Origin of the sequence: Caballeronia arationis (genome assembly GCF_001544975.2) — a bacterium.
In the GTDB taxonomy this organism is placed as follows: domain Bacteria; phylum Pseudomonadota; class Gammaproteobacteria; order Burkholderiales; family Burkholderiaceae; genus Caballeronia; species Caballeronia arationis.
Window position 1 is genome coordinate 1 of record NZ_FCOG02000031.1, and the last position, 57125, is coordinate 57125.

At 63.0% G+C, this 57125-nt stretch carries 51 protein-coding genes, 2 tRNA genes and 1 pseudogene (1 of these 54 running past the window's edge); 28 read left to right on the plus strand and 26 right to left on the minus strand.

The features are described from left to right. Window positions 1–76: 76 nt before the first annotated feature. Together AWB81_RS44765 and AWB81_RS19705 are read right to left on the minus strand one after the other, a co-directional pair. Complete coding sequence (locus AWB81_RS44765; RefSeq protein ID WP_144444140.1) at window positions 77–283, minus strand: hypothetical protein; 207 nt, start codon at window positions 281–283, stop codon at window positions 77–79. 77 nt (window positions 284–360) lie between these two features. Beyond that, window positions 361–1470, minus strand: a complete 1110-nt coding sequence (locus AWB81_RS19705; protein WP_159938913.1) for a M48 family metalloprotease — start codon at window positions 1468–1470, stop codon at window positions 361–363. A 424-nt stretch (window positions 1471–1894) separates the two neighbouring features. Between AWB81_RS19705 and AWB81_RS49145 the strand changes: the two are divergent. Beyond that, window positions 1895–2403: pseudogene (locus tag AWB81_RS49145) on the plus strand (IS110 family transposase); the annotation flags it as partial. A gap of 204 nt (window positions 2404–2607) precedes the next feature. On the opposite strand, the gene AWB81_RS44770 reads toward AWB81_RS49145, so the two are convergent. From AWB81_RS44770 to AWB81_RS19725, 4 genes are all read right to left on the minus strand, one after another. Next, the gene (locus tag AWB81_RS44770) at window positions 2608–3699 is read right to left on the minus strand and encodes a hypothetical protein (RefSeq protein ID WP_144444141.1); all 1092 of its coding nucleotides are present in this window, start codon (window positions 3697–3699) and stop codon (window positions 2608–2610) included. 1137 nt (window positions 3700–4836) lie between these two features. Continuing rightward, window positions 4837–5391 (minus strand): hypothetical protein, encoded by a 555-nt coding sequence (locus AWB81_RS19715; protein WP_062638236.1) that lies wholly within the window; start codon window positions 5389–5391, stop codon window positions 4837–4839. A 2-nt stretch (window positions 5392–5393) separates the two neighbouring features. After that, window positions 5394–6422, minus strand: coding sequence for a hypothetical protein (locus tag AWB81_RS19720; protein ID WP_144444143.1), 1029 nt, complete (start codon window positions 6420–6422; stop codon window positions 5394–5396). A 239-nt stretch (window positions 6423–6661) separates the two neighbouring features. Continuing rightward, window positions 6662–6737, minus strand: a tRNA-Lys gene (locus AWB81_RS19725). 205 nt (window positions 6738–6942) lie between these two features. Between AWB81_RS19725 and AWB81_RS19730 the strand changes: the two genes are divergently transcribed. Genes AWB81_RS19730 through AWB81_RS19740 form a run of 3 tightly spaced genes read left to right on the plus strand, consistent with a single transcriptional unit; the run spans window position 6943 to window position 8733 of the window. Further along, window positions 6943–7347 (plus strand): PaaI family thioesterase, encoded by a 405-nt coding sequence (locus AWB81_RS19730; protein ID WP_062638238.1) that lies wholly within the window; start codon window positions 6943–6945, stop codon window positions 7345–7347. A gap of 31 nt (window positions 7348–7378) precedes the next feature. Then, a complete protein-coding gene (locus tag AWB81_RS19735; RefSeq protein WP_062638239.1) occupies window positions 7379–8245 on the plus strand; it encodes a patatin-like phospholipase family protein in 867 nt (288 codons plus the stop codon). Window positions 8246–8256: 11 nt separating this feature from the next. After that, the gene (locus AWB81_RS19740) at window positions 8257–8733 is read left to right on the plus strand and encodes an OsmC family protein (RefSeq protein WP_062638240.1); all 477 of its coding nucleotides are present in this window, start codon (window positions 8257–8259) and stop codon (window positions 8731–8733) included. 3 nt (window positions 8734–8736) lie between these two features. On the opposite strand, the gene AWB81_RS19745 is transcribed toward AWB81_RS19740, so the two are convergent. Then, window positions 8737–9756 (minus strand): D-2-hydroxyacid dehydrogenase family protein, encoded by a 1020-nt coding sequence (locus tag AWB81_RS19745; RefSeq protein ID WP_062638241.1) that lies wholly within the window; start codon window positions 9754–9756, stop codon window positions 8737–8739. 509 nt (window positions 9757–10265) lie between these two features. Between AWB81_RS19745 and AWB81_RS19750 the strand changes: the two genes are divergently transcribed. Continuing rightward, window positions 10266–12131: a phosphoenolpyruvate carboxykinase (GTP) gene (locus AWB81_RS19750; protein WP_062638242.1), complete on the plus strand. Its 1866-nt coding sequence runs from the start codon at window positions 10266–10268 to the stop codon at window positions 12129–12131. A 328-nt stretch (window positions 12132–12459) separates the two neighbouring features. Beyond that, on the plus strand, window positions 12460–13584 hold the full coding sequence (locus AWB81_RS19755) for a LysR family transcriptional regulator (protein ID WP_062638243.1): 1125 nt from the start codon (window positions 12460–12462) through the stop codon (window positions 13582–13584). 88 nt (window positions 13585–13672) lie between these two features. On the opposite strand, the gene AWB81_RS19760 is transcribed toward AWB81_RS19755, so the two are convergent. From AWB81_RS19760 to dprA, 3 genes are all read right to left on the minus strand, one after another. Then, window positions 13673–16327, minus strand: a complete 2655-nt coding sequence (locus AWB81_RS19760; protein ID WP_062638244.1) for a DNA topoisomerase III — start codon at window positions 16325–16327, stop codon at window positions 13673–13675. A gap of 206 nt (window positions 16328–16533) precedes the next feature. Continuing rightward, complete coding sequence (locus tag AWB81_RS19765; RefSeq protein ID WP_062638245.1) at window positions 16534–16911, minus strand: thioredoxin family protein; 378 nt, start codon at window positions 16909–16911, stop codon at window positions 16534–16536. Window positions 16912–17018: 107 nt separating this feature from the next. Beyond that, window positions 17019–18290, minus strand: a complete 1272-nt coding sequence (gene dprA / locus AWB81_RS19770; protein WP_087135072.1) for a DNA-processing protein DprA — start codon at window positions 18288–18290, stop codon at window positions 17019–17021. A 200-nt stretch (window positions 18291–18490) separates the two neighbouring features. Between dprA and def the strand changes: the two genes are divergently transcribed. The 14 genes from def (at window position 18491) to AWB81_RS19840 (ending at window position 31111) form a co-directional block, all read left to right on the plus strand. After that, window positions 18491–18994 carry a peptide deformylase gene (gene def / locus AWB81_RS19775; RefSeq protein WP_062638302.1) on the plus strand — a complete coding sequence of 168 codons (504 nt, stop codon included), beginning with the start codon at window positions 18491–18493 and terminating at the stop codon, window positions 18992–18994. Between the two features lie 56 nt (window positions 18995–19050). Further along, window positions 19051–20037, plus strand: coding sequence for a methionyl-tRNA formyltransferase (fmt, locus tag AWB81_RS19780; protein ID WP_062638246.1), 987 nt, complete (start codon window positions 19051–19053; stop codon window positions 20035–20037). Window positions 20038–20097: 60 nt separating this feature from the next. Continuing rightward, window positions 20098–20742 (plus strand): LysE family translocator, encoded by a 645-nt coding sequence (locus AWB81_RS19785; RefSeq protein ID WP_062638247.1) that lies wholly within the window; start codon window positions 20098–20100, stop codon window positions 20740–20742. Between the two features lie 116 nt (window positions 20743–20858). Next, window positions 20859–21713, plus strand: a complete 855-nt coding sequence (gene htpX / locus AWB81_RS19790) for a zinc metalloprotease HtpX (RefSeq protein ID WP_062638248.1) — start codon at window positions 20859–20861, stop codon at window positions 21711–21713. A 155-nt stretch (window positions 21714–21868) separates the two neighbouring features. Beyond that, on the plus strand, window positions 21869–23359 hold the full coding sequence (rsmB, locus tag AWB81_RS19795; RefSeq protein WP_062638249.1) for a 16S rRNA (cytosine(967)-C(5))-methyltransferase RsmB: 1491 nt from the start codon (window positions 21869–21871) through the stop codon (window positions 23357–23359). Further along, window positions 23356–23952 carry a DUF4390 domain-containing protein gene (locus tag AWB81_RS19800; protein ID WP_062638250.1) on the plus strand — a complete coding sequence of 199 codons (597 nt, stop codon included), beginning with the start codon at window positions 23356–23358 and terminating at the stop codon, window positions 23950–23952. Before rsmB ends, AWB81_RS19800 begins: the two co-directional genes overlap by 4 nt. A gap of 22 nt (window positions 23953–23974) precedes the next feature. Further along, complete coding sequence (locus AWB81_RS19805; protein ID WP_062638251.1) at window positions 23975–26368, plus strand: sensor histidine kinase; 2394 nt, start codon at window positions 23975–23977, stop codon at window positions 26366–26368. Further along, complete coding sequence (gene esaR, locus AWB81_RS19810; protein WP_062638252.1) at window positions 26369–27085, plus strand: response regulator transcription factor EsaR; 717 nt, start codon at window positions 26369–26371, stop codon at window positions 27083–27085. Window positions 27086–27187: 102 nt separating this feature from the next. After that, window positions 27188–27263: transfer RNA gene (locus tag AWB81_RS19815), tRNA-Phe, on the plus strand. 372 nt (window positions 27264–27635) lie between these two features. After that, window positions 27636–28370 carry a 7-cyano-7-deazaguanine synthase QueC gene (gene queC / locus AWB81_RS19820; RefSeq protein ID WP_062638253.1) on the plus strand — a complete coding sequence of 245 codons (735 nt, stop codon included), beginning with the start codon at window positions 27636–27638 and terminating at the stop codon, window positions 28368–28370. 25 nt (window positions 28371–28395) lie between these two features. Then, window positions 28396–29028, plus strand: a complete 633-nt coding sequence (queE, locus tag AWB81_RS19825; protein WP_062638254.1) for a 7-carboxy-7-deazaguanine synthase — start codon at window positions 28396–28398, stop codon at window positions 29026–29028. Between the two features lie 20 nt (window positions 29029–29048). Beyond that, window positions 29049–29495, plus strand: a complete 447-nt coding sequence (queD, locus tag AWB81_RS19830) for a 6-carboxytetrahydropterin synthase QueD (protein ID WP_062638255.1) — start codon at window positions 29049–29051, stop codon at window positions 29493–29495. Between the two features lie 147 nt (window positions 29496–29642). Further along, complete coding sequence (locus AWB81_RS19835) at window positions 29643–30425, plus strand: HpcH/HpaI aldolase family protein (protein WP_062638256.1); 783 nt, start codon at window positions 29643–29645, stop codon at window positions 30423–30425. 8 nt (window positions 30426–30433) lie between these two features. Then, complete coding sequence (locus AWB81_RS19840) at window positions 30434–31111, plus strand: tetratricopeptide repeat protein (RefSeq protein WP_062638257.1); 678 nt, start codon at window positions 30434–30436, stop codon at window positions 31109–31111. 86 nt (window positions 31112–31197) lie between these two features. On the opposite strand, the gene rodA is transcribed toward AWB81_RS19840, so the two are convergent. From rodA to AWB81_RS19865, 5 genes are all read right to left on the minus strand, one after another. Next, window positions 31198–32346: a rod shape-determining protein RodA gene (rodA, locus tag AWB81_RS19845; protein WP_062638258.1), complete on the minus strand. Its 1149-nt coding sequence runs from the start codon at window positions 32344–32346 to the stop codon at window positions 31198–31200. A gap of 12 nt (window positions 32347–32358) precedes the next feature. Continuing rightward, window positions 32359–34683 (minus strand): penicillin-binding protein 2, encoded by a 2325-nt coding sequence (gene mrdA, locus AWB81_RS19850; protein ID WP_062638259.1) that lies wholly within the window; start codon window positions 34681–34683, stop codon window positions 32359–32361. Between the two features lie 78 nt (window positions 34684–34761). Then, window positions 34762–35274: a rod shape-determining protein MreD gene (gene mreD, locus AWB81_RS19855; RefSeq protein ID WP_062638260.1), complete on the minus strand. Its 513-nt coding sequence runs from the start codon at window positions 35272–35274 to the stop codon at window positions 34762–34764. Further along, complete coding sequence (gene mreC, locus AWB81_RS19860; RefSeq protein ID WP_062638261.1) at window positions 35271–36398, minus strand: rod shape-determining protein MreC; 1128 nt, start codon at window positions 36396–36398, stop codon at window positions 35271–35273. The genes mreD and mreC overlap by 4 nt, the downstream gene beginning before the upstream one ends. 177 nt (window positions 36399–36575) lie before the next feature. Next, window positions 36576–37619, minus strand: a complete 1044-nt coding sequence (locus AWB81_RS19865; protein WP_004189550.1) for a rod shape-determining protein — start codon at window positions 37617–37619, stop codon at window positions 36576–36578. Between the two features lie 387 nt (window positions 37620–38006). Between AWB81_RS19865 and gatC the strand changes: the two genes are divergently transcribed. The 5 genes from gatC (at window position 38007) to AWB81_RS19890 (ending at window position 43092) form a co-directional block, all read left to right on the plus strand. Next, window positions 38007–38306: an Asp-tRNA(Asn)/Glu-tRNA(Gln) amidotransferase subunit GatC gene (gene gatC, locus AWB81_RS19870; protein ID WP_062638262.1), complete on the plus strand. Its 300-nt coding sequence runs from the start codon at window positions 38007–38009 to the stop codon at window positions 38304–38306. 97 nt (window positions 38307–38403) lie between these two features. Further along, complete coding sequence (gene gatA / locus AWB81_RS19875; protein ID WP_062638263.1) at window positions 38404–39891, plus strand: Asp-tRNA(Asn)/Glu-tRNA(Gln) amidotransferase subunit GatA; 1488 nt, start codon at window positions 38404–38406, stop codon at window positions 39889–39891. After that, on the plus strand, window positions 39888–41363 hold the full coding sequence (gatB, locus tag AWB81_RS19880; protein ID WP_062638264.1) for an Asp-tRNA(Asn)/Glu-tRNA(Gln) amidotransferase subunit GatB: 1476 nt from the start codon (window positions 39888–39890) through the stop codon (window positions 41361–41363). The genes gatA and gatB overlap by 4 nt, the downstream gene beginning before the upstream one ends. Window positions 41364–41441: 78 nt before the next feature. After that, window positions 41442–42281 carry a PPK2 family polyphosphate kinase gene (locus tag AWB81_RS19885; RefSeq protein ID WP_062638265.1) on the plus strand — a complete coding sequence of 280 codons (840 nt, stop codon included), beginning with the start codon at window positions 41442–41444 and terminating at the stop codon, window positions 42279–42281. A gap of 31 nt (window positions 42282–42312) precedes the next feature. Then, window positions 42313–43092, plus strand: coding sequence for an exodeoxyribonuclease III (locus tag AWB81_RS19890; protein WP_062638266.1), 780 nt, complete (start codon window positions 42313–42315; stop codon window positions 43090–43092). Between the two features lies 1 nt (window position 43093). Here AWB81_RS19890 and AWB81_RS19895 read toward each other — a convergent pair whose 3' ends face one another. The 6 genes from AWB81_RS19895 to argB form a co-directional block, all read right to left on the minus strand. Continuing rightward, the gene (locus AWB81_RS19895) at window positions 43094–44026 is read right to left on the minus strand and encodes a M48 family metallopeptidase (RefSeq protein WP_062638267.1); all 933 of its coding nucleotides are present in this window, start codon (window positions 44024–44026) and stop codon (window positions 43094–43096) included. Beyond that, a complete protein-coding gene (locus AWB81_RS19900) occupies window positions 44023–45309 on the minus strand; it encodes an AmpG family muropeptide MFS transporter (RefSeq protein WP_062638268.1) in 1287 nt (428 codons plus the stop codon). Before AWB81_RS19900 ends, AWB81_RS19895 begins: the two co-directional genes overlap by 4 nt. A 55-nt stretch (window positions 45310–45364) precedes the next feature. Next, window positions 45365–45973, minus strand: coding sequence for a methionine biosynthesis protein MetW (gene metW / locus AWB81_RS19905; protein ID WP_062638269.1), 609 nt, complete (start codon window positions 45971–45973; stop codon window positions 45365–45367). Beyond that, window positions 45970–47115 carry a homoserine O-succinyltransferase MetX gene (gene metX, locus AWB81_RS19910; protein ID WP_062638270.1) on the minus strand — a complete coding sequence of 382 codons (1146 nt, stop codon included), beginning with the start codon at window positions 47113–47115 and terminating at the stop codon, window positions 45970–45972. Before metX ends, metW begins: the two co-directional genes overlap by 4 nt. Window positions 47116–47307: 192 nt before the next feature. After that, entirely contained in the window at window positions 47308–48039 is a 732-nt protein-coding gene (locus AWB81_RS19915) for a pyrimidine 5'-nucleotidase (RefSeq protein WP_062638271.1), read from the minus strand. Window positions 48040–48097: 58 nt separating this feature from the next. After that, window positions 48098–48997, minus strand: coding sequence for an acetylglutamate kinase (argB, locus tag AWB81_RS19920; protein ID WP_062638272.1), 900 nt, complete (start codon window positions 48995–48997; stop codon window positions 48098–48100). A 138-nt stretch (window positions 48998–49135) separates the two neighbouring features. On the opposite strand from argB, the gene AWB81_RS19925 reads away from it, so the two are divergent. Beyond that, complete coding sequence (locus AWB81_RS19925) at window positions 49136–49348, plus strand: cysteine-rich CWC family protein (RefSeq protein ID WP_062638273.1); 213 nt, start codon at window positions 49136–49138, stop codon at window positions 49346–49348. A gap of 45 nt (window positions 49349–49393) precedes the next feature. Here AWB81_RS19925 and AWB81_RS19930 read toward each other — a convergent pair whose 3' ends face one another. Next, entirely contained in the window at window positions 49394–50971 is a 1578-nt protein-coding gene (locus AWB81_RS19930) for a tetratricopeptide repeat protein (RefSeq protein WP_087135073.1), read from the minus strand. Between the two features lie 232 nt (window positions 50972–51203). Here AWB81_RS19930 and AWB81_RS19935 point away from each other — a divergent pair, with 232 nt between their 5' ends. Both AWB81_RS19935 and AWB81_RS19940 read left to right on the plus strand, forming a co-directional pair. After that, window positions 51204–52526, plus strand: a complete 1323-nt coding sequence (locus tag AWB81_RS19935) for an ATP-binding protein (RefSeq protein WP_062638303.1) — start codon at window positions 51204–51206, stop codon at window positions 52524–52526. Next, on the plus strand, window positions 52523–53065 hold the full coding sequence (locus tag AWB81_RS19940; protein WP_062638275.1) for a response regulator transcription factor: 543 nt from the start codon (window positions 52523–52525) through the stop codon (window positions 53063–53065). The genes AWB81_RS19935 and AWB81_RS19940 overlap by 4 nt, the downstream gene beginning before the upstream one ends. Window positions 53066–53113: 48 nt before the next feature. On the opposite strand, the gene hslU is transcribed toward AWB81_RS19940, so the two are convergent. The 4 genes from hslU to AWB81_RS19960 form a co-directional block, all read right to left on the minus strand. Continuing rightward, window positions 53114–54460 (minus strand): ATP-dependent protease ATPase subunit HslU, encoded by a 1347-nt coding sequence (gene hslU, locus AWB81_RS19945; RefSeq protein WP_062638276.1) that lies wholly within the window; start codon window positions 54458–54460, stop codon window positions 53114–53116. A gap of 28 nt (window positions 54461–54488) precedes the next feature. Further along, entirely contained in the window at window positions 54489–55025 is a 537-nt protein-coding gene (gene hslV, locus AWB81_RS19950) for an ATP-dependent protease subunit HslV (protein ID WP_062638277.1), read from the minus strand. 400 nt (window positions 55026–55425) lie between these two features. Further along, on the minus strand, window positions 55426–55845 hold the full coding sequence (gene dksA / locus AWB81_RS19955) for an RNA polymerase-binding protein DksA (protein ID WP_062638304.1): 420 nt from the start codon (window positions 55843–55845) through the stop codon (window positions 55426–55428). Between the two features lie 622 nt (window positions 55846–56467). Continuing rightward, window positions 56468–57125 carry the 3' portion of a CobW family GTP-binding protein gene (locus tag AWB81_RS19960; protein ID WP_062638278.1) on the minus strand. 398 nt of this gene lie beyond the right edge of the window, so only the last 658 of its 1056 coding nucleotides appear in the window; its start codon lies beyond the right edge, outside the window; the stop codon is at window positions 56468–56470.

Sequence of the window (57125 nt, forward strand, 5' to 3'; positions counted from 1 at the left end):
AACTGGGAGTTTCGCAACTGCTTATCTGCACCTATCCGCACGCTGCGCTTGGCTTCGCGCGATTCTGCAAGACCGACTACATAGGGTTCGTAAAATATGCCGCGCCAACTTCACCCTGGTTAATTTGAGCACCGACATCTTCCACCGTCGCTTCAGGCGATAAACTCAAAATAAACCCGTGACCGTGGACCTCTCCATAGTTAGCGTTTTCGCTCGCAATCTGATAAAGCGATTCAGAAGTCAGTCCCGACAAATCCAGTCCGACAGCTTTCCCATCTTCCATGTAGAACCTCCAGATTGTGCAAAATAACTGCAGCTAAGGTACTCGCAGACTGTTATTCAATCGGTTAAGAAAAACGGTCAGAATTCGTAGGAATACGGACGAACCCTCTCTATGACCGTCGAGTTCCAATAGTCTTGGAGAGCCATCGTATGTTCTCTTGCAGATTTGGTTTTAGCCAACTCGATTCCAACCATTGTTACTGGCTCGCCAAGGATCGTTGCGAACGCCTCCTCTGCTTCGGTCCGTCCTTCGTTGAAGGCCTTTACTATCGGAATAGCCGGTCCGCCATCCCAAACATGATGAACTTCCCAACTCGCGACTGCTTCGGAATAAATACGCCGCATCGCCAGGGGGGGGTAGTGCGCCTCGGTCAATTCAGTGCGAGAAAATCTCACGTCTCCGAACAGCCGAAATAAGATGCTGAGTGAAGCATTCCAGTCGCGCAGCAAGCGACTAACTCCATCGGCTTTAGGAGCCCACGGCATGTGCGAATTCTCGGGACGCGCCAGCGTTACACGCAGCGAGTCGATCCGAGAAATGATGGAACGGCGATCCGCATCCTGCTCCAGACATTGGCGTTCAAACCGAAGCTCGTCGCGATCCGGTTTGGTGCCTGAGGATTCGAAGGAATGGCGAATATCGCGCTTCTCCAACAAGTAATCGACATGTCCATGCGAGATGTGCGTAATTTCGTGACCAACATAGAACATGATCGCTTGATCCGTAAGAAACTCCGCATACGCCCGGCGTAGATCGTTTTGTGGCGAGGAGAGATTGGCCTTCTGACTCATCGATTCAGCGTTGGGAATATAACCTTGTAGAAGTTCGATATCGCTCCGTTCTTGCGCGGGATCTCCAACTGACGGGAACGCATTAGCATCCGCGAGCATGCGTCCAATCACCAGCCGTAACATAAAAACGAGTCCCGTATACAAACCGATAAAATATCGGCCGTCGGCGCGAAAAGCAACGGCGTTGATCTGAGGATTGTGGATGAAGTCGAAGTAAATTGGCGGTAGCCTTTTGACGGCGCGCCTAGCCTGAGCGATAAGGTCATCCGCTCGCTCAGCGATGTCATTGTACGCGGCTCGCCCGCGCGGAGGCACGTCTTTCCTGATTAGGGGACCACCAAATCGGGTGGTCTCTCGCCGAAAAATTTTTGTATCAGCGCTTCGGAATATTGGCATACGACGGCCCTCCTTCGGCAGCTGCACACCTGCCAGCTCTCGACTAAGATAATACATCCGCAGCGAAGTACTCTATGGATCATTTCGAGTGTCGGTTACAGGGCTGACGGACTTGGGGAGCGCTAAGCGGGAAGACCTCGGAGAAGCGCGGACTCCAAGGCGCACCTCGCGCGTCAACGCACGTAAGGTATCGCTAGCGGTCGCTCCACGCCGACGGGCAACCGCACGCTGCAAACCGATGATGCGACAAACAAATTCGTGCACGGAACGACCCTTAGCTCAGTGAAGCGGACCTTCGAATGTCCGGCCGAGTCGCTGGTCGAATGGCCGTTCATGGCCGACTGTCGCCAGTATGAGGGGACGTGACCGAAGGTGCCAAATCTATGGAGTTGGGACACAACCACTTGAGGAACGGAGTCCCTAAATGAATGCTACGACATATCGACTGGGTATTGCAAAGCGGGTGTTCCAGTGTACTGCGTCGACGCACAGACCGGTGAGATAGCCAATCGCCGGATTGGACGCGGCGATTTAATTGCGTTTCTAGCCCAACGTCCTGCTGGTCGAGTGGCGTTAGAAGCTTGCGGAAGCGCGCAACTGGTGGGCACGCAAGATTCGGGCGCTTGGGCACGAAGTGGTGCTTTTGCATGCACAGTTTATCCGACCATTCGTGCAAACGAATAAGACCGACGCAGCGGATGCCAAAGCAACCTGGACTGCTGTGCAACTGCCTGGAATGCGCACGGTTCTGCGAAGACAGAGGATCAACAAGCGATGCTCAGCTTGCATCGGATGCGCTCGCAACTTATCAAGTTTCGGACGATGCAGGTGAATCAGCTTCGCAGATTTCTCTACAGATTCGAAGTGACGTTTCGGACGGGACGCGTGGCAGGACTTGCCGAGGTAAGGGAGCGCATGGCGCAGCTAGTAGACACGTCCAAGCCGGTCTGTCGGGAAAGTTGTGCCACACCGACTCATCTACGTTGACTCGGAAGTGACGTTCTGAGTCGCACATGCACATGCGCCAGCTAATTGCGTCAAAGCCTCCTTGAGGTTCGACTATTATCTCTGATCGTGCCGGTGACGGATTTCATAGCTAAGGCTTCTGGCCTCTCTGTTCGCTATGCTGCTCTTGAGCTAATTCGCTGTTGACAGGATCGACGCGCTATCAGTTCTCAATTTTCCGAGTTCGGCTATTGAAGTTGTGAACAACGGGTCTTGTTCAATGCCCCAGATTGCTTTTCCTTGCCCCAATGCTTCGTCCGCTTGGTCGCATTTTGCTAATGCGGCCTTGGCGTTGGCTGCAGCGGCATCGTCGTCTGAGGCGCTCGTATTGGAAAGGTTCGACCTGCCATTTTGATACAGCGCCTTAGCCTCTTTTAAAATTGCATCAGCCTTGGCAACCGCTTCTTTTGCCAATTTCCATCGTCGGTAACGAGCAAGACGAAGGCTGTCTTCGATAAACCATAATCCCTCAAGCGAGTTCTCTACGTCATTAAGTGAATTTTTTCCACCCGATCCTGGCGGGTCAATACTATGTAAGCGCTCTGTCGCACCGACTTCTATGATGTCGCGCAAGTCGGCATCGTCTATATCACGATGTACACGCGTTGACATGTAACCAAGGCAGGTAGCAGCATCAGCGCATTTTCCTTTCAGGCGCCACCAGGAAACGAAACGAGGGAATATGTCGTCTTGTACGAGTTTCACTTGGATATATGTCGCTGGTGAAATTTGAGACTTACAAGCTATTTTGCTGAGATTATAAGAAAGATTCCCATAGTCTTCAGAATTTTGAGCCGGGGAAGAGCGCAGCGAGATATGCGTCCGTGTCTTCGTAGACAGTTTCTTTGCCTCTGTTACCGGCTCAGGAGAATACCCGAGAAGGGCCGGAAGACCTTCCCAAAATGATTCGCTCACTCCAACGCCGGCACATTGGAAATGATTAATGGTGTCGTCGAGAATCGAGCTGACTCTATCTAGATAAGAGTTGACGCTTTCATCTATAAGCGGCAAGGCCTGCTTGATGAGCAGAAGCGCCTGCTCTCTCAATTGTTGTGGGAGGAGCCTTAGGACATCAAGGGTCTGCTGATCCAATCCTGCGGTAACTTGCAATCCAAATAGCGCGGATAATCCGAAATCAACTTCAGCTGCTCCAGCAGGAGTGCAGATACTCATCGTTGCAGCAAGAGCACATGCAGAGAGGATATTTGCTGGACTGTACGTCACCGGTCATCTCCCAATATGAATTCGCAGCTGTATCACGGGAAGCTAACCGTAACTGATCTAGCCACAGTTGCGTTATCCGCAACTACAATCTTAGTTGACCGTATCACGCCGCCAACCCGGAGTTTCGCAGAGAGTGCGAGCGCAGAAATTCCCGGTATTTCGAAATCGGCACTACCACACTGCCGGCCCAGGTTTTTAACGGATCCAAACGGCCAAGTTATCCACCAAAAGTCGGCGCATGCCTGGTCCTGCGAGCTGTTCCTAATGGACACAAAAACCGTTCCTGAAGCGTTGATCTCTAGGTATGCGTCAACTGTTTGACCCGAGCTAATTGAGATGATCTGAAATTCGGGGGTCGCTCGGCTGATCGGTACCACTATCGATAATACCGCCGCTCCCATTCCTGCGAAAAACCGCAACAAAATATCGACTCGTCATCCTCTTCGACTTAAAGGCGTGCATCGAAACACCCTTGTCAAGTTGCGTAGGCGACGACAGCTCGAAGCTTACTAAAGCGAGAAAGAAGCCCTGTGGTACGACATGGGTCCAAATAGATCGATGCCGCATCACGGTTAACCGGTCCGTCTGGTTGGTTTCTATCCAAGCCTAGGTGACGTCTGTCTCGAAAACAAGGTTTCACGCGGGAGCCTTCGTTACGAGGTCAAAATTGGCGAAGCTATCTCCTTAACGCTTTCCGCTTCGTCCCTTACACGCATGATCGTTTGACGGGTCGTCTCGTATTCGCGCGAGTTGCGCTGTCGAGATGCCCCCTTTGATGTCTTCTGAAGCGCATGCGCCTGCTGTGCTGTCATTAACGCAGAGCGCGGCCCAATGAACACGCACGCGTTTGCCGGCAAGGTGCTCGAATATCGGGCTGTCGGAAGAATTGAGCTCTCCACGCGGACACCCACGAAACCCAGATGGCACGAATTACTATGTCCGCGTGAGTGCGCGCTTGTGAGGGAGCCGCAATCAAGCATCGAACGGGGCAAGATCGCTAAGTCAGGCTAGACGAATGCCGCGCCGCGGCTGCCACGTAAGCTGCCCGACGACGCACAGTGTTTCGCAGGAGACTCCCGAAGGGGAGCGACGCTCATGGTTGTTCGCCAGTTGTTGTTCGGAGGAAGTCGGCGCGCGCTACCCGCGGTAGCTTTCGCGATAACCGTTCAGATGGTCATCCTTCCGGTCCACAGGCGATTTGCGATCATCTGCGCGCATAGTTTCCAAATACTTCTTCCGACTCTTTTCGAGCGATTGTGCGGCCGCTATTGCGATGCGGCTTTCCTCTGCTGCTACCCAGCAGCGGTATGCCTGGAAAAATCCAACAAGCCACATGACGGATGCGCTACAAACCAGATACAGGGTGGTCGCAGACTTCGGAGTGAAAGTGAGCGCAACGATGCACGCGACGAGCGATAGTCCGTTGACGACGATGCTGCGGATGATGAATCGGCGCATATCGCGAGATTTGCGCTGCGCGACTGCGCTTTGCGCTGCACGCAAGTCATCGAGCTTCTCGAACACTGACAAGCGGTTCAAACATACCGCCCATGCGGCCGTCAGTACGAGGGCCACGCCTGACACTGCGGGCAGGATATTTGTGGGCAAAAAGAATAGTGCGGCAACGTCTGGGGCAAACTTATAGAGCGTCCAGGCCACCGCAATTCCTAGCAACGCACCGATCAGTTTCATGGTTACCCGTTGATTGCGACTGCTCCGCTATCCACCAGCGACTCCAGCCATTTACGCATCGTTTCGAACGCGTCAGACGTGTCTAACACGCCATCGTAGCTTGCGATCGTTTTCTCATTTTGCACCCGAAGATCGTTCCCATCTAGTCGGCCGCCCCCCTTTGTGCGCACCTGCAAGAACGAAACATCCTCAACGTGTCGAAGTTCGCGCATCAAACTGCTCATCAGTTCGTGTTCAGCGGCCTCTACCTTTCCTAGCTTGTCGTCGTTGGCTGCTTTTCGTCTTCGACCTGTAACTTTGATCTCAACGTTCACTTCGATGTCTGGCGTTTCGGTCAGGTCTTCGAGCTTCAGTCCGGCGTACTCCGACTCGGACAGCAAGCCACGCAGAGCAGACAGGCCAAGCCCGGATGCCGCTCTGCTAACAGCACTCGATACTTTGTCGCCGATCGTTGACTCAGCCGGGCTGTCAACCAATGGCACGCCGATTCGAATGCTTTTTACCGGCTCCTTTTCGATCCGCTTGCGCGTTACTTCCGGAATCGCATCCGACAATTCGATCCTCTGCCCACCATCGATCGCGCCGGCAGTGGTGCAAAGCCAATTAAGATGATTCTCAAGGTCAGCAGCCCGCAGTGCTTTGGACTGTATCAAAGCAATATGATTGTCGCGTATTGCGAAATAGAGCGGCGTCTCCATGAATTGCTTTCCGGCAGGTGCAGGCAGCTTAGAAACGTCAAGTTCATCCTTGCCTTCGGCCGCCGCCAAGTCGATCACCATGTGGTGGTACCCGGGGGAGTAAAGCACCATAACGCCAAAATTAAAGCCCGAATAAACTCGTGGTGAATTTATGAGACGAACCCAACTGTTCCCGCTCGGAATGCCTCCTGCTGCGACGGACTCGTCCCGTTGCGTAATCGGTAGAGCAAGAATTGCTTTGTGAAAAAGGTCTTGGAGGGTCAGCGCGCCTGGGTTCAAAAAACACGCGTGCTTATAGAAAAGCTGTTTTTGGATGCGTTTTGCTTTTGCCACGTTACCCCTCGATACCGGCGAAGTTGGATTCGCTCTTGCGTGGAAAGAAGCCCCGTCGGCATTGGTCGTGTGACTGGCCGACAGCGGACCTCACAGCCGCTATCGTATTTCGGACAACCCCTCGATGGATCGTCCGGAATACTCCTGCGTATTCCCTGAATCTGGTTACACAGCGGTTACATGGAAGCTGGATAGCAAAAAGCCCAGTCACGAGGACCGGGCTAAGTGCTTGATATCTATGGTGGGGCGTGAGTGACTCGAACACTCGACCTACGGATTAAGAGTCCGCTGCTCTACCAACTGAGCTAACGCCCCGAAAACTGAATCCGAATTATAGCGACACTTTTCCTAACGGCGCAAGCCCCTGCCAACAAAATTCGCTCGAAATCCCGGCTCGGCTGCTTCACCGCCGGCCCGTCAGTCTCAAAAACGCCTCAGCAGGTATGCTTGCAAACACAATCGAACCGTCGTTCGATTCACTTCCAGCACAACTTCCCGCCTTAAACAGGCCCAGCACACCATGGACGAAACCGCCATCCGCGATCTTCTCGACAGCATTCTGGCGCCTTGGGTGCGCGAACTGTCGCTGGCGCCTGCGGCCACGACCGCCGATTCCGTCACCCTGCGCCTCCCGTTTTCCGAAGCGCTCCGCCACGCCGGCGGCGTCATCTGCGGCCAGGTCTTCATGGCGGCAGCCGACACCGCGATGGTCGTCGCGATTTCGCATGTCCTCGGCGGCTTCAAGCCGATGACTACCGTCTCGCTCAACACAAGCTTCCTGCGCCCGGTGAAAACCGGCGACATCCTTGTCACGGCAAGAGTCCTGCGCCGCGGCCGCAACCTGGTATTCGGCGAGATCGAACTGCATGACGCCGAAGGCGAACTCGCTGCGCACGCGACCACGACCTACGCGCTCCTCGGCTAACGGCAAAAACAGCAAAGAACCGCAAAACAACATGTTCGATCAAGTCGTCTTCGCGGGCGGCGGCAACCGCTGCTGGTGGCAAGCCGGATTCTGGGACGTCGTTCAGCCGGAATTGAACCTGCGTCCGCGCGTCATCACGGGCATCTCGGCGGGCGCCGCGACAGCCTGCATGCTCTATACGAACCACGCGCATTGGGTGATGGACTACTACGCGCACGCCCTGCGCGACAACAAAAAGAACGCCTACTGGGGCAACGTGCTGCGCGGTCAGTCCGTGTTTCCGCACTACCGGATCTACCGTCAGGCGCTGCTCGACATCTTCAGCGACCAGTTCCCGTCGCTGCAATCCGCGCCGGAAATCCGCATCGGCGTGTCGCATCTGCCGCGCTGGCTGGGCGCACGCAGTGCTGTTGTGGCGGGTCTCATCGCGTACAACATCGAAAAGTACGTTAGGAAGACGCTTCATCCGACGCTCGGACAGGCGCTCGGCTTTCATCCCGAATTCGTGACGGCGCAGGAATGCGCTACCGTCGAGGATCTCGCCGACCTGATCCTGCAGTCATCGAGCACGCCGCCATTCACGCCTGTGCTTCGGCGCAACGGCCGTCCCGTGCTCGACGGCGGCATGGTCGACAACGTGCCGGTCGGCGCGCTCGACCCCTCGGCCGGCATGGTTCTCGTGATGGTGACTCGCCTTTATCCGCGTCCGCAGATGTTCGTCGTGCCGCACGGCGACCAGCAGCGCGTCTACGTGCAGCCGTCTCGCAAGGTGCCGATTTCGAGCTGGGACTACACGAGCCCGTCGCAGATGCAGCATGCTTATGACCTCGGCCGCGCCGACGGCGAGCAGTTTCTTGTACGCGTTCCTCGACCGATGGACGCAGCAGCGCACCTCTGAAGGAGCCGGATATGTCGAAGAAGCATCACTACACGGTGGAAGTCGCCTGGACGGGCGATCAGGGCTCCGGCACCTCGCGCTACGACGCCTACTCGCGCGACCATCTCGTGCGCGTGCCCGGCAAGGCGGCAATCGAGGCGTCGAGCGACCCGTCTTTCCGCGGCGATCCTGCGCGGCACAATCCGGAAGAGCTGTTCGTGGCGTCGCTGTCGTCGTGCCACATGCTGTGGTATCTGCATCTGTGCTCGACGAAGGGCATCGTCGTGACGGGTTACGTCGACGATGCGCTCGGCACGATGGAAGAAAGCGCGAAAGGAGACGGGCGCTTCACCGATGTCCTGCTGCGCCCGCGCGTGACGATCGGCGCGGGCGGGGACGTCGAACTCGCGAAGCGGCTGCACGACGATGCACACCACTTCTGCTTTATCGCGAACTCGGTGAATTTCCCGGTGCGCTGCGAGCCGTCGACGGACGTGTCGACGCTCTAGCTTTTACGCACGCCGGCGGCCGCCGACGAGCGCGTCCGGGTTCGACACGCTCGACGTGTCGCCCGCGTCGAACGCGAGAATGTTCTTGAACGCCGCACTGAAATAAAGCTCGTAGCTCTCGTGCTCCACATAGCCGATGTGCGGCGTGCAGATCACGTTCTCCATGCGCAGCAATCCGTAACCCTGCAGGATCGGTTCGCTTTCGTACACGTCGATGGCGACCATCCCCGGCCGATTGTGGTGCAGTGCGTTCAGCAGCGCGTTTTCCTCGAGCAGTTCGGCGCGGCTCGTGTTGACGAAAAGCGCCGTCGGCTTCATACGCAGCAAATCCTGCTGCGTCACGATGCCGCGCGTGTCGTCGTGCAGGCGCAGATGCAGCGTCAGCACGTCGCTCTGTTCGAACAGCGCCTCGCGATTCTCCGCAATGTCGTAGCCGTGCTCGCGCGCGAGTTCGAGCGAATGCTCGCGCCCGTGGATCAGCACGTTCATGCCGAACGCCTTCCCGTAACCTGCGACGAGCCGGCCGATCTTCCCGTAGCCCCAGATGCCGAGCGTCTGGCCGCGCAGCACCTGTCCGAGACCGAAATTCGGCGGCAGCGCGGACGTCTTCAGCCCCGACTGCTGCCATGCGCCCTGTTTCAGGTTCGCGACGTACTGCGGAATGCGGCGCTGCGCCGCCATGATCAACGCCCAGGTCAGCTCGGCCGGCGCGATCGGCGAACCGGTTCCCTCCAGCACTGCAATGCCGCGCTCTGTACACGCGTCGATGTCGATATGCCCGCCGCCCGCCTTGCCCGTCTGGCTGATCATGCGCAGACGCGGCAGCTTGTCGAGCAGTTGGGAACTGATCCGCGTGCGCTCGCGAATGAGGACGAGCGCATCGATTTCCGACAGTCTGCTAGCCAACTGTCCGAGACCGCGTACCGTGTTATTGAAGACCTTGACCTCGTGGTCGTCGAGCAAATGGAAGCAATCCAGCTTGCGGACCGCGTCCTGATAGTCGTCGAGGATGGCGATTTTCATGAGAGTCGATTGGCTTTTGTTAGGCATCAAACGTGCTGCGAACGATCTATGGAAGAAAATAGAGGGGCTAACTTCGGGTAAATACCGAGAAAATCGGTGATTTGCCGTTTATTGCACCGCGTCAAGAAATTCAAGCTGTCGAGTGCTATGCTTGAACTCCATTTTTTCGGACAGTGAACGGACGCGTCGAAACGTCGTCCGAATATATAAAAATGCCGGCAAAGCCGGAAATCAGCGAGGAGGCAAGGCAACTTAGTATCTCTTTTTAACAGTTTGTTCCGTGCCGACGCAAGCCGCGATTCCAGACGGCCGCGGCCGGCAAACTGTTTCGGCTCGTCGCGTCGTGCCCTTATGTGCCCATTTGCGCAGTGGCGGCAACCGGCTTTCGCGTGAAGACGACCGCGAAATGCCGCAGTCCGAACGCCGCCGCCGTGCAGAATGCGCCTCTCGCCAGGCAGCGTCCGATGAGCGCCTACCGTTTTATAGCCCTTAGGAACGGAGACAGCTCGATGAATCAGCCCGCAGTAGTCGAACAGAACAACGCCGTCGAAATCGATGCGCCAGCGTATGTCAGGCACCGAAAACTCATCGACTGGGTTCAGCGCGTCGCCGCGCTGACGAAGCCCGAGCGCGTCGTCTGGTGCGACGGCAGCCAGGCGGAATACGACCGTCTATGCGAACAGATGGTTTCCGCCGGCACGCTCAAGAAGCTCAACCCCGCCAAACGTCCCAACTCCTTCCTTGCCTGTTCCGATGCATCCGACGTCGCCCGCGTCGAGGATCGCACCTTCATTTGCTCCGAGCGTCCGGAAGACGCTGGACCGACCAACAACTGGATCGACCCGCAGGAAATGCGCACGACGCTCGACGGCCTCTTCGAAGGCTCGATGCGCGGCCGCACGATGTACGTCGTGCCGTTCTCGATGGGCCCGCTCGGTTCGCCGATCGCGCATATCGGCGTGGAGTTGTCGGACAGCCCGTATGTCGTGACGAACATGCGCATCATGACGCGCATGGGCCGCGCGGTGTACGACGTGCTCGGCACTGACGGCGCGTTCGTGCCGTGCGTGCATTCGGTCGGCGCGCCGCTCGTTGAAGGCAAGAAGGACGTGCCGTGGCCGTGCAACGACACGAAGTACATCGTGCATTTCCCCGAATCGCGTGAAATCTGGAGCTTCGGCTCGGGCTACGGCGGTAACGCGCTGCTCGGCAAGAAGTGTTTCGCGCTGCGCATCGCCTCGACGATGGGGCGCGACGAAGGCTGGCTCGCCGAGCACATGCTGATTCTGGGCGTCACGTCGCCGCAAGGGCGCAAGTATCACGTCGCGGCTGCGTTCCCGTCGGCGTGCGGCAAGACCAACTTCGCGATGCTGATTCCGCCGTCGGACATGAACGGCTGGAAGGTGACGACCATCGGCGACGACATCGCCTGGATCAAGCCGGGCCGCGACGGCCGTCTTTACGCGATCAACCCGGAAGCCGGCTATTTCGGCGTGGCGCCGGGCACGAGCGAAAAGACCAACTTCAACGCGATGGCGACGCTGAAGGAAAACGTAATCTTCACGAACGTCGCGCTGACCGACGACGGCGACGTCTGGTGGGAAGGCATGACCGACACGCCGCCCGCGCACCTGATCGACTGGCAGGGCCGCGACTGGACGCCGGAAATCGCGAAGGAAACCGGCGCAAAGGCGGCGCACCCGAACGCGCGCTTCACGGCGCCGGCGTCGCAATGCCCGTCGATCGATCCGGACTGGGAGAATCCCGCCGGCGTGCCGATCGACGCGTTCATCTTCGGCGGACGACGCTCGAACACGGTGCCGCTTGTGACCGAGGCGCGCGACTGGAAGGAAGGCGTCTACATGGCCGCGACGATGGGCTCCGAGACCACGGCGGCCGCGGCGGGCCAGCAGGGCGTCGTGCGCCGCGACCCGTTCGCGATGCTGCCCTTCTGCGGCTACAACATGAGCGACTACTTCGGCCACTGGCTCAAGATGGGCGAACGGCTCGACGCGATGAACGCGAAGGCGCCGAAGTTCTTCTGCGTCAACTGGTTCCGAAAGGGCGACGACGGCAAATTCGTGTGGCCTGGCTTCGGCGAGAACATGCGGGTGCTGAACTGGATGGTGGGCCGGATCGAAGGCACGGCAGCCGGCGACGAGCACGCTTTCGGCATCTCGCCGCGCTACGAGGACATCGACTGGGGCGGTCTGCCGTTCACCCGCGAGCAGTTCGAGCAGGTGATTTCCGTCAACGATACCGCGTGGCGCGAGGAACTCGCATTACACGACGAACTGTTCAACAAGCTCCAGCAAGGCCTGCCTGAACAACTGCCGGAGGCGAAGGCAGGGATCGAGAAGCGTCTCGCTGCCTGAAATCTGCGAGCAGATTAGCGTGATCTTCTGAATCAATCCCCAATACCGGCTTCGCATCCCGAAGCCGGATATTGGGGCGTCTTATCCCGCCAAAATTGGCGCGGCCAGCTTTCCAATTTCCCCTGTGCTTACATACACCCCACGCAAATGTTGCTGGATGCGCAACAACCCGCGATTTTTCACGTTTTTGGGGCGCTAACCCGCAAGCTTTCGCCAAAAAAAGGCCGGGAATCGGCAACTTCTGCACGATTTCGCGAGTCCTAGGATAATTCGCAATTGCGTTGCACAAAGAAATAGGAAAGCCGTATTTGCGGCAGGAGTTGTCCCCATGGATCATTTGCAGTCGATGAAGGTGTTTGTCCGTGTTGCGGACCTGGGCAGTTTCGCCCGCGCAGCCAACTCGATGGATATTTCGAACGCGGTGGCGACGCGCCACATCGCGGACCTGGAAGGGCGGCTCGGTACGCGCCTGCTCAACCGCACGACGCGCAGCCTGTCGCTCACCGAATCGGGTCAGGTCTATCTGGAACGCGCGCGGCAGATCCTCGACGAACTCGATGACGTCGAGCAGATGGTGGTCGCGCGCAATCACGAACCGGTCGGCTCGCTGCGCATCGTCGCGCCCGTCGTGTTCGGGCTGCACAATCTTGCGCCGGTCCTGCAGACCTATGCGCAGCGGTATCCCAAGGTCGTGCCTGATGTGACGCTCGTCGACCGGCAGGTCGATCTCGTCGAAGAAGGGTTCGATGTCGGCATCGTGATCGCGCGCCAGGTGAGAAGCGCGAGCGTCGTCACGCGGCGCCTGACGACCGGCTGCATGACCGTCTGCGCGACCCCGGATTATCTGGCGACGCACGGCACGCCGACGCGTCCCGAGGAACTGCTCGCGCATCCGTGCCTCAGCCTGCCGTCGGAATACTGGGGCGACGAACGCGTGTTCACCGGTCCGGAAGGCGAGGTGCGCGTGCGGCCGTCGAACGTGATCGTCGCGAACAACACGGAGATGCTGCGGCAGTTCGCGCTGCTCGGCATGGGCATCGCGATCCTGCCGAGCTATCTGATCGGCAACGATACGACGAGCGGGCGCTTCGTCCGGCTGCTGTCCGACTATCGGCTGCCGCAGGTCGAGATCAACGTCGCGTATCCGAGCCGCCGCCATCTACCGGCGAAGGTGCGCACGTTCATCGATCATCTCGTCGAGCATTTCAGCCAGACGCCGAATCATCAGCTTGGCGAGCAGTGGGCGAAGGACGGTTTCGCGAAGCCGGGCGCGCCCGCCCTGGACGGCAAGGAGTCTGCGCCGCTCGTCGCGCACGCGGCCTATGCGCACAATGGCGCCGACGAGCACCGCGCGACCGCGACCGCCGCGCGTCCGGTCGATGGCGAACTCGGTTCAAAACTCGCGAAGCCGTCGCGTTCGCGCGCGCGGATGCCGGCGCACTCGCCTTATTGAACTGAGAGCGCTCCAGCCGAAGCTCAAATAGAAAACGGCCCGCGAATCGCTTCGCGGGCCGTTTTCTATGGGCGGAGAACCGGCGGAATCAACCGGTCTTGCGCGCAGTCGTCTTTTTCGCGGCCGCCTTCTTGGCCGGCGCTTTCTTCGCCGCGGTCTTGGCAGGCGCCTTTGCCGTCCTGGTGGCGGCTACCGCGACATCGCCGTCGCCTTCATCCTCGCCGCCATCGGCAGGCGATGCCGCCGCGCCGCGCTTGACCGCCGCCGTTTTCGCGCCGGGCTTCGGCTCCTTCTTCTCGAATTCGAAGCCGATCTTACCGTCCGGCTGCTTCACGAGGAACGCCTTGAAGTTGCGGCCGGTCCGCGACGACTTGAAGTTCGTCAGCAGATCGGTGCGGCCTTCCTCGAGCAGCTTCGCCATCTGATCGCGCGCGATTTCCTGCTGCAGGATCACCTTGCCGGAGCGGAAATCGCACGTTTTCGGATTCGAAACCGAGTTTTCGCAGACATAGCTCATGCCGTGCTCGTACACGCGCGACTGGCATTTCGGACAATGGCCGACCGGCGTCTGCTCCGAGAAATCGGGCGGTTCGCCGTCTTCGCCGCCGGAGTCCTGCCCGAAGTCGAATTCGAGCTTGTAGTTCTTGATCTCATCGTCGAAGGAGAGCTTGAGGATCGCCGAAAACGGACGGCCCATCTTGCTGCGAAATCCCGACAGCGGCCCGATCGTCTTTTCCTTCAGCAATTCCTCGACTTCCGGAATCTCGAACTGGCGTCCGCCCGGAATCTTCGAAATCGAGAACTCGCACTTGCTGCACGCGAAGCGGCGGTAGTTTTCCTTCACCTGGCCGCCGCAATTCGGACACGGCGTTTCGAGCGTCGCGTAGTCGCCGGGGATCGTGTCGGAGTCGTACTCCTTCGCGCGCTTGACGATGGTTTGCGTCATGCGCGCGATTTCCTGCATGAACGCATCGCGATGCAGGTTGCCGCGCTCCATCTGCGAAAGCTTGTGCTCCCACTCGCCGGTCAGTTCCGGCGCCGTCAGTTCCTCGACGCCGAGGCCGCGCAAAAGCGTCATCAGCTGGAACGCTTTCGCGGTCGGAATCAGCTCGCGCCCTTCGCGCACCATGTACTTCTCGCCGAGCAGCCCTTCGATGATCGCCGCGCGCGTCGCCGGCGTGCCGAGACCCTTCGCGGCCATCGCTTCGCGCAGTTCCTCGTCTTCGACAAGCTTGCCCGCGCCTTCCATCGCCGAAAGCAGCGACGCCTCGTTGTAGCGCGCGGGAGGCTTGGTCACGAGGCCGTGCGCCGCGACCTTCTCGACATCGACCTTTTCGTCTTTCTGCACCGGCACGAGGTTGGCGTCCTCGCCGGAGATTTCCTTGCCGTAGACCTGCAGCCAGCCCGGCTCGACCAGCACCTTGCCTTCGGTCTTGAAATGATGGCCGGCGACTTCGGTGATGCGCGTCGTCACGAGATATTCGGCCGGCGGGAAGAACACGGCGAGAAAGCGCTTCACGACGAGGTCGTAGAGCTTCTGCTCCGGCTCGGACAGCGCTTTGGGCGCCTGCAGCGTCGGGATGATGGCGAAGTGGTCGCTGATCTTCGAGTTGTCGAAGATGCGCTTGTTCGGCTTGACCCAACCCTTGTCGAGCACCTGCTTCGCGTGCGGCAGATAGTTGTTGCTCTCCTTCAACATCGAGAGCGTGTCCTTCACCGTGGCGATGTAGTCCTCGGGCAGGGCGCGCGCGTCGGTACGCGGGTAGGTCAGGACCTTGTGCTTTTCATACAGAGCCTGCGCGAGACCGAGCGTGTTCTTCGCCGAAAAGCCGAAGCGGCCATTGGCTTCGCGCTGGAGGCTCGTCAGGTCGAAGAGCATCGGCGACATCTGCGTCGACGGCTTCGATTCTTCCGTCACCGTGCCGGTCTTGCCGCGACAGGCCGCGACGATCGATTCCGCCGCCGCGAGGCTCCAGAGCCGCGAGTCGCGCTGCTCGGGATCGCCCTCGACGCGCTTGAATTTCGGGTCGAACCAGCGGCCTTCGTACAGGCCCTTCGCTGCGATGAACTCGGCGCGCACTTCCCAGTAGTCGCGTGGCACGAAGCGGCGGATCTTCTCCTCGCGTTCGACGACGATCGACAACGTCGGCGTCTGAACGCGGCCGACGGTCGTCAGGAAGAAACCGCCCCCCTTGCTGTTGAACGCCGTCATCGCGCGCGTGCCGTTGATGCCGACGAGCCAGTCCGCTTCCGAGCGGCAGCGTGCAGCGTCGGCGAGCGGCTGCATGTCGGCGTCGCTGCGCAGGTTGGCGAAGCCTTCGCGGATCGAGCCGGCGGTCATCGACTGGAGCCAGAGGCGCTGGACCGGCTGCTTCGCCTTCGCGTGCTGCGCGATCAGGCGGAAGATCAGTTCGCCCTCGCGCCCCGCGTCGCAGGCGTTGATCAGGCGGTCGATGTCCTTGCGCTTGAGCAGCTTTGTCAGCACCTTCAGGCGCGATTCGCTCTTCGCGATCGGATTCAGGTCGAAATGCGGCGGAATGACGGGCAGATTGGCGAAACTCCACTTGCCGCGCTTGACGTCGTATTCCTCCGGCGCCGCGATCTCCAGCAGGTGGCCGACGGCGGACGACAGCACGTAGTCGTCGCTTTCGTAGTATTCGTCATGCTTGGTGAAGCCGCCCAGCGCGCGCGCGATGTCGTTCGCGACAGAAGGCTTCTCGGCGATGATCAGGGCTTTGGACATGACTCGATTTGGTTGGGGACTGGCATGGGTTCCGGTTTTGGACCCGTTAACGCCGCTTTATAGCACACGGTTCGCGCAACGCGACGCCCATGTCATATAAAAGCGGCCCGTCGAACGGTGCGCCCGAACGTTGCACGAACCGCACTGCCGCCGGTTTTCGGCTGCGGCGCGAGGGCGACCGGAGGCCGTTTTCGGCGCCCCCGACGCTAGGCTTCCGCGAGCGCGGGACGCAGTTTCGGCGCGCCCACGACGCCCGGCAACGCGGTCAGGTCGACTAGCATGCGCTCGACAATCGACGCCTGCGGCAGCACCGTGCCGAAAAAGCGCGTCGTGATCGCGTCCTCGATCAGGATCGTCGGGAAATTCTCGACGTCGAGATCGTCGAAACGATCCGCCTGGTTCTCGATGTCGATCCAGGCGAAGCAGATATCCGGGTGAGCGTCGGCCAGCCGGTCGAAACCCTCGCGATATTCGCGGCAAGTCCCGCACCAGTCCGCGCACAGGCAGGCGACGAAGAGCGTATCCGGTTCGGCGATACGTTCAGCGATCTGCTCGGCGTCGGTGTCGAGATTCAGCGCGGGCATGGTGGTCCTTGGTAATCCTTGGTGGTTCGACAGGCGATTCTTTTTACCGCCGGGGTCGGCTGGGCGGTTTCTGGCCGGTATTTTCGCGAATGTAGCATGAGCCAGCGTCAAGAGCGCTCGATGCGCATGAAGCGTCCTCCCGGCAACGATTCGATGCGGCCCTTCAGTTCGAGCCGCAGCAGCAGGCCTTGCAGCGTCGAGCCAGTCAGGTCGGTGCGCGAGGCGAGAATTTCAAGCGTCGCGGGCGAGTGACCGAGCGCGGCGAGCACGCGATCCTCGTCCGGAGTTGCGTTCGCGGTTGCTTGCGGTGGTGTGGCGCGGGCACGCGCCCAGGAGACGGTGGCGGGAGGCGGGGCTTCGTTGCCGCATGACCGTTCTTCGGTCGCCGTGACGCCCGTGCGCTTGCGGGGCGCCTTCGCGGTCGGGGGCGGGGCCGCGGGAATCATCCCGAACTCCTCCAGCACATCCTCCGGCGTCTCGACGAGCTTCGCCCCTTGCTTGATCATCCGGTGACATCCGCGCGCAAGCGGCGCGTGGATCGATCCGGGTATCGCGAACACGTCGCGCCCCATTTCGTTGGCGAGCCGCGCCGTGATGAGCGAGCCGGAGCGCATCGCCGCCGCGACGATCAGCACCCCGCCCACGAGCCCCGCGATCAACCGGTTGCGCTGCGGGAAATTCTCCGAGCGCGCGGGCGTGCCGAGCGGCCATTCCGAGACGATGGCGCCGCCTTCCGCGATTTCGTGAGCGAGCGCGTGATGCTGCGATGGATAGACCAGATCCGCACCCGTGCCGATCACGGCAAGAGTGCTCGCCGCGCCCTGGAGCGCGCCGCGATGCGCAGCGGCGTCGATACCGAGCGCGAGCCCCGACACCACGGCAAGCCCCGCGTCCGACAGCGCGCGGGCGAAGCGACGCGCGTCCTCGATGCCTTGCGGCGTGGCGCTCCGGCTGCCGACAATCGCGACCGCGCGAGCCTGCAACAAGTCCAGCCGTCCCTTTACATATAGAAGCGGCGGCGGATCGGGCATCGTGAGGAGCGCCTGCGGATACGCAGCGTCGGCGAGCGTCACGACGTGATTGCCCGCCTCCGACGCCCAGTCGACGGTGCGCTGCACACGCTCGTCAAAATCTGCGCGCGAATCCGGCGGCGGCGCGAGCACGGCTTTCGCCGCATCCTCGCCGGCGACGCCTGCCAGGGCGGCGAACGACTGCGCGAGCACCGCCTGCGGGCCGCCGAACGCGCCGAGCAACGCGCGCAGCGCGGCGGGACGCAGACCCCGCGCGTGGGCAAGCCGAAGCCACGCCGGCAGGTCGTCGGGAGGCGCGTGAGCCAGTTCCGGCGCGGCTCGCGCGGTCAGCAGGGCGGCGGTCGTCATGTTAAGATTTTCATATTCCGAAACACACAAAGGGTCGCCGCCCGGCCGCGCTCGCATGCACGATGCGCGGTGCAGCCGTCAGTTGGCCGCGTTGAAACCGGCGAGATTCAGCCGCCAATCTTCCGCACCCCGGCACCCGTCCGCAACCTGGCCGAATGGCCGACTTCCGCGCGCCGCGCCGCGCGCCGATACTTCGAAACATGGCTCTGCTCAAGATACTCAACTACCCCGACAAGCGGCTGAACAAGGTGGCGAAGCCCGTCGCCGTCGTCGACGACCGCATTCGCAAGCTCGTCGCCGACATGGCCGAGACGATGTACGCCGCGCCCGGCGTCGGCCTCGCGGCCACGCAGGTGGACGTGCACGAACGCGTGATCGTGATCGACGTGTCCGACGCGCACGACGATCTCCAGGTCTTCATCAACCCGGAGATCGTCTGGTCGAGCGACACGAACAAGGAATGGGAAGAGGGCTGCCTGTCGGTGCCCGGAATCTATGACTTCGTCGAGCGCCCCGAAAAAGTGCGCGTGAAAGCGCTCAACGAAAAGGGCGAATCGTACGAGATCGACTGCGACGGGCTGCTCGCCGTGTGCATCCAGCATGAAATGGATCACCTGGAGGGCCACGTGTTCGTCGAGTACCTGTCGCAGCTCAAGCAGACGCGCATCCGCGGCAAGATGAAGAAGCTCGAAAAGGCGCTGTGACGCGCCGGTTTGTCGTTATTTCGTTTGTTCCACCGTACCAGCAGGCTGCCTGATCGATGACTCAATCGCTGCGTGTCGTTTTTGCCGGAACCCCGGAGTTTGCCGCCGCCGCGCTCGCGGCGATCCACGCAGCCGGATTCGCCGTGCCGCTCGTGCTAACACAGCCCGACCGGCCGGCCGGGCGCGGCATGAAGCTCACCGCCAGTCCGGTGAAGCGATATGCGGTGGAACAGGGGCTGAAGGTCGCGCAGCCGACGTCGCTGCGTCGTAGCGGCAAGTATCCCGAGGAAGCGTCGGCGGCCATTGATCTGCTGCGCGCCACGCCACACGACGTGATGGTGGTCGCCGCTTACGGGCTGATCCTGCCTCAGGAAGTGCTCGACATCGCGCCGCACGGCTCGATCAACATTCACGCGTCGCTTTTGCCGCGCTGGCGCGGCGCCGCGCCGATCCACCGCGCAATCGAAGCGGGTGACGCGGAAACCGGCATCACGCTGATGCAGATGGACGCCGGGCTCGACACCGGCGCGATGATCCGCGAGGCGCGCACCGTCATTCTTCCGAACGATACGACCGGAACGCTCCACGACCGTCTCGCGCAACTCGGCGCGGATCTGGTCGTTCAGGCGCTGCGCGATCTCGAACGTGAAGGCACGCTACCCGCCACGAAGCAACCGGACGAAGGCGCCACCTACGCCGCGAAGATCGCGAAGCATGAAGCCGCGCTCGACTGGCGCCGTCCCGCCGATGCGCTTGCGCGGCAGATCCGCGCGTTCGATCCGTTCCCCGGCGCGTCCGGTACGCTCGACGGCGCCGCGGTCAAGATCTGGGCCGCCGAGGTGCTGGAGATGCCGGCGAACCCGGAGCCAGGCGCGATCGTCGATGTTTCGGCGGAAGGTGTCGTCGTGGCGTGCGGCGAAGGCGCGCTGCGGCTCACCCAGCTTCAGAAGCCAGGCGGCAAGCGCCTGCCGGTGCGCGAGTTTCTCGCCGGGTTCCCGCTCGCCCAAGGCCAGCGGTTCGCGCCGGCTCCCTCCGATGCGTAAATCAAGAGTCACTGGGGCTAGAATCGGAGGTTCGAATCACGAGCCTCCCGGAGCCCGAAAATGCTCGGCATTACCAGTTTCACCCTCTTTCTCGTCGCGGTTTTCCTGCTGAACGTCACGCCCGGGCCCGATACCGCTTACATCGTCGGCCGGAGCGTCGCGCAAGGGCGCGGCGCGGGCATCGTGTCGGCGCTCGGCATTTCGGCCGGCTGCATCGTTCATACGCTCGCTTGCGCGTTCGGCCTGACCGCGCTTCTCGCGGCATCGGCGACTGCGTTCACCGTCGTCAAATTCGCCGGCGCGATCTATCTGATCTATCTCGGTGTGCGCCTGATTTTCGCCAAACCGGAAGCCATGAACGACGAAGGCGCGGCGCAAAAGCTCAAAACCGCACCCAAATCGCTGCGTCAGCTTTTCGCGCAAGGATTCGTCACGAACGTGCTGAATCCGAAGGTCGTGCTCTTTTTCGTGTCGTTCTTCCCGCAATTCGTCGCCGCCGACAGTCCGCACAAGGTCCTCGCCTTCCTCGCGCTCGGCCTCGTCTTCATCCTGATGAGCACCGTCTGGAACGGCTTCGTCGCGTGGATCGCGGGCAGCGTCACCCAGCGATTCTCCGGCAAGCCCGGCGTGAAACGGTGGCTCGATCGCGGTGTCGGCAGCGCATTCGTCGGACTTGGAATCAAACTCGCGACTTCGCACAGGTAATTGAATTATCGAACGATGCCCCTATCTAACGTTTTGCTTACAATCGTGGGCCGGGCAATCGTGCCTCGGACCATTCGCGCGAGACGCGCATTTGAATAAGGGTGAGGAGTTCAGACATGTTCAACTGGGTCAAAACCGCGATGCTGATGGCAGCGATCACGGCCCTTTTTGTCGTCATCGGCGGCATGATCGGCGGAACGAAGGGCATGATGCTCGCGCTGATCGTCGCGCTCGGTATGAATTTCTTTTCGTACTGGTTCTCGGACAAGATGGTCCTGCGCATGTACAACGCGCAGGAAGTCGACGAAGCCAGCGCGCCGCAGTTCTATCGGATGGTGCGCGATCTCGCGGCGCGGGCCGAACTCCCGATGCCGCGCGTCTATCTGATCAACGAGGACGCGCCGAACGCGTTCGCGACCGGCCGCAATCCGCAGCACGCGGCCGTCGCGGCGACGACCGGCATTTTGCGCGTGCTCTCCGAGCGTGAATTGCGCGGCGTGATGGCGCACGAACTCGCGCACGTGAAGCATCGCGACATCCTGATTTCGACGGTATCGGCGACGATGGCCGGCGCGATCTCCGCGCTCGCGAACTTCGCGATGTTCTTCGGCGGCCGCGACGAGGAAGGCCGTCCGACGAACTTCATTGCGAGCATCGCGGTGGCGATTCTCGCGCCGATCGCGGGCGCTTTGATCCAGATGGCGATCTCGCGGGCGCGCGAGTTCGAGGCCGACCGCGGCGGCGCGCAGATTTCGGGCGATCCGCAAGCGCTTGCGAGCGCGCTGGAAAAGATCCACGCGTATGCGACGGGCGTGCCGTTCGCGACGGCCGAAGCGCACCCGGCCACCGCGCAGATGATGATCATGAATCCGCTGTCGGGCGGCGGGATCGCGAATCTGTTCTCGACCCATCCGGCCACCGAGGAGCGCGTTGCCAGACTGATGGAGATGGCGCGCACCGGCAGGATTTGATCGCGACGTGAGTCGACGGAAGGGCCGCTCAGAAGCGGCCCTTTTGCATTGCGGCGCGGCGCACGGTCCTGGCCTTTCTGCCTCGCCTTTCCCACAAGTTACAATGCCTCGTTTGTGCGAGCCGGCATGTCGCCGCTCCACGTCCTGGCTCCCACATGACCGACAAGCCTTCCCGACGACGCGCGCCCTCCCTGGCCGATCAGGCAAGAGCGCCGTCCGACGCCCTTCTCAGCACGCTGCACCTCGCACCCGATTCGCTCGCGTACGCGCTCGACGGCGCCGCGCAGGCGGTCGGTGCCGTGCGCGCCGGGGCGGCTTTGCCCGCGGTGCTGCAGAGCGTGCTCGCAGGCAGCCAGTCCACGGCGCGCGGTGCGACGCAGGACATCGCGTATCGCACGATGCGCCGTCTCGCGCTTGCCGATGCGCTCCTGCACAAGCTGGTGCGCAAGGCGCCGCCGCCGCACGTCGCGAACGTGCTCGCGTGCGCGTTCGCGCTGCTCGTCGACGATGAAGCGCACGCCGCCTACGCACCGTTCACCGTGGTCGATCAGGCGGTGAACGCGATTGCCGCACGCCGCGAGCTTGCATTCGCGAAGGGGCTGGTCAACGCCGTGCTGCGCAACTTCCTGCGCGAGCGGGAAAGCTTGCTCGAAGTGACGCGACAGGATCCCGTCGCGCGCTGGAACTATCCGTCCTGGTGGATCGACGCGGTGAAGCGCGGCCAGCCCGACGCATGGGAAAGCATCCTCGACGCGGGCAACCGGCAGGGTCCGCTCACGCTGCGCGTGAACACGCGCCGCACCACGGTCGCCGAGTATCTCGACACGCTGAAGGCCGCGAACATCGAAGCCGACGCTGCGGGTGAACATGCAGTTCGCCTGCAAACGCCGATGCCGGTCGACCGGATTCCGGGCTTCGACGACGGCGTCGTCTCCGTGCAGGACGCGGGCGCGCAGCTCGCCGCGCAGTTGCTGGGAGCGAAGGACGGCATGCGCGTGCTCGACGCGTGCGCCGCGCCCGGCGGCAAGACGGGCCACATCCTGGAACTCGCCGACGTCGAACTCATCGCGCTCGAAAGCGACGCACAGCGCGCGAACCGCATCAAACAGAACCTCGACCGGCTGAAGCTCGAAGCGGAGATTCGCGTCGGCGATGCGGGCGATCCGTCGGGCTGGTCCGACGGCGATCCCTTCGATCGCATCCTCGCCGACGTGCCGTGCTCGGCGTCGGGCATCGTGCGGCGTCATCCGGATATCCGCTGGCTGCGCCGGCCATCCGACATCGCGGCGCTCGTCGAAGAGCAGCGGCGCATTGTGTCGGCGCTGTGGCCGCTGGTCGCGAAGGGCGGGGAACTGCTCTACGTGACGTGTTCGATCTTCCCGGAAGAGGGCGAGGAGCAGGCCCGCTGGTTTGGAGCCGTGCACGAAGATGCGGTACGATTGGGCGCGCCCGGGCAGATATTGCCGACTGCCCGGCCGGCCAGCGCCCACACGAGTGCCGTTCCTTCGCAGGATTCACCGGACGGTGCACAGGACGCGGAACCCGGTCAGGGCGAGGCGCATCGTACCCGCTCCATCTCGAACCAGGACGCGGAACCCATCGCGGACCACGACGGATTCTTCTACGCGCGCTTTCAGAAACGGTGACGATCAAACGCTTTTTTCCGCTTCGGCTCGTGGCCGTGGTCTGGACCGTCCTGGCGCTGCTGTTGAGCCTCGCCGCGGCCGAACCCGCACTCGCCGACACGATCGCCGTGCAGCGGGCCTCGCTGCAGGCGGACGGCAGCGGCTGGAGCATCGACGCGCGTTTCGACTTCGATCTCAACAGCAGTCTCGAAGACGCCGTCAACAAGGGCGTGCCGCTCTACTTCACGACCGATTTCAACCTGTCGCGCCCGCGCTGGTACTGGTTCGATGAAGAGCCGGTGAACGTGTCGCAGAGCATTCGGTTATCGTTTCAGCCACTGACGCGCGAGTACCGCGTATCGACGGGCGGCTTGCAGCTCGGCTTCAGTTCGCTCAATGAAGCGCTCGACGTGATCAAGCACGTGACCTCGTGGCATGTGATCGATCGCAATCAGGTGAGGCCGGGCGAGACCTACAACGCATCGGTGCGCATGCAGCTCGACATCGCGCTGATGCCCAAACCCTTCCAGATCGACGCGGTAAACAACCGCGACTGGAACCTCGCATCCGACTGGAAGCGTTTTACCTTTACGGCGGCAGAGCGTGCTAAATAAACTGCGCCGGCGTCGCACGAACATGAAGAGTTTTGTCGTTCGCCTGCTGGTCTCGACGGTCGCCATCACGGCAGTGCTGCTGCTCGTGATGCTCGCGCTCGCCAGTGCGAACACCGAGTTCTTCGACCGATACTACTCGTGGCTCTACGCCGCAAACGTGGCCGTCGCGCTGACCTTTCTCGCGATAGTCGCGGGGCTCGTGCTCATCATCGTTTCACGGGTGCGGCAGGGCAAGTTCGGCACGCGGCTCCTCGCGAAGCTCGCGTTCATTTTCGCGCTGGTGGGGGTCGTGCCGGGCGGCATCATCTACGTCGTGTCGTATCAATTCGTGTCGCGCAGCATCGAATCGTGGTTCGACGTCAACGTCGAGACCGCGCTGACCTCGGGGCTCAACCTCGGCCGCGGGATGCTCGACGCGTCGCTTTCCGACCTGCAGAACAAGGGCCGGTTGATGAGCGACCAGCTTTCGAGCGCCGATCCCGCGAGCCTCACACTCGCGCTCCTGCGCCTGCGCGACCAGTTCAACGTGCAGGACGCGACCATCGTCGAACCGATGCGAGGCGGCGGCGGAACCGCGCCCGATGTGCGCGTGGTCGCTCAGGCGTCGAGCAACTTCTCGGCGCTCGTGCCGGACAACCTGCCGACGCCCTTGATGATCACGCAGTCGCGCGATCGTCCGTATGGCGCGATCGAGGGCGAAGTCGACGGCGAACCCGGCGTGACAGGGCCGAAGGGCGCGCTGCGTCTGCGCGTGATCGTGAAAATTCCCGACTCGACCACGACGGAACTGCAGCCCGCCGAACGTTTCCTGCAGATCGAGCAGCCGGTGAGCCAGGCGCTCGCGCACAACGCCGACGCCGTGCAGCGCGCGTATCGCGAATATCAGGAGAAGCGGCTCGGGCGCACCGGCTTGCGCAAGATGTACATCGGCACGCTGACGCTCGCGCTGTTCCTCGCGACCTTCATCGCGATGATGCTCGCGCTCGCGCTCGGCAATCAGCTCGCGCGGCCGCTCTTTTTGCTCGCGCAAGGGACGAAGGAAGTCGCCGAGGGTGACTACACGCCCAAGCGCGAGGTGAAGTCGCGCGACGAACTCGGCTTTCTCACGCAGTCGTTCAACGCGATGACCCGGCAGTTGTCGGAGGCGCGCGCCGCGGTCGAGGCGAATCGCGTCGCGCTCGAACATTCGAAGGCGTATCTCGAAAGCATCCTCGCGAACCTCACTGCGGGCGTGTTCGTGTTCGACCGCCAGTTCCGGCTGACCACCGCCAATCGCGGCGCGGAGCGGATCTTCCGCCAGCCGTTCAGCGCGTCGCTGAACCAGCCGCTCGAGCAGATCGACGTGCTCGCGGAGTTCGGCGCGATGGTGCGCAAGGCGTTCGCCGAACGGGATGCGGCATCGAGCGGCAGCGGCAAGCCGGTCGGCGATCGCGGGCACTGGCAGCAGCAGATCGCGGTGACGGTGCCGGGCGAGAACGATCCGCTCACCTTGCTCGTGCGCGGCACGCAGTTGCTGAGTGCGACCGAAAGCGACACCGAGGACGCCGAGACGGCCGGCTACGTCGTCGTGTTCGATGACATCTCCGACGTGATTTCGGCGCAGCGCTCGGTCGCGTGGGGTGAAGTTGCGCGGCGGCTCGCGCACGAGATCAAGAACCCGCTCACGCCGATCCAGCTTTCCGCCGAGCGCCTGCAGATGAAGCTCGCCGACAAGCTCGGGCCGCACGACGCCGACGTGTTGAAGCGCGGCGCGACGACCATCGTGAACCAGGTGCAGGCGATGAAGCAGATGGTCGACGATTTCCGCGAATACGCGCGCACGCCGCCCGCGGTGCTCGGCAATCTGCAACTGAACGATCTCGTTGCGGAAGTGCTGACGCTCTATGGCATCGAAGAGGGCAAGAGCCCGATCGCGATCGATCTCGCAAAGCTGCCGGTGATCCGCGGGGACGCCACCCAGCTTCGGCAAGTGATCCACAACCTGCTGCAAAATGCGCAGGACGCGGTGGCGGATGTTGCGGAACCGCGCGTGCTGCTCGAAACGAGAACAGTAGAATATGGCGACCCCGATCCGTCGGGCCACGCTCGTGTTGCGGTGCGGCTGACGGTATCGGACAACGGTCCGGGCTTCTCGGCGCGCATTCTTTCGCGCGCGTTCGAACCTTACGTCACGACGAAGGCGAAGGGCACGGGCCTGGGTCTTGCAACGGTGAAGAAGATCGTCGACGAGCACGGCGCGCGCATCGACATTCGCAATCGGCTGAAGGCGGCCGAAGTGATCGAAGGTGCGCAGATATCGATCCTGTTTCTCCAACTCGCGGACGACGCCGCTCAGCCGGGTGCGACGCCGCCGGCAGCGAGCGCGGCGCCAGGCCACGGAACGACAAAAGCAACAGTGCAGACAAGGGCAGCGTAAATGGCAACCATCCTGGTGGTAGACGACGAAATGGGTATCCGGGAATTGCTCTCGGAAATCCTGAGCGACGAGGGGCATGTCGTGGAGACGGCTGAGAACGCGCAGCATGCGCGCGACTACCGTCTCCGGATGGCACCCGATCTCGTCCTGCTCGACATCTGGATGCCCGATACCGACGGCGTGACCTTGCTCAAGGAGTGGGCCGCGCAGGGCAAGCTCACTATGCCGGTCATCATGATGTCCGGCCATGCGACCATCGACACGGCCGTCGAAGCGACGAAGATCGGCGCGCTCAACTTCCTCGAGAAGCCGATCGCGCTGCAAAAGCTGCTGAAGGCGGTGGAGCAGGGGCTCGCGCATGGAACGGCGGCGCCGCCGATCCTGTCCGCGACGGCGAAGCCGCTTGTGCCCGCAGGACTGTCGAGCGTGCCGGCGGCGGCGGCATTGCCGAGCGCTTCCGCTATGGGCGCGACGGGCGATGCGGGCGCGGCGGGCACGCCGCAGGCGCAGACGGGCCAGACGGCATCGATCTCCTTCGACATTCCGCTGCGCGACGCACGCGACGCGTTCGAGCGCGCGTACTTCGAATATCACCTCGCGCGCGAGAATGGCAGCATGACGCGCGTCGCGGAGAAGACCGGGCTCGAACGCACGCACTTGTACCGCAAGCTCAAGCAGCTCGGCGTCGATCTCGGCAAGAACAAGAGCGAGGCGTGAGTGGCGGTCAACGGCCGTCGAGCGACGGGCCGTCGTTTTAAGAAAATTGCTCAAAAGGGCTTGAGGCAGTGAAACCCCTTTGATATACTTTCGTTCTTCGTTGGCCCGGTAGCTCAGTTGGTAGAGCAGCGGATTGAAAATCCGCGTGTCGGTGGTTCGATTCCGCCCCAGGCCACCACAGTTGCAAGAAGGCCCGGAAATCGCAAGATTTCCGGGCCTTTTCTATTACGCTCGGTCGCTGCTGACGCGCTTAGCGCGGCGCCCGGCGAAGCTTCCGTCCCGCGTGCTAAAATTCGTGTCCGCTCAAGGACTTGCAGCATTCGGCCGGCAAGTCCTTTGTCGTTTTCGCGGTAATGCGCGCATCGTGGCCCAGCGTGGCGAGTGAGTGTCGGCGATCGGGACGATGACGAAAGGGCGGTATAAGGCCCACGCGCGCTCCGGCGAATCGAGGGCTTCTATACTGAACTGGCCGGCCCGCGCCGGTCGCGCGAAGGCGGGTTGCACACCGCGGCATCGCGCGCCACATCAGCCACATTCACGGAGTTTCACGGTGACTCGGACAGACGCTAAGGACAGCGCGCTCGTGCTGTTTTCCGGCGGCCAGGACTCGGCCACGTGCCTTGCCTGGGCACTCGAACGCTACAGGACGGTCGAGACGCTCGGCTTCGATTACGGCCAGCGGCATCGCGTAGAACTGGAATGCCGCGACGGTTTTCGCGCGGCCATCGCGCGGGAGTTTCCGCAGTGGGTGGACCGGCTCGGCGACGATCACATGATCGACCTGTCGGTGCTCGGCGCGATCAGCGAGACCGCGATGACCCGCGAAATCGAAATCGAAGCGACGACCAATGGGTTGCCGAACACATTCGTGCCGGGCCGCAACCTGATGTTCATGACGATCGCCGCGGCGATCGCGTATCGGCGGGGATTGAAGGTGCTCGTCGGCGGCATGTGCGAGACGGATTTCTCCGGCTACCCCGACTGCCGCGACGACACGATGAAGGCGCTGCAGGTCGCGCTGAATCTCGGCATGGAAACGCGCTACGCGCTGGAGACGCCGCTGATGTGGCTCGACAAGGCCGATACGTGGCGTCTGGCCGAAACGCTCGGCGGCGAGAAGCTCGTCGAACTGGTTCGCGTCGAAACGCATACGTGCTACGTCGGCGAGCGCGCCGAGTTGCACGAATGGGGCTTCGGCTGCGGCCAGTGCCCGGCGTGCAAGCTGCGCAAGCGGGGCTTCGAGGCGTATCGCGCGGGCGAGCAGGTGACGACCGAACCGGTCTGACATTTTTGGGAACGACAGAGCAGTCATGACGTACGCGGTAAAGGAAATCTTCTATACGTTGCAGGGCGAGGGCGCAAACGCCGGGCGCCCGGCGGTGTTCTGCCGCTTCGCCGGATGCAATCTGTGGTCGGGCCGCGAGGAAGACCGCGCCGACGCCGTCTGCCAGTTTTGCGACACCGACTTCGTCGGCACCGATGGCGAGAACGGCGGCAAGTACCGCACGCCGGCTGATCTCGTCGCGGTGATCGCGTCGCTGTGGCCCGAAGGCGAGGCGCACAGGTTCGTCGTGTGCACGGGCGGCGAGCCGATGCTGCAGATCGACCAGCCAATCGTCGATGCGCTGCACGAAGCCGGCTTCGAAATCGCGATCGAGACGAACGGCTCGCTGCCGGTGCTCGATACGATCGACTGGATTTGCGTGAGCCCGAAGGCCGATGCGCCGCTCGTCGTGACGAAGGGCAACGAATTGAAAGTGGTCGTGCCGCAGGACAACCAGCGTCTCGCCGACTACGCGAAGCTCGACTTCGAGTATTTCCTCGTGCAGCCGATGGACGGTCCGTCGCGCAACATCAATACGAAGCTCGCGATCGACTGGTGCAAGCGTCATCCGAAGTGGCGCCTGTCGATGCAGACCCACAAGTACCTGAACATCCCCTGATTCAAGAAGATTGAGCCGACGTGCAGACGATTACCCGAAAACTCGAATTCGACGCGGGCCACCGCATCCCCGATCACCGCAGTCAGTGCCGTAACCTGCACGGGCATCGCTACGTGCTGGAGATCACGCTGCAGGGCGACCTCGTCGATACGGAAGGCGCGCCGGATCGCGGCATGGTGATGGATTTCGCCGACGTGAAATCGCTCGCGATGGAGCACCTCGTGAACAAGTGGGATCACGCGTTTCTCGTCTACGAGGGCGACGTGAAAGTGCGCGAATTTCTCGATTCGATGGCGGGCCACAAGACCGTCGTGCTCGACCGCATTCCGACCGTCGAGAACATGGCGGCGGTGGCATTCGGCATCCTCGCCGAGGTCTACGATGCGCACTACGGCGTCAATCTCAAGCTCAAGCGCGTGCGTCTCTACGAAACGCCGAACTGCTGGGCCGACGTCGAACGCGCCTGATCCGGCGCGCTCCGGCGCCGCCGTTATTGTCACGGTATGATCGCTCGATAAGCCGCTTCTGACCGGGCGGCGCGAACACGGAGCGAGACCCATGCCGTCATTCTTCGTCCCCTGGCTGATCGCCGCGGCCCGCCACGGAGCCGCGCGATGAGCACCTTCACCAATCCTCTCAAGCAGCGCTTCGCCGAGTCAGGCACCCTGTTCGGCCTGTGGCTGTCGCTCGGCAGCGCCGATGCGGCCGAGGCACTCGCGCATGCCGGCTTCGACTGGCTGTGCATCGACATGGAACATTCGGCGAACGACAGCCGCGATGTCGTCGATCAGTTGCGCGCGATCGCCGCCGCGCATCTGCCGAGCGAGCCGGTGGTGCGCGTCCCCGCCGCGGAAGGCTGGCTCGTCAAGCGCGTGCTTGATGCAGGCGCGCGCACGCTGATGTTTCCGAACGTCGAATCCGCGGACGAGGCGGCGCGCATCGCACGGCTCACCCAATATCCGACGGCCGACGCGCGCGACGGTCTGCGCGGCGCGGCGGGCGCCGTGCGCGCCGCGGCCTACGGCATGCGCCGCGACTACATGACGACCGCCAACGCGCAAATCGCTACGATCGTGCAGATCGAATCGCTGGCGGCGCTCGAAGCCGTCGACGCGATCGCCGCGACGCCCGGCATCGATTGCCTGTTCATCGGGCCGGCTGATCTTGCAGCGAGCCTCGGCCATCTCGGCGACGCGAAGCATCCCGACGTGCAGGCAGCGATCGAACGCGTCGTCGCGGCGACGAGGCGTGCGGGCATCGCGAGCGGCATCTTCGTGCTCGACGTCGCGAGTGCGCGCCAGTACGCGCAGGCGGGCATCAAGGTGATCGCGCTGGCATCGGACGGGATGTGGCTGTTGAAGGCAACGCGTCAGGCGTTGCAGGAGGCTCGGACATGAGGACGGCAATGCGGTGGAAAGCCGCGGTGGCGTCGATGGCGCTCGTCGTAGCGTTCGGCGGACAGGCACATGCGCAGACGCAACTGAAATCGGCCGATGTCGCGACGCAGAATGCCGTCGCCAATTACAACGCCGGCAATCTCGTTGCGGCGCGCTCGGAGTTCCGGCGCGCGGCGCAACAGGGCAGCCGGCTCGCGGAATTCAACTACGCGATGATGCTGCTGAACGGCGAGGGCGGCGCCGCCGACATCGACGAGGGCAAGCTTTGGCTCCGCCGTGCCGCCGACGCCAACATGGCCCATGCGCAATACGTCTACGGCAAGATGTACGACGACGGAGAGTTCGTCGAGAAGGACCCGGCGGAGGCGCATCGCTGGTTCCTGCGCGCCGCGAACCAGGGACATGTGCAGGCGGAACTCGCACTCGCGAACCAGTTCCTCGACGGACGCGGGACCGCGCGCGACAACACGCAGGCGTTCAACTGGTACAAGAAGGCGGCGCAGGGCGGTGACATGACGGCGCAGTACGTGGCCGGATCGTTTTATGAGCGCGGCGGGGATGGCGTCGAGCGCAACCTGAACGTCGCGCGGGCGTATTACGCGGCAGCAGCCGCGCAGGGCGATCCCGCAGCGAAGCTCAAATTCCAGCAACTCAGCGCTGAACTGGAACGCAGCAAGCCGCAGTGAGGCAGAGGCGTTTTGAGTCAATGGAAAAGGCCGTTCCGAAATAAACCGGAACGGCCTTTTGCTTGCTGGTCGAAGGAGTTTAGCTTTTAGCTCTGCATCAATCGCTTCTGCCGCGCGACGCTCATGATCAGCCCGACCGCGACGCCAAGCGTCGTCAATGCCGTACCGCCATAGCTCATGAACGGCAGCGGAACGCCGACCACAGGCAGAATGCCGCTCACCATCCCGATATTGACGAAAGCGTAGGTAAAGAACGCGAGCGTCAGCGATCCTGCGAGGAGCCGTCCAAACATGGTCGAGCCGTTCGCCGCGATATACAGTCCGCGCGCGATCAGCGCCATATAGAGGAAGAGCAGGACGAGGCCGCCGGCAAGACCAAATTCCTCCGAGAAGACCGCGAAGATGAAGTCGGTATGTTTCTCGGGGATGAACTCCAGGTGAGCCTGCGTGCCCTTCAGCCAGCCTTTGCCGAGCGTGCCGCCGGAGCCGATCGCGATGACTGCCTGGATCGTGTGGAAGCCCTTGCCGAGCGGATCGGAAGTCGGATCGAGCAGCGTGCAGATGCGGTGCTTCTGATAATCATGCATCAGCGGCCAGTTCACTTCGGGCTGGCAGATGCGATCCTGGAATACGGCGACGCACGCCACCACGACGACACCCGCCGCCAGCACAGGCACGAGCAGCTTGAAACTCAATCCCGCGAAGTAGATGACGAAGAAGCCGGCCGCGAACACGAGCACCGCCGTGCCGAGATCGGGCTGCTTTGCGATCAGGCCGACCGGCACCATCAGAATGAGAAACCCGACGATGTAATCCCACCAGCGGATCTGGCCTTCGCGCCGCTGGTAGTACCACGCGAGCATCAGCGGCATTGCGATCTTCATGATCTCCGACGGCTGGATCACTACGCCGACGTTCAGCCAGCGCTTGGCGCCCTTGCGCGTGAGTCCGAAGCTCGCGACCGCGATCAGCAGCGCGACGCCGAACGTATAGAGCGGCACGGCGAAGCGCATGAGCGTTGGCGGCGGAATGTTCGCGAGGATCCACATGAGGCCGAAGGTCAGCATGATGTTGCGCAGCTGGTCCTCGACGCGGCCGGGCATGTCGAGACTCGCGCTGTAGAGCGTGACGATGCCGACGCACAGCAGCAGAAATACGATCAGCGCGAGCGGGCGGTCGAAGCCCGCGAACATGCGCTTTGCCCGGTCGATCCAGGCGCGCTTGTCAAATTGCATCCTGTTCTCCCCTTATTCGTCGATGCCGCCCGTAGGCGCCAGGGTTTGGACCGTGTCGTTGCGCGGAATGGCCGGCTGCGAAGCGCCGCCCGGGCCCTTCGGCGCGCGTTTGCGATTCGGCGCGGTCGCGGTTGATGCGGCGGCCGGCGCGGAGGCGGCGCGGGCAGCGGGTGCCGAAGCCGGGCGAGCAGCGGGAGTTGCGGGCGCGACAGCAGCAGAGGCGGCGCGCGGGGCGCTCGCCGCCTTGCCGCCCGCCACGACGCGCGATGCCGCCTGCGCGACCGCCACGACGCGCGATGCCGCCGCCGGTGAAAACGCCGGCGAAGCGTTCGCCACAGACGCGGGCAACGCCGCCTCGGCCGGCGATTGCCCGCCACCGATGACAGGCGTGCCGGCATCCACCGTCGCCGATGCCGCCGCCGCGACGGCCGCGGCCTCCGCGCCCGGTTTCAGCTTGTCGACGAGGTAATAGTCGAGCACCTTGCGCGCGATCGGGCCCGCCGATTCCGCACCCCAGCCGCCGTTCTCCACGATGAGCGCGAGTGCGATCTTCGGCTGCTCCGCCGGCGCGAACGCGATAAAGAGCGCGTGGTCGCGCAGATGTTCCGCGAGCGCGTGACCCTTGTAGTTCGCGCCCTGCAGCGAGTAGACCTGCGCGGTGCCCGTCTTGCCGGCCGCGAGATACGGAGCGCCGATGAACACCTTCGACGCCGTCCCGTTCGTCACGACGCCTTCCATCGCGCGCTTGATGACGTCGATGTCCTGCTGGCGCACGGCGATCTTGTCGCTCGGATCGCGCACGGTGGCCCGCATGTCCTTGGTGATCGGATTCTCGATGTCACGCACGAGATGCGGCTTCATCACGACGCCGTCGTTCGCGAGGGTCGCGGTCGCGTGCGCGAGCTGGAGAATCGTGAAGGAGTTGTAGCCCTGTCCGATGCCGAGGCTGATCGTCTCGCCTTCGTACCAGCGTTGCTGCTCGGGCTTGCGATACGCCTTCTTCTTCCATTCCGTCGACGGAAGAATGCCGCGTGCCTCGCCGGAAATGTCGATGCCGGTGATCTGGCCGAATCCCCACGGCTTCATGAAGGTGGCCATCGCGTTCACGCCGAGATCGCGCGCGAGCATGTAGAAATACGTGTCGTTCGACACGACGATCGCACGGTTCATGTCGACCCAGCCCTGGCCCGAGCGCACGTCGTTGCGGAAGGTGTGGCCGCCGAACGTGAAGTAGCCCGGGTCCTGGAAGCCCCAGCCGGGCGTGCGCTTCTTGAGCGTGAGCGCCGCGAGCGCCATGAACGGCTTGTAGGTGGAACCCGGCGGATACGTGCCGTGCAGCGGACGGTTCAGGAGCGGATGCTCGGGCGAATTGTTGAGCGAGTCCCAGGTCTGCTGGTCGATGCCGTCGACGAAGGAATTCGGATCGAAGCTTGGCGCCGAGACGAACGCGAGGACGTCGCCGGTCGAAGGTTCGATGGCGACGAGCGCACCCTTCTTGCCCGCGAACGCCTGCTCGGCGACCTGCTGCAAACCGATATCCAGCGACAACACGAGATTGTTGCCCGGCGTCGCCTGCGTGCGCGACATCGTGCGCACGGGGCGCCCGCCCGCGGTCACTTCGACTTCCTCGAAGCCCGTCAGGCCGTGCAGCTCGGTCTCGTAGCTCTGCTCGACGCCGATCTTGCCGACATAGTCAGTACCCTTGTAGTTGTTCGCGTCGAGCCGTGGATCGTAGTGTTCCGGATCGGCGTCGTTCTGGTCGCTGGCGTTATCGATGCGTTCCTGGTCGCGCTGCGAAATCCGCCCGATATAGCCGATTACGTGCGCCGCCGTCGGACCGAGCGGATATTGGCGGAAGAGCCGCGCACGCACCTCGACGCCCGGAAAGCGAAAACGCTGCGCGGTGAAGCGCGCGACTTCCTCGTCGGTCAGGCGTGTGCGGATCGGCAGGCTTTCGAAGTTCTTCGAGTCTTCGAGAAGCTTCTTGAAACGCCGGCGGTCGCGGGCGTCGACGGGAATGACTTGCGCGAGGTTGTCGATTTCCTCGTCGAGCGTGCCGCTGATCTTCGACGGCGTGATTTCGAGCGTGTAAGCCGAGTAGTTTTTCGCGAGGATGATGCCGTTGCGGTCGGTGATGATGCCGCGGTTCGGCACGATAGGCGCGACTGAGATGCGGTTTTCGTTCGCTTGCAACGAATACTTGCTGAAATGCCAGACCTGCAGATACAGAAAGCGCAGGCCGATCAGCCCGAAGCAGACGAACACGAACAGACCCGCCGCCGCGACGCGCAGGCGGAATCTCGACAACAGTTGTTCGGCGTTCTTGATCTCGGTCATGCAAATGTCGCGTCAGTACGCGATTTCAGTGTAGCTCCCGCGCCGCGCGCCATCGAAAGGAATGGCGCAGGGCGGGGTTCAGATGGGGCGGGTATCGTCGGGGTCGGCGGCGCGGCGTTGCGGAATCAGCAGCAGGAAGCTCGCCACCGGCCACAGGAGCGCTTCGACGAAGCCATCGATCAGATAGCCCCAGCCGGGGAAGGCGGCGCCCGTCAGAAGGCGGATCACGAACGGCACGAGGTGCGCCCCGACCAGCAGCGGCGCCACGACGAACGCCTGCACCGGCATCGACATCCACAGGACGCGGCGGTGAATCGTAATCGCGCCGTAGGACAGGAGCGTGTAGGCGAGCGCATGTTCGCCGAGCAGGCTGGCGTTGTGCACGTCCATCAGAAGGCCGAGCATGAACGCGATACCCATGCCGACCTTGCGCGGCTGGTGGACGTTCCAGAACAGCAGCACGAGCGCGACGACGTCCGGCACCGCGATCATGCGGCCCCACGGCATCAGGTTCAGCAGGAAGGCGGCGGCCAGGCTGAACGTGATGAAATACGGATTGACCGGCTGCAGGATGTATTGCGGCCGGTTCATTGCGCGACTCCCGATGCGGCGCGGGGCAAGTGCGCTTTTCTGCTCTTGTGCGGCGTCGCCGCGGACGCGGGCTTGGCGGGCGCGGCGGGTGTCGCGGACGCAGGCGTGGCGGGCTTTGCCACAGCCGCGGGCGCCGCGGAAGCGGAAGCCGGGCCGGCGGGGACGGCCGCGGAAGCCGCGCTTCCCGCTGCCGGAGCCGCGGCCTTCGACGCCTTGCCCTTCTTGCCCTTGGATTCCTTCGCTTCCTTTGCGGCCGCGGCGGCTTCGATTTCGACCGGATTCGGTGGCACGTTCACGTTGTAGTGCAGCACGAGCAACTGACGCGCACCGCGCACGGGCGCGACCGGCAGGCACACGACGCGCGCGAACGCCGTATCGGCCTGCTTGTCGACGCGCACGACCTTCGCCACGGCCAGCCCCGGCGGATAGATGCCATCGAGTCCGCTCGTCACGAGCTGGTCGCCCGCCTGTACGTCGGCGCTGATCGGCACGAAGCGCAGGTCGAGCGTATCGCCCTTGGGCGTGCCGTAGATCACGCTGCGCAGGCCGGTGCGCACGATCTGAACCGGCACCGCCTGGTCCTTGTCGGACAGCAGCGTGACTTCCGACTGGAGCGGGAACACGCGCGTGACCTGGCCGATCACGCCGTCTTCGTTCACGACCGGCGCGCCGTCCTGGATGCCCTGTTGCGCGCCCTTGCCGATCACGACCTTCTGCGTGAACGGATCGCGCGTGTCGTACTGGACTTCGGCCGGCGTGGTCTGCGTCGTGGCGCGCGACTGCAGTTGCAGCAGCGCCCGCAGGTGCGTGTTCTCGATGCTCAGCTGCTCGGCGTCGCCGGCCTTGATGGAAAGCTGGAGGTTCTTGTCGGCGAGCTTCTGGTTCTCGCTGCGCAAGGTCGCGCTGGTGATCGCGAGATCGGTCGCGCCCATGAAGATGTCGCGCGGCACGAGTGCGGCGCGCTGCAAAGGATAAAGGCCCGCGCCAAGCACGCCCCGGACGATTTCGAGCGTGTTGAAGCGGGCATCGGAGATGAGCAGCGCGAGTGCGAGCACCACGAAGAAGATCAGCCGCGCGAGCGCAGACGGGCCTTGCTTGAAAAGTGGCGGCGGACTGTATTCCATGGTCGGCGCCGAGGGCGTGAGCGGTTGGATCGATGCTGCAGGTTACGGACTTGTGGCCCGGCCTGCCCTACGCTGTTTCGACAACGGCCCGAACGAGTGCCGGGCCGTGCGAGCGTCGCGTGACGCGGATGCTGCGTCAGTGCGTCGGGGCGAGCGGAAAAAAGCGCCCCGGCGACCTTACTCGTAGGAGAAGATGCTGCCGAGCTTGTCCATGCGCTCGAGCGCCATGCCCGAACCGCGCACGACGCACGTCAGCGGATCTTCTGCGACGAGGACCGGCAGGCCGGTTTCTTCCGCGAGCAGGCGGTCGAGGTCGCGCAGGAGCGCGCCGCCGCCCGTCAGCATCATGCCGCGTTCGGCGATGTCGGCGCCGAGTTCCGGCGGCGTCTGTTCGAGCGCGATTTTCACCGACGACACGATCTGGTTCAGCGGATCGGTCAGCGCTTCGAGGATTTCATTGCTCGAAATGGTGAAGCTGCGCGGAATGCCTTCGGAGAGATTACGGCCCTTGACTTCCATCTCCTTGACCTCGGAGCCGGGGAAAGCCGAACCGATTTCCTTCTTGATGGCTTCAGCCGTCTGTTCGCCGATCAGCATGCCGTAGTTGCGGCGGATGTAGTTGACGATGGCTTCGTCGAACTTGTCGCCGCCAACGCGCACCGAGCCCTTGTACACGATGCCACCGAGCGAGATCACGCCGACTTCCGTCGTGCCGCCGCCGATGTCGACGACCATCGAGCCGGTTGCTTCCGACACGGGCAGGCCCGCGCCGATCGCAGCAGCCATCGGCTCTTCGATCAGGTACACCTGCGAGGCGCCGGCGCCGTGCGCCGCTTCCTTGATCGCGCGGCGCTCGACTTGCGTCGAACCGCACGGCACGCAGATGATGATGCGCGGCGAAGGCGAGAACATCCGCGATTCGTGCGCAGTCTTGATGAACTGCTTGATCATCTGCTCGGTGACGGTGAAGTCGGCGATCACGCCGTCCTTCATCGGGCGGATCGCCTCGATGTTGCCCGGCACCTTGCCGAGCATCTGTTTTGCTTCCTTGCCGACGGCCTGAATTGTCTTCTTGCCGTTCGGGCCGCCTTCCTGGCGAATGGATACCACTGAAGGCTCGTCAAGGACAATGCCCTTGCCGCGCATGTAGATCAGCGTGTTGGCGGTACCGAGATCAATCGCCAGGTCGTTGGAAAAGTAGCTGCGCAAAAAACCGAACATTCAAAAATCCTGTCTCGCTGGGAGCCGTGCCTCGCTTCGAGCGCCTGGGACGGCAGCGGAAAAATAACAGTTTGCAGGCAGCGAAGGATGTGTCACCGCGAAGTGCAATACTGCGAAGAAATCTACCGGGGGAAAGGGACAAACCTCGCAAACGTTTCTCGCGAAAGCTGATTTCGGGAGAAGCTTGCCGGCCGCTCGATCCGGAGTTGGTTGGAACGCGTAATGATACCTTATAATTTTGGAGTATCTATAGGATTTGGACGGTACTTTTTGCCGTCATCAGACCCGTTTTCATGGTCTCCTTGGTGGCTCCTTTCCGTGACGTAACTCCCTGTCCCGTCGAATGTTTTCGCTTTCGTGACAGTTCAAGCTTTCTCCGGTGATCGAATGTCTTTGACCCTGACCGATGTAAAACGCATTGCGCACCTCGCGCGCCTCGAATTGCCCGAGCAGGAGGCCGAGCCGACGCTCGCGCGTCTGAACGATTTCTTCGGGCTCGTCGAGCAGATGCAGGCCGTCGATACCGCCGGCATCGAGCCGCTCGCGCATCCGATCGAGCAGATCGAAGAGGTGGCGCTGCGTCTGCGAAACGACGCAGTTACAGAGCAGGTAAACCGCGAAGAGTTCCAGCGTTCTGCGCCCGCCGTGCAGGAGGGGCTCTATCTCGTGCCGAAGGTGATCGAATAGGCGCTGTCGTCGCGACCGCTGCTCAGGTTGCAACACCGATCACGAGACAAGTCACGGTGCGCGTCGAAAACGACGCTGCGCCCATCAGGAAATTGCAATGCATCAGAAAAGTTTGACCGAACTGCGCGCTGCGCTCGACGCGAAGGAAATCTCCGCCGTCGAACTCGCGCAGGTGTACCTGCAGCGCATCGAAGCCGCTAAGGAGCTGAACGCCTTCATCAGCGTCGACCGCGATCTCACGCTCCTCCAGGCGAAGGCCGCCGACGAGCGCCTCGCGAAGGGCGATGCCGGCCCGCTCACCGGCCTGCCGATCGCGCACAAGGACGTGTTTGTCACTCGCGGCTGGCCGTCGACGGCGGGATCGAAGATGCTCGAAAACTACGCGAGCCCGTTCGATGCGACCGTCGTCGACCGCTTGAGCCGGGCGGGCATGGTCTGCCTCGGCAAGACCAACATGGACGAATTCGCGATGGGTTCGTCGAACGAGAATTCGCACTTCGGCGCGGTGAAGAATCCGTGGGACCTGAAGGCCGTTCCGGGCGGCTCGTCGGGCGGATCGGCCGCGGCCGTCGCCGCGCGCCTCGCGCCCGTCGCGACCGGCACCGACACCGGCGGCTCGATTCGCCAGCCCGCGTCGTTCACCGGCATCACCGGCATCAAGCCGACTTACGGCCGCGTGTCGCGCTACGGGATGATCGCGTTCGCGTCGTCACTCGATCAGGGCGGCCCGATGGCGCAGACCGCCGCCGATTGCGCGACGCTGCTCAACGCGATCGCCTCGTTCGACGAGCGCGATTCCACCAGCCTGCAACGCGACGACGAAGACTACACGCGCTATCTCGGCCAGCACTGGTCGGGCGACGATGCGGCCAGGCCGCTCGCCGGGCTGCGCATCGGCATGCCGAAGGAATACTTTGGCGCGGGCCTCGCCGGCGACGTGCGCGCTGCCATCGACGCCGCGCTCAAGCAATACGAAGCGCTCGGCGCGACGCTCGTCGAGGTGTCGCTGCCGAAGACCGAACTGTCGATTCCTGTGTACTACGTGATCGCGCCGGCGGAAGCTTCGTCGAACCTGTCGCGTTTCGATGGCGTGCGCTACGGCCACCGGGCGGCGCAGTACGGCGACCTGCTCGACATGTACAAGAAGTCGCGCGCGGAAGGCTTCGGCCCGGAAGTGAAGCGCCGGATTCTGGTCGGAACGTACGTGCTGTCGCACGGCTACTACGACGCGTACTACCTGCAGGCGCAGAAGATCCGTCGCATCATCGCGCGCGACTTCCAGGAAGCCTTCAGCCATTGCGACGTCATCATGGGACCGGTCGCGCCGACGGTCGCGTGGAATCTCGGCGAGAAGGCCGACGATCCGGTCCAGATGTATCTCGCCGATATCTACACGCTCTCCACGAGCCTCGCGGGGCTGCCCGGCATGAGCATTCCGTGCGGCTTCGGCGCCGGCGCGAACGCGCAGCGGCCGGTCGGCTTGCAGATTGTCGGCAACTATTTCAACGAAGCCCGGATGCTCCAGGTCGCCGACGCGTTCCAGCGCGCGACCGACTGGCATCGCAAAGCACCGGCGGGGGTATGAGCATGCAGTGGGAAGTCGTAATCGGTCTCGAGACGCACGCGCAGTTGTCGACCGTCTCCAAGATTTTCTCGGGCGCGGCCACGCAATTCGGCGCTGCGCCGAACACGCAGGCGTGCCCCGTCGATCTCGCGCTGCCGGGCGTGCTGCCGGTGGCGAACCGCGGCGCCGTCGAGCGCGCGATCCGCTTCGGCCTCGCGATCGGCGCACATATCGCGCCGCGCAGCGTCTTCGCGCGCAAGAACTACTTCTATCCGGATCTGCCGAAGGGCTATCAGATCAGCCAGTACGAGATTCCGGTCGTGCAGGGCGGCACGCTGACGATTCAGGTTCCGGCCAACGAGAAGGCAGGCAAGGAAGCGTACGAGAAAACCGTCAACCTGACGCGCGCGCATCTCGAGGAAGACGCCGGCAAGTCGCTGCATGAAGACTTCGCGAACATGACCGGCATCGACCTGAACCGCGCCGGCACGCCGCTGCTCGAAATCGTCACCGAACCGGAGATGCGTTCTGCCGCCGAAGCGGTCGCGTATGCGAAGGCGCTGCACGGGCTCGTCGTGTGGCTCGGCATCTGCGACGGCAACATGCAGGAAGGCTCGTTCCGTTGTGACGCGAACGTCTCCGTGCGGCCGGTCGGGCAGGCGGAATTCGGCACCCGCGCCGAGATCAAGAACCTGAACTCGTTTCGCTTTCTCGAGGAGGCGATCCAGTACGAAGTGCGCCGCCAGATCGAGCTGATCGAGGACGGCGGAACCGTCGTGCAGGAAACGCGTCTCTACGACCCGAACAAGCGCGAAACACGTTCGATGCGCAGCAAGGAAGATGCGCACGACTACCGGTATTTTCCCGACCCCGACCTGATGCCGCTCGTCATCGATCACGACTGGGTGAACCGCGTGAAGAGCGGGATGCCCGAACTGCCGGAAGCAATGCAGTCGCGCTTCGTCGAGCAATACGGTCTCACGCGCTACGACGCGGCGGGGCTCACGTCGTCGAAGGCGATGGCGGCTTACTATGAAGCGCTGGTCCAGAAGGCCGGCGCGGCGCAGGCGAAGGTCGCGGCGAACTGGCTGATGGGCGACGTCTCCGCGCAACTGAATCGCGAATCGCTCGACATCGCGGAGTCGCCGGTTTCGGCGGCGCAACTCGCCCTGATCGTGCAGCGCATCGCGGACGGCACCATCTCCAACAAGATCGCGAAGGACATTTTCCAGGCGATCTGGGAAGAGAAGGCCACGGACGAAGGCGCCGCCGATCGCATCATCGAGGCGAAAGGGCTGAAGCAGATTTCGGACACCGGCGCGCTCGAAGCGATCATCGACGAAGTGCTCGCGGCGAACCAGAAGTCGGTCGAGGAATTCCGCGCGGGCAAGGAAAAGGCGTTCAACGCGCTGATCGGCCAGGCCATGAAGGCGACCAAGGGCAAGGCGAATCCGCAGCAGGTCAACGAGCTTTTGAAGAAGAAACTATCCTGATAGCCTTCTGAGCGTGTGTGACGAACGGGCTGTTGCCGGTCTAGCCTGGCAGCAGCCCGTTTCCTTTTGGAGCGCGATGTGGCAAAAAAACCCGATCTCGACGATTTCCGCGTGCCGTTCTTCGACGGCGACAAGAAGCTCAAGCCATTCGACCTGAATTCGGTCGATCCCGGCGCCAAGATGTTCTCGGCTGGATCGAAGGAACTGGATCGCGTGCGGCTGTCGGAGATCAGCGCCGCGCTCGACGAACTGCAGGAGAAACTGCATGCGCAGCGGCGCCAGCGCGTGCTGCTCGTGCTGCAGGGCATGGATACGAGCGGCAAGGACGGTACGATCCGCGCCGTCTTCCACGAAGTCGATCCGCTCGGCCTGCGGATCGTGCCGTTCAGGGCGCCGAGCGAGCGCGAAGCCGCGCACGATTTCCTCTGGCGCATCCACGCGCAGGCGCCGATGGCGGGCGAGCTCTGCGTATTCAACCGCAGCCATTACGAAGACGTGCTCGTGCCGCGCGTGCTGAAGCTGATCGACGGCGACGAATGTGAGCGCCGTTACCGGCACATTCGCGAGTTCGAAGCGCTGCTCGCGGACACCGGCACGACGATTGTCAAATGCTTCCTGCACATCTCGAAGGACGAGCAGCGCGCGCGCCTGCAGGCGCGAATCGACGATCCGACCAAGCACTGGAAGTTCGACGCCTCCGACCTCGAAGCCCGCAAGCAATGGGACGACTATCAGCAGGCGTATTCGGTGGCGCTCGGCGCGACATCGACCGAATACGCGTCGTGGTACATCATCCCGGGCGATTCGAAGACACATCGCAACGTGATGGTCGCCGAACTGCTGCTGCGCACGCTGCACGGGCTGGAGCTCGAATTTCCGCCGGCGAAGGAGTCGCTCAAGGGCGTCGAGGTCGAATGAACCGCAATCCATCAAAACAAAAGGAAGGACTATGTTTCGCGTGATTACCGCCAATCTGAACGGCATCCGCTCGGCCGCCCGGAAAGGCTTCTTCGACTGGTTCGGCGAACAGAGCGCGGACGTCGTCTGCGTGCAGGAAATCAAGTGCTCGCAGGACGATCTCACGCCCGAGTTCCTCGCGCCGCACGGCTTTCAGGGCTATTTCCAGCACGCGGTGAAGAAGGGCTACAGCGGCGCCGGACTCTACACGCGGCACGAACCGGACGACGTGGTCATCGGCTTCGGCAGCAACGAGTTCGACCCGGAAGGGCGCTATGTCGAAGCGCGTTTCGGCAAGCTCTCGGTGGTGTCGGTTTATGTGCCGTCGGGTTCGAGCGGCGACGAGCGCCAGCAGGCCAAGTACCGCTTCATGGACGAGTTCATGCCGCATCTGGCGGAACTATCGAAGGAGCGTGAAGTGATCCTGTGCGGCGACGTCAACATCGTCCACAAGGAAATCGATATCAAGAACTGGAAGAGCAACCAGAAGAACTCGGGTTGCCTGCCGGAGGAACGCGAGTGGCTGACGAAGCTATTCGACGACGTCGGCTACGTCGACGTGTTTCGCACACTCGACTCGCGTCCCGAGCAGTACACGTGGTGGAGCAATCGCGGACAAGCCTACGCGAAGAACGTCGGGTGGCGTATCGACTATCAGATCGCGACGGCCGAAGTCGCCGCGACGGCGAAGTCGACGTCGGTGTATCGCGAAGTCAAGTTCAGCGACCACGCGCCGCTGACGGTCGACTACGACTGGACAGTGAAGAAGTGAATCAGCGGCCGGTCTTTTTGAACCGGCCGAGTCCGGCGTAGTTCGGCAACTGGTCGATCGTCTTGCCGACGGCCTTGGCATACAGCGGCATCATGTCCGGCATGCGCTTCAACAAGTCCTGCCGGCGGTCCGACCCGTAGGGATGCATCCAGATGAAGCCGTTGTCAGAGCGGCGCGTCGCCGAGTCGATCTTGTTCCACAGCGTGATGGCGGCGCGCGGATCGTAGCCCGCGCGCGACGCGATCTCGCTGCCGATCACGTCGGCTTCGGTTTCGTCGGCGGGTGAATAGCGCATCGCCAGCAACTGTTCGCCGATACCCAGTTGCGTCGAACCCAGATCGACGAAACCAAAGAGCTGCGGCACCGTGCCCGAGCCCAACTGCGCGGCCTGCTGGCGGCCTAGCCGCTCGCGCGAATGCTCGCGCAGCGCGTGCGCGATCTCGTGGCCGGCCATCATGCCGATTTCATTGTCGTTCAGGCGCAGCTTGTCGATCAGCCCGCTGTAGATCACGATCTTGCCGCCCGGCAGGCAATACATGCGGATCTCGTTCGACTTGACGACGTTGATCTCCCACTTCCAGTGCTTCGAGCGGTCGTTCCATTTCAGCGCGAACGGAATCTCGTGATTCACGATGTCGCGCGTGCGCTTGACGAGCGCATTGTCGTCGCCGAGCAGGGTCTTGTTGTGCTCTGCCTCGCGCACGATCTGCGCGTATTCCTGCGCGGCCTGCTGCTCGAGCGTCGCCGAGGGAATCAGGTTGCGAAAGAGCGCGGCATTGCCGAAGCGGATCTGGTTGTCCGGCGCCGTATAAGGCGGCGGGACGCGCTGGGCGTCCTGCGCTTCGGGCGCATCGGCGGCGAAAGAGGACGCTGACGCGAGCGTCAGCGAGGAAAAGACGAGCAGGGCGGCGCGGATCGGAACGTGCACCGTCATCGTTGGGCTCTCCAGGGCGCGATCTTCGGCAACAGTAACATGCCCGGAATCGAGAGCGCGGTGCAGATCATGAAGTACTCGAACCAGCCCGTCTGCGCGACGATGAAGCCGCTCGACGCCGACGCCAGCGTGCGCGGCACCGAAGCGAGGCTCGTGAAGAGCGCGAACTGCGTGGCGGTATAACGCGGGTCGGTCGTGCTAGCGATATAGGCGGTGAACGCGGCCATCGTCAGGCCCGTCGCGAAGGTTTCGAAGCCGTAGAGACCGCCGAGCGCGAGCGGCGACGGCCCGAGTTTCGCGAGCCACGCGAAGCCGAGCGTCGAGACGATCTGGAGCACGCCGAAAATCCACAGCCCGCGCGCGATGCCGATCTTCACGAGCCAGATTCCGCCGATGATTCCGCCTGCGAGGCTCGCCCAGAACGCGACCGTCTTCGCGATCACGCCGATCTGCGTCATGTTGAAGCCGATGTCGAGGAAGAACGACGTCGAGAGCGTCGTCGCCATCGTGTCGCCGAGCTTGTAGAGGAAGATGAAGCCGAGCACGAGCATCGCCGTGCGCCAGCCGTCACGCGAGATGAACTCGTGGAACGGCTCGACGATCGCCTCGCGCAGGTTCTTCGGCGGTGCGCCGTGCACTTCTGGTTCCTTCACGACGAGCGTCATCACAATGCCCGGCAGCATGAACGCGGCGGTGATGATGAAGACGGTGGTCCACGGCAGGTGATCGGCGAGGATCAGCGCGAGCGAGCCGGGAATCAGCGCTGCGATCTTGTACGCGTTCACGTGAACGGCGTTGCCGAGGCCCTGCTCAGTATCGGCGAGCAGTTCGCGGCGATAGGCGTCGATCGAGATGTCCTGGCTCGCGCCGAAGAACGCGACGAGCGCCGTGAGCGTGGCCACGCTCCAGATGTCCTTCGACGGCGATATGAAGCCGAGCGCGCCGATCGCCGCCGCGACCAGTAGCTGCGTGACGAGCATCCAGCCGCGCCGCCTGCCGGGCCGCCAGCCGGGCAGGCGCGGCACGTAGCGGTCCATCAGCGGTGCCCAGACGAACTTCCACGTATAGGGAAACTGGATCAGCGCGAAGAGACCGATTTCCTTCAGGTCGACGCCTTCCTTGCGCAGCCACGCCTGCACCAGATAGACGAGCGTGAAGAGCGGCAATCCCGACGTGAAGCCGAGAAAGACGCAAGTCAGGATGCGCGCGTTCAGGAAAGCGCGCCAGCCGGGATGATCTTCGTGAGCAGTAAGAGCGGGCGCCTCGTGTGGCGAGTTGGACATGTCGATGGAGGCAATGCGGTTGTCGATGCGTGAATTTGCCGAATCGACGGACGATTCAGCCGCGCTTCACGCGATAGACCGCAAGACTACCACGCCAGTTCGCGCCCCAACGGATCGACTGCCCGCCGTGCAGCACGACGCGATCGAGAATTTCGATGCCGACTTCCGGCGCGAGCGCCTCGAAGTCCTTTATGGTCAGGACACGCACGTTCGGCGTGTTGTGCCACTGATAAGGCAGCGCTTTCGACACCGGCATGCGCCCCTGAATCACCGCCAGCCGATGCGGCCAGTAGCCGAAATTTGGGAACGACACGATGCACTCGCGTCCGACTCGCACGGTTTCGCGGAGGATCGCGGCGGTCTGGTGGATCGTCTGGAGCGTCTGCGAGAGGATCGCGAAGTCGAAGCTGTCGTCTTCGAAGAGGCGCAGGCCGTCTTCCAGGTTCTGCTGGATCACGTTCACGCCTTTTTGCGCGCACGCCAGCACGCCGGCATCGTTGATTTCGATGCCATAGCCATTCACGTCGAGTTCTTCGCCGAGCAGCGACAGGAGCGATCCGTCGCCGCAACCCAGATCGAGGACGGTCGCGCGCGGCTCCACCCAGCGCGCGATCGCGCGGAAGTCGGAGCGCATCGCGAGGTAATCGAGTGTGTTCTGGTTCATGCGCCCACCTCGGCGGCAATGCGTTCGTAATAGGCGCGCAGCAGGTTGTGATAGCGCGCGTCGTCGAGCAGGAAGGCGTCGTGGCCGTGCGGCGCGTCGATTTCCGCGTAGCTCACCGTGCGCTTGTGGTCGAGCAGCGCCTTCACGAGTTCCCGCGAGCGCGCCGGTGCGAATCGCCAGTCGGTCGAGAAACTCGCGATCAGATACTTCGCCTTCGTGTGCGCGAGCGCTTTCGTGAGGTCGCCGTCGAAGGCCTTTGCCGGATCGAAATAGTCGAGTGCCCGCGTGATCAGCAGATACGTGTTGGCGTCGAAGTATTCGGCGAATTTGTCAGCCTGATAGCGCAGGTACGACTCCACTTCGAACTCGACGTCGAAGTTAAAGTTGTACGCGTCGAGCGCGCCTTCGGCCCGGCGCAGCGCACGGCCGAACTTGGTCGCCATGTCGTCGTCGGAGAGATACGTGATGTGGCCGATCATGCGCGCCACGCGCAAGCCGCGGCGCGGCTTCACGCCGTGCGCGTAGTAGTCGCCGCCGTGAAAGTCGGGGTCCGAGAGAATGGCCGAGCGCGCCGTCTCGTTGAACGCGATGTTCTGCGCGGAGAGCTTCGGCGTCGACGCGACCACGATGCAATGGCCGAGCCGCTCCGGATACATCATGCTCCACGCGAGCGCCTGCATGCCGCCGAGGCTGCCGCCCATCACCGCGGCGAAGCGCTCGACGCCGAACCGGTCCGCGACGCGCGCCTGTGCGTGCACCCAGTCCTCGACGGTCACGACCGGAAAGCTCGCGCCGTATGGCTTGCCCGTCGACGGGTCGATGCTCATCGGGCCGGTCGAGCCGAAGCAGGAGCCGAGATTGTTTACGCCGATCACGAAAAAGCGATTGGTGTCGAGCGGCTTGCCCGGGCCGACGAGGTTGTCCCACCAGCCGACGTCCTTCGGGTTGTCGGCGTAGACGCCCGCGACGTGATGCGACGCGTTGAGCGCATGGCAGACGAGCACGGCGTTCGAGCGCGCGGCGTTCAGTTCGCCATACGTTTCGACGACGAGATCGTAGTCGCCGAAACGGCTGCCGTTCTGCATGCCGAGCGGCTCGGAAAAATGCAGTGTCTGGGGAGTGACGATGCCGATCGATTCCATTCATTCCGCCGTAAGTAGAAGGGCGGCTAGACGGTGTCGGCGATGCGCGGGGAGAAAGCGATTGCGCGGCTGACGACCTCTTTAGCCGCATTTATAGTGAACCCGGCGAAGGGTTCGCGCGCCCGCAATCGAGTCAGCAAATCGGCGCGTAGGTAAATCGAGATAGCGAAGAAGTATAGCGGAAAATCGGCTTTAGACGCCCAGAGCGAGTTGGCGCAACGACCGCACCCGCAGATCGACGTAATGCGGACGTCCCGTGCCGGGGCGGCGCATCGACAGCTTGCCGCTCGCGTCGCGCGCATGCGGGAGATGGCCGACGATCCACACCGTGCGAATCTTCAGGCGCTTGTAGCGCTTCAGATGCCCGCGCGTATCCTCGACGAGGATCGCGTCCGACAGGCGCACGTCGGCGCGGCGCATCAGGCGGCGCAGCATTTGCGCGTCGGGCTTCGCGCGCCAGGTCGGTCCGTCGCGCATGTCCTCGATCGCGATCACGCGCTCGAACAGCTTGCCGATGCCGAGTTCCGCGAGCACCGCGCGCGCATAGAGTGTCGGCGCGTTGGTCAGCACGATCTTGCGTCCGGGCAATGCGCGCAGCATCCGCGCGAGTCCGCGTTCGGCGCGCACCATTGACTTCAGGTCGGCGAAGGTGTGCACGGCGCGCAGGAAATCGGCGGGGTCGGTGCCGTGATGCCGCACGAGCCCGAGCAGCGTCGCGCCATAGCGCACCGTGTAGCCGACGCGCAGCCGGTTCGCTTCATCGAGATCGACGTTCAGCGTGTCGATGATGTACTGCGTCATCGCGTTGTTGATCGCCGGGAAGATTTCGTGCGACGCGTGGTGCAGCGTGTTGTCGAGGTCGAAGAGCCAGACGGGACCGCGCTGTTTGACGCGACGCCGCCGCGGAGTGCGAGTGGGTTTCATGCGCGGGGAAGGAAGACGGCGCAGCGTGGGCCGCGCCGGTGATGCAAGGAGAAGGCGCTCAGTGCGAGCGGATCATCGTGCCGAACGGCTGCTCGGTCAGGATTTCGAGCAGCACCGAATGCTCGATGCGCCCGTCGATGATGTGCACCGAACGCACGCCGCTCTTCGCTGCATCGAGCGCCGACGAAATCTTCGGCAGCATGCCGCCGGAGATCGTGCCGTCGGCGAAGAGGGCGTCGATCTCGCGCGCGGAAAGGTCCGTGAGCAGGTTGCCTTCCTTGTCCATCACGCCGGGGATGTTGGTCATCATCACGAGCTTCTCGGCGTTCAGCACGACCGCCAGCTTGCCCGCGACCAGATCCGCGTTGATGTTGTACGAGAGACCGTCTTCGCCGAAGCCGATCGGCGAGATGACCGGAATGAACGCGTCGTCCTGCAGCGCCTTCACGACCGCCGGATTGATCGCCTCGACCTCGCCGACCTGGCCGATATCGATGAACTGGCCCGGATTATCGCGATCCGGCATCTGCAGCTTGCGCGCGTGGATGAGACCGCCGTCCTTGCCGGTCAGGCCGACCGCCTGTCCGCCAAAATGGTTGATCAGCGTGACGATGTCCTGCTGCACCTCGCCGCCGAGCACCCATTCGACGACTTCCATCGTCTCTTCGTCGGTGACACGCATGCCCTGGATGAAGGTGCCCTGCTTGCCGATCTTCTTGAGCGCCTGGTCGATCTGCGGCCCGCCGCCGTGGACGATCACCGGATTGATGCCGACCAGTTTCAGCAGGATCACGTCGCGCGCGAAGCCTTGTTTCAGGCGCTCTTCGGTCATCGCGTTGCCGCCGTACTTGATCACGATCGTCTTGCCGTGGTACTGGCGAATGTAGGGCAGCGCCTCGGCCAGGATTTCGGCTTTCAGGGTCGGCGCGATCTGCGTAAGGTCGGGGAGCTCGGACATGGCGGCAAATGAGGCGAGGAGCGGTTTAAACACGCCGAATTGTACAGGACTGACGCATCGCAGCAGGGCGATTTGCCGCAGCAGTTGCGCGGCCGCGCGGGCGTGGGATGATCGTGATATTTCCGTGACAAATCAACGATGGCTACCGAACCCGTTCGCAAGGAAGATGCCGGCGGCGAGACCTGTTCGCGCTGCGGGGCGGCGTTTCGCTGCGGATCGCTCGCCGGCGACGCCCGATGCTGGTGCGCATCGATGCCCGAACTGCCGCTCGCGCGCCTGAGAAGCGGCGCCGGATGTCTGTGTCCGGCGTGTCTTGCGGAGGAAATCCGGCGCGCGGGATCGGAGGCATAAAAAAACGGCGACCTTGGCAAGGTCGCCGTTTTTGCTGGGCCCGGCTTACTCGGCCAGCTTTTTCGTCGTGCGCCGTTTCGGAGCTGCCGCACTCGCGTGCTTCGTGGCGAGCGCCCTCAGGTCGCGCGTGACGTCGTCCAGCACCGGTTCCCACTGCGCGAAATGCTTCTGCCGATAAAGCGTCGCGGTCGGGTACCACGGGCTGTCGGTGCGCTCCAGTTGCCAGACCCAGTGCGGATTGACGTCGAGCAGCACCCACGTCGGCTTGCCGAGCGCCGCGGACAAATGCGCGACGCTCGTGCACACGGTGATGACGAGGTCGAGCGAATCGATAAAGGCGGCGGTGTCGTCGAACGTGTCGAATTGGGCGGTGTGGTCGGCGATCGCAAAGCCGTATTCCCGCGCGGCAGCGACGTCGTCTTGCGCGCCCTTTTGCAGCGAAAAGAACGCGACGTTCTCGAGCGAGCCGAGCGCCTTCGCATAGCGTTCGATGCTGACACTGCGGAACGGATTGCGTTGATGCGTCGTGCTGCCGCTCCATACGAGGCCGACGCGCAATTGCCTGCCGCCTTGCGCCTCGGCGCGCCACGGCGCGGCGCGCTCTGCGTCGGCGGCGAGATAGGCGCGCTTCGCGGGAATCGATTCCTCGTCGATATTGAAATGCAGCGGCAGGCTCAGGAGCGGGAAGTGGAAATCGTGCTCAGGCAGCTCGGCGTCGTGCGGAATGCATTCGACGCTCTTCGGCGCCATGCGCGTCATCAGCGGATGCAGGCCCTTGAACGTCACCCACACGAGCTTGCCGCCCTGCGCGTGGACCTGCTTCGCAAGCAGGGGCACGAAGCGACAGAACTGCAGGACATCGCCGAAACCCTGCTCGCCCCAAAGGAGCAGCGTCTTGCCGCGCAGCGGCTCGCCGTTCCAGCGCGGGACGCTGAAGCCGGGGTAGGTGCCCGCCAGTTCCGACGATCCGTCCCAGCGCGCCTCGAAGTTCTGCCAGCCACGTGCATAGTTGCGCTGAACCAGGTCCAGCAGCGACAGGTTGAACGGAAACCGCGGTGTCTGCGGCGCGGCCTGGGCGGCGGCGAGGGCGGCGGCGGTGGAGTCTTCCCAGCGTTGAGCTTCCTTCAGCGCGAGACTGTAGTTCGAGTGCGCGAGCGCATTCGACGCATCGATCTGCACGGCGCGCCGGCCGGCCGCGAGCGCATGCTCCAGTTCGAGGCGCTGCGGATACAGGCGCGTCAGGTTGGTCCAGGCCTCGATGTCGTTCGCGTTGCTCGCGACGGCTTCTTCAAGCAGCTTCAGCGTCTCGTCGGCGTGTCCGGTCATTTCCAGCGCGACTGCGAGATTGTTGCGCAGCGTCGGCACGGAAGCGTCGATGGCATATGCGCGCTGATAGAACGGGATGGCTTCGGCGTGATGGCCGCCGCGTTGCAGCGCATAGCCGAGATGCCAGAGCGCGAGCGCGTGCTGCGGCTCGCGCTCGACGAGGTTCGCTGCCAGCGTGATCGCATCCGCGATCGCGCCGCGCTTGAGCATGATGTCGATGAGTTGCAGTCTGGCGTCGACGAGCTCCGGTTGCAGGATCAGCGCTGCGTGCAGCCAGAACGATTGTTCTGCGGCCAATTGTCGCTCGGCGGCGGATTGAGCATTTGCGAGATAGACAGGCAGTACGCGCGCGATAATGTCGTCCTGGGCTGCGGGGGAAGGGTTTCGGCTGGTTTTGGGGCTGCGGGTCATCGTTTTGAAGTTGGCGGCCGGGCCGCGCCAGGTTTTCGAAAATTAACTTTCGATGGTGTGGCAACCTGTAATCTGCAACCACAAGACAATTCCGAAATACACGCAGGATTTCATCGCGATGCATCGAATTACGAACACGGGGCGCGTCAACCTCGGGCATCTGTTCTGGCTGCGCAGCCTGGCGATCATTGGCCAGCTCGTGACGATCGCCGTCGTGCAGGTTTTCTACGGCGCGCATCTGCCGTTGCCCGCGATGCTGCTCGTCATCGGCCTCGAAGTGATCTTCAACGCGCTCACGTGGCTGCGCGTCGCGCGCGCGCGGCCCGAGACCAATCTCGAACTGTTCGGGCAACTATGGGTCGATCTCGGCGCGCTGTCGGCGTTGCTGTTCCTCTCCGGCGGCGCGACGAATCCCTTCGTCACGCTCTACATTCCGTCGCTGGCAATCGCGGCGGCCGTGCTGCCGTGGACGATGATGGCGATCCTCGCGCTCTTCGCCGTGATTTGTTACGCGCTCCTCAGCTATAACTATGTGCCGCTCAACATCGAGAATCCGGCGAACCTCTTCGAGTATTTCCGCATGGGGCTGTGGGTGAACTTCATGGTGAGCGTCGGGCTGATCGGCTGGTTCGTCGCGCGCATGTCGCGCGCGCTGCGCCTGCGCGATGCCGCGCTCGCCGATGCCCAGCAGCGCCTCCTGCGCGACGAGCGCGCGGTCGCGCTCGGCGTTCAGGCCGCGACGGTCGCGCATGAAATCGGCACGCCGCTCTCGACGATCGCGATGCTGAGCGAAGAACTGCGCGATGCCGCTTCGAGCGACACGAACCTCGCGCCCTACGCCGCCGACTTCGAACTGCTTGAACAGCAGATGAGCCTGTGCACGTCCGCGCTCGCGCGGCTGCGCAGCCGCGCGAGCGGACCGTCGAACCGTCAGCCGCTCGACGACTGGCTCGAAAGCTTCGTCGCGCAGTGGCGGCTGCGTCATCCGCATGTGCGCTTCGAGCCCCTCGGCACGACGCCCGCCGATGTTTCGATCGACGACGCCGTCGCGGTCGGCCAGATCCTCACGATTCTGCTGGATAATGCGGCGCGAGCGAGCAAGGATTCGGTGACGCTCGAAACGTCGGTGGCGCGCGATGCCGGCGAGTCGGTCATCCAGTTCGACATCTGCGACCGCGGCCCGGGCATTCCGCCCGCGCTGCGCGGCTCGCTCGGCGCGATGCCTGTCGACAGCACGGAGGGCGGCCACGGCGTCGGGCTCTATCTAGCGTTCACTTCAGCGGCGCGGCTCGGCGGTTCGATTGAGCTCGCGGCGGCCAGTCCGCGCGGCACGCACGCGGTGCTGCGACTGCCGGAGAACGGCGCGTCGACGGCGAATGCGCGCGAAGCAAGGATGCAACAGGGCGGCCACGCGTCCGCCACCATGGAGAAAAAAGCATGAGCGAAACGAACTTTCTGATCATCGATGACGACGAGGTGTTCTCGGGCATTCTCGCGCGCGGACTGACGCGGCGCGGCTATACACCGCACCAGGCGCACAATGCGGATGAGGCGCTGAAGCTCGCGAACTCGCAGAAGTTCAACCAGATCACCGTCGATTTGCATCTGGGTAACGATTCCGGACTGACGCTCGTCGCGCCGCTGCGCGACCTGCAGCCCGACGCGCGCATTCTCGTCCTGACGGGGTACGCGAGCATCGCAACTGCGGTGCAGGCGGTGAAGGATGGTGCGGATAACTATCTTGCGAAGCCGGCGAACGTCGAGACGATCCTGTCGGCGTTGCAGGAAGAGGCGAGCGAGCAGACGGCCGAGGAGGCGATCGAGCATCCGACGCTCCTCTCCGTGGCGCGGCTCGAATGGGAGCATATCCAGCGCGTGCTCGCGGAGAACAACGGCAACATTTCCGCGACGGCGCGCGCGCTGAACATGCATCGACGGACGCTGCAGCGAAAGCTGGCCAAGAAACCGGTGCGGCAATGAAAAAAGGCGGCTCGCTAGAGCCGCCTTGCTGGTTTTTCGAGCGCGCTTTTACAGCACGTAGCGCGACAGGTCTTCGTCGTCAGCCACGTCGCTCAACGCGCGATTGACGTAAGCGGCGTCGATCTTCACCGGCTGGCCCGTGTGATTGCCCGCTGAGAACGACACTTCCTCCAGCAGCTTTTCGATCACCGTATAGAGACGCCGCGCGCCGATATTTTCGGTCTTCTCGTTGACCGAGTATGCGATCTCCGCGAGCCGGCGAATGCCGTCGTCGGCGAAATCGAGCTGGACGTCCTCCGTCGCGAGCAGCGCCTTGTACTGCTTCACGAGACTGGCGTCCGTGGTGTTCAGGATCGATTCGAAGTCGCCGACCGACAGCGAATCCAGTTCGACACGAATCGGGAAGCGGCCCTGCAACTCGGGAATCAGGTCGCTCGGCTTCGCCAGGTGAAACGCGCCGCTCGCGATGAACAGGATGTGATCGGTCTTGATCATCCCGTACTTCGTGTTGATCGTGGTGCCTTCGACGAGCGGCAGCAAATCGCGCTGCACGCCCGCGCGCGAAACTTCGGCGCCGCCTGTTTCGCTGCGCGACGCGATCTTGTCGATTTCGTCGAGGAATACGATACCGTTCTGCTCGACGTTCTGCACTGCCTTCGTCTTCACTTCCTCGTCGTTGAGCAGTTTGCCGGCTTCCTCGTCGGTGAGCAGCTTCAGCGCTTCCCTCACCTTCACCTTGCGGCGCGTCTTCTTGCCGCCGCCGATGTTCGCGAACATCGAGCGGATCTGCTCGGTCATGTCTTCCATGCCCGGCGGCCCCATGATGTCCATGCCAACCTGCGGCTGCTCGACATCGAGCTCGACTTCCTTCTCATCCAGCGCGCCTTCGCGCAGACGCTTGCGGAAAGTCTGGCGCGTGGTGTTGTTGGTGTCGTCGGCGGTTTCGGCCGCCGTCGATGCGCCGAAGCCGACCGTGCGCGCGGGCGGCAGCAGGATGTCGAGGATGCGGTCTTCGGCGCGGTCTTCAGCCTTCGTGCGGACCTTCTTCATCTCCGACTCACGCGTCTGCTTGACCGAGATCTCGATCAGGTCGCGCACTATGCTGTCGACGTCGCGGCCCACATAGCCGACCTCGGTGAACTTGGTCGCTTCGATCTTGATGAACGGCGCGTCGGCGAGCTTGGCCAGACGCCGCGCGATTTCGGTCTTGCCGACACCGGTCGGTCCGATCATCAGGATGTTCTTCGGCGTGATTTCCTGGCGCAGCGGTTCCGCGACCTGCTGACGGCGCCAGCGGTTGCGCAGTGCGACGGCGACCGCTTTCTTCGCGCGGCCCTGGCCGATGATGTGCTTGTCGAGTTCCGAGACGATCTCGGCGGGAGTCATGGTGGTCATCGCTTGGTCCTTTGCCTGGTGTCCGGTCTTACTCGATCGTCTCGATGACGCGATTGTGGTTCGTGTAGATGCACATGTCGCCCGCGATCGAGAGCGATTTCTCGACGATGTCGCGCGGGGACAGGTCGGTGTTTTCCGAGAGCGCCTGCGCCGCGGCCTGAGCGTACGCGCCGCCCGAGCCGATTGCACAGATGCCGTTTTCGGGGTCGAGCACGTCGCCGTTGCCGGTGATGACAAGCGTGGCCTGCGCGTCGGCGGCGATCAGCATGGCTTCCAGCCGGCGCAGCATGCGGTCGGTGCGCCAGTCCTTCGCCAGTTCGACGGCGGCGCGCGTGAGGTTGCCCTGATGCTTTTCCAGCTTGGCTTCGAAGCGGTCGAGCAGGGAGAACGCGTCGGCCGTGCCGCCGGCGAAGCCGACCAGCACCTTGCCGCCATAGATGCGGCGCACCTTCTTGGCGCCGCCCTTCATGACGATGTTGCCGAGCGTCACCTGGCCGTCGCCGCCGAGGGCGACCTTGCCGCCGCGTCGCACGGAGACGATGGTCGTGCCGTGAAATTGTTCCATGTGCGTTCCTTTAGAAAGCGAAGGACGCGGGCGGCTGCGAAAAAGCCGCCTCGCTGTCGAGAATTCGATGGAGTGCACGGCGCGGGGTTCCGCGCATCGTCGCGCTCGTTGGAGTCGCGCCGCGCTCGCGCCCGGACTGCGCGCGTCCAGAGCATTTTAGGGCGGCGCCCCAATAATCAAGTCGGGATTTGCCGGCCGGGAGGCAGAAATCGGGCGCCGGGAACGGCGCGCTGCAGAAGCACGCTGCCAAAACAAAAAGGCACACGTGGAACGTGTGCCTTTCGAAGTGGCGGGCTGCCCCGCGCCGTGCTGGCCGATATCCGCGGAGGCGGCGACTCTCCCGCTGCGGGCGGACCCGCGACGCGTGCCGGCGGATCGCCGGCCGGGCCGGTTCAGCCGGTCAGTCGCCGAACAGCTTCTGGCGCAGTTCGCGGCGCTCCTGCGCCTCGAGCGACAGGGTGGCGGTGGGGCGCGCGATCAGACGGGGAATGCCGATCGGCTCGCCCGTTTCCTCGCACCAGCCGTAATCGCCGGACTCGATCCGCGCGAGCGACTGCTGCACTTTCTTCAGCAGCTTGCGTTCGCGATCGCGCGTGCGCAGTTCGAGGGCATGTTCTTCCTCGATCGTCGCACGGTCCGCCGGGTCCGGCACGATCACCGTTTCCCGCAGGTTTTCGGTCGTCTGCCCGGCATTCTTCAGAATGTCGGCCTGCAGTTGTTCGAGCCGGTTCTTGAAGAAGGCGAGCTGATCCTCGTTCATGTAATCCTTCTCGCTCATCTTCAGGATTTCGGCTTCGGTCAAGAGTCGTTTCGTCGTCATCTGGCTTGCTTCTTCAATGTGGAGCGACTTCTTTCGCGTCGCCCGCACTTCTGCGTTGCCCGCTGACAGCGTCCGGTGCGGATCTCTCGCACGGAAAAACATGCTGTCGTGACGCGTTTCGCGTCGACGCGGGGCCGAACTCCTCTGTAAACCGATTTTGAAGTGCCCGGAAAACGGCCGAAAAGATTTCCGCACGGTTTCCTTCGCACCTCCAACCTCGAACGCGTTGTCTCGAATTAGCTCGGTCTCAGGCTATCCGACACGCGTACGTTCTCGGTGTCTCTTCAGTTTTTTGTGCGGCCCGTGTGGCGGCCTTTACCCGCCACACGGGCCGTTGCCCTGCTTCAGCGGGGCTGTATTGTAACTGAATCGCAATTTCCGAAGATAACCTAGGAAAACCCTGTCAATTACCGCCGGAATCTCAAAAATATAACGCCTGAGACGTCAAAAAGCGACCAACGTTCGTGTGTGGGGTCACAGTTTTCATGCGAAAGCCGCACGAAAAAAACGCCGCGCTCGGTGAAGCGGCGGCGTTTCGTCGGTTGCCGGTCGGTTTCCCGGCGGCTCGCCGGTCAAGAACGGGCCGGATGCGCGTCGGCAAAGGCGCGCATCGGTGCACGGATCACTTGACCAGACAGGCGTTGAGGCCGTCGGTGATCAGGTCCTGCGGCAGTTCGATGCCGATGAACACCATCTTGCTGTTCTTCTTTTCGATCGGCTGCCACTTGCCCGCGAGGTCGCTGCCCATCATCTGGTGCACGCCCTGAAACACGACCTTGCGATCGACACCCTTCATGTACAGCACGCCCTTGTAGCGCAGGAGGCGCTCGCCATAAATCTGCAGAATGCCGCCGAGGAAGTCTTCGAGGCGGTTCGCGTCGAACGGCTTGTCGCTGCGGTAGACGAAGGACTTGATCTTGTCGTCGTGGTGCGCGTGGTGGTGGTGATGCTCGTGGTCGTGGCTGTGATCGTGGCCGCAGGTCGAGTGATCGTGGTCGTCGTGTGCGTGGTCATGCGCGTGATCGTCTTCAGCGAGGAAATCGGGGTCGATTTCCAGCTTCGAATTCAGGTTGAAGCCGCGCAGGTCGAAGATTTCCTTGATGTCCGCCTCGCCGAAATTCACGACGCGGATCGCCGCGCGCGGATTCATGTGCACGAGGCGGTGCTTAAGATCCTCCAGCGCGGCGGCATCGACGAGATCCGACTTCGTGATGAACATGCGATCCGCGAAACCGACCTGGCGCTGCACGACTTCGTGCTCGTCCAGCTGATGATTGCCA

Excerpts from the sequence above, each read along its gene's own strand:
- AWB81_RS19730 (WP_062638238.1), top strand. The coding sequence starts at position 6,943 with ATGGACGAAACCGCCATCCGCGATCTTCTCGACAGCATTCTGGCGCCT.
- AWB81_RS19715 (WP_062638236.1), bottom strand. The coding sequence starts at position 5,391 with ATGAAACTGATCGGTGCGTTGCTAGGAATTGCGGTGGCCTGGACGCTC.
- htpX (WP_062638248.1), top strand. The coding sequence starts at position 20,859 with ATGTTCAACTGGGTCAAAACCGCGATGCTGATGGCAGCGATCACGGCC.
- gatC (WP_062638262.1), top strand. The coding sequence starts at position 38,007 with ATGTCTTTGACCCTGACCGATGTAAAACGCATTGCGCACCTCGCGCGC.
- rsmB (WP_062638249.1), top strand. The coding sequence starts at position 21,869 with ATGACCGACAAGCCTTCCCGACGACGCGCGCCCTCCCTGGCCGATCAG.
- def (WP_062638302.1), top strand. The coding sequence starts at position 18,491 with ATGGCTCTGCTCAAGATACTCAACTACCCCGACAAGCGGCTGAACAAG.
- AWB81_RS19705 (WP_159938913.1), bottom strand. The coding sequence starts at position 1,470 with ATGCCAATATTCCGAAGCGCTGATACAAAAATTTTTCGGCGAGAGACC.
- AWB81_RS19785 (WP_062638247.1), top strand. The coding sequence starts at position 20,098 with ATGCTCGGCATTACCAGTTTCACCCTCTTTCTCGTCGCGGTTTTCCTG.
- hslU (WP_062638276.1), bottom strand. The coding sequence starts at position 54,460 with ATGACCACCATGACTCCCGCCGAGATCGTCTCGGAACTCGACAAGCAC.
- AWB81_RS19935 (WP_062638303.1), top strand. The coding sequence starts at position 51,204 with ATGCATCGAATTACGAACACGGGGCGCGTCAACCTCGGGCATCTGTTC.
- AWB81_RS19940 (WP_062638275.1), top strand. The coding sequence starts at position 52,523 with ATGAGCGAAACGAACTTTCTGATCATCGATGACGACGAGGTGTTCTCG.
- AWB81_RS19890 (WP_062638266.1), top strand. The coding sequence starts at position 42,313 with ATGTTTCGCGTGATTACCGCCAATCTGAACGGCATCCGCTCGGCCGCC.
- AWB81_RS19740 (WP_062638240.1), top strand. The coding sequence starts at position 8,257 with ATGTCGAAGAAGCATCACTACACGGTGGAAGTCGCCTGGACGGGCGAT.
- argB (WP_062638272.1), bottom strand. The coding sequence starts at position 48,997 with ATGTCCGAGCTCCCCGACCTTACGCAGATCGCGCCGACCCTGAAAGCC.
- AWB81_RS19745 (WP_062638241.1), bottom strand. The coding sequence starts at position 9,756 with ATGAAAATCGCCATCCTCGACGACTATCAGGACGCGGTCCGCAAGCTG.
- AWB81_RS19900 (WP_062638268.1), bottom strand. The coding sequence starts at position 45,309 with ATGTCCAACTCGCCACACGAGGCGCCCGCTCTTACTGCTCACGAAGAT.
- AWB81_RS19840 (WP_062638257.1), top strand. The coding sequence starts at position 30,434 with ATGCGGTGGAAAGCCGCGGTGGCGTCGATGGCGCTCGTCGTAGCGTTC.
- AWB81_RS19805 (WP_062638251.1), top strand. The coding sequence starts at position 23,975 with ATGAAGAGTTTTGTCGTTCGCCTGCTGGTCTCGACGGTCGCCATCACG.
- AWB81_RS19760 (WP_062638244.1), bottom strand. The coding sequence starts at position 16,327 with ATGTCCAAAGCCCTGATCATCGCCGAGAAGCCTTCTGTCGCGAACGAC.
- AWB81_RS19765 (WP_062638245.1), bottom strand. The coding sequence starts at position 16,911 with ATGCCCGCGCTGAATCTCGACACCGACGCCGAGCAGATCGCTGAACGT.
- dksA (WP_062638304.1), bottom strand. The coding sequence starts at position 55,845 with ATGACGACGAAACGACTCTTGACCGAAGCCGAAATCCTGAAGATGAGC.
- AWB81_RS44765 (WP_144444140.1), bottom strand. The coding sequence starts at position 283 with ATGGAAGATGGGAAAGCTGTCGGACTGGATTTGTCGGGACTGACTTCT.
- queE (WP_062638254.1), top strand. The coding sequence starts at position 28,396 with ATGACGTACGCGGTAAAGGAAATCTTCTATACGTTGCAGGGCGAGGGC.
- hslV (WP_062638277.1), bottom strand. The coding sequence starts at position 55,025 with ATGGAACAATTTCACGGCACGACCATCGTCTCCGTGCGACGCGGCGGC.
- mreC (WP_062638261.1), bottom strand. The coding sequence starts at position 36,398 with ATGGAATACAGTCCGCCGCCACTTTTCAAGCAAGGCCCGTCTGCGCTC.
- AWB81_RS19895 (WP_062638267.1), bottom strand. The coding sequence starts at position 44,026 with ATGACGGTGCACGTTCCGATCCGCGCCGCCCTGCTCGTCTTTTCCTCG.
- metX (WP_062638270.1), bottom strand. The coding sequence starts at position 47,115 with ATGGAATCGATCGGCATCGTCACTCCCCAGACACTGCATTTTTCCGAG.
- mreD (WP_062638260.1), bottom strand. The coding sequence starts at position 35,274 with ATGAACCGGCCGCAATACATCCTGCAGCCGGTCAATCCGTATTTCATC.
- AWB81_RS19755 (WP_062638243.1), top strand. The coding sequence starts at position 12,460 with ATGGATCATTTGCAGTCGATGAAGGTGTTTGTCCGTGTTGCGGACCTG.
- metW (WP_062638269.1), bottom strand. The coding sequence starts at position 45,973 with ATGAACCAGAACACACTCGATTACCTCGCGATGCGCTCCGACTTCCGC.
- AWB81_RS19835 (WP_062638256.1), top strand. The coding sequence starts at position 29,643 with ATGAGCACCTTCACCAATCCTCTCAAGCAGCGCTTCGCCGAGTCAGGC.
- gatB (WP_062638264.1), top strand. The coding sequence starts at position 39,888 with ATGAGCATGCAGTGGGAAGTCGTAATCGGTCTCGAGACGCACGCGCAG.
- AWB81_RS19865 (WP_004189550.1), bottom strand. The coding sequence starts at position 37,619 with ATGTTCGGTTTTTTGCGCAGCTACTTTTCCAACGACCTGGCGATTGAT.
- AWB81_RS19925 (WP_062638273.1), top strand. The coding sequence starts at position 49,136 with ATGGCTACCGAACCCGTTCGCAAGGAAGATGCCGGCGGCGAGACCTGT.
- mrdA (WP_062638259.1), bottom strand. The coding sequence starts at position 34,683 with ATGACCGAGATCAAGAACGCCGAACAACTGTTGTCGAGATTCCGCCTG.
- fmt (WP_062638246.1), top strand. The coding sequence starts at position 19,051 with ATGACTCAATCGCTGCGTGTCGTTTTTGCCGGAACCCCGGAGTTTGCC.
- rodA (WP_062638258.1), bottom strand. The coding sequence starts at position 32,346 with ATGCAATTTGACAAGCGCGCCTGGATCGACCGGGCAAAGCGCATGTTC.
- dprA (WP_087135072.1), bottom strand. The coding sequence starts at position 18,290 with ATGACGACCGCCGCCCTGCTGACCGCGCGAGCCGCGCCGGAACTGGCT.
- AWB81_RS19915 (WP_062638271.1), bottom strand. The coding sequence starts at position 48,039 with ATGAAACCCACTCGCACTCCGCGGCGGCGTCGCGTCAAACAGCGCGGT.
- esaR (WP_062638252.1), top strand. The coding sequence starts at position 26,369 with ATGGCAACCATCCTGGTGGTAGACGACGAAATGGGTATCCGGGAATTG.
- gatA (WP_062638263.1), top strand. The coding sequence starts at position 38,404 with ATGCATCAGAAAAGTTTGACCGAACTGCGCGCTGCGCTCGACGCGAAG.
- AWB81_RS19735 (WP_062638239.1), top strand. The coding sequence starts at position 7,379 with ATGTTCGATCAAGTCGTCTTCGCGGGCGGCGGCAACCGCTGCTGGTGG.
- AWB81_RS19750 (WP_062638242.1), top strand. The coding sequence starts at position 10,266 with ATGAATCAGCCCGCAGTAGTCGAACAGAACAACGCCGTCGAAATCGAT.